The 55,069-nt window shown below is 75.3% G+C and carries 54 protein-coding genes and 1 pseudogene (1 of these 55 cut by a window edge); 24 read left to right on the top strand and 31 right to left on the bottom strand.

The window, feature by feature from the left end:
* Positions 1–842, bottom strand: partial view of a chemotaxis protein CheB gene (locus GD970_RS07505; RefSeq protein WP_152202271.1) — the 5' portion only. The gene continues 196 nt to the left of window position 1, outside the view; 842 of the gene's 1,038 nt are visible here — the first part of the coding sequence; the start codon lies at positions 840–842; its stop codon lies off the left edge, out of view.
* Positions 829–1,188 carry a hypothetical protein gene (locus tag GD970_RS07500; protein ID WP_152202270.1) on the bottom strand — a complete coding sequence of 120 codons (360 nt, stop codon included), beginning with the start codon at positions 1,186–1,188 and terminating at the stop codon, positions 829–831. The genes GD970_RS07505 and GD970_RS07500 overlap by 14 nt, the downstream gene beginning before the upstream one ends.
* Positions 1,189–1,281: 93 nt before the next feature.
* Between GD970_RS07500 and GD970_RS07495 the strand changes: the two genes are divergently transcribed.
* Together GD970_RS07495 and GD970_RS07490 are read left to right on the top strand one after the other, a co-directional pair.
* On the top strand, positions 1,282–2,586 hold the full coding sequence (locus GD970_RS07495; RefSeq protein ID WP_152202269.1) for an ANTAR domain-containing protein: 1,305 nt from the start codon (positions 1,282–1,284) through the stop codon (positions 2,584–2,586).
* A 131-nt stretch (positions 2,587–2,717) separates the two neighbouring features.
* On the top strand, positions 2,718–3,101 hold the full coding sequence (locus tag GD970_RS07490; RefSeq protein WP_152202268.1) for an STAS domain-containing protein: 384 nt from the start codon (positions 2,718–2,720) through the stop codon (positions 3,099–3,101).
* A gap of 53 nt (positions 3,102–3,154) precedes the next feature.
* On the opposite strand, the gene GD970_RS07485 is transcribed toward GD970_RS07490, so the two are convergent.
* From GD970_RS07485 to GD970_RS07450, 8 genes are all read right to left on the bottom strand, one after another.
* Entirely contained in the window at positions 3,155–3,862 is a 708-nt protein-coding gene (locus tag GD970_RS07485; RefSeq protein ID WP_152202267.1) for an ABC transporter ATP-binding protein, read from the bottom strand.
* Positions 3,863–4,025: 163 nt separating this feature from the next.
* Complete coding sequence (locus GD970_RS07480; RefSeq protein WP_152202266.1) at positions 4,026–4,871, bottom strand: fumarylacetoacetate hydrolase family protein; 846 nt, start codon at positions 4,869–4,871, stop codon at positions 4,026–4,028.
* Between the two features lie 13 nt (positions 4,872–4,884).
* Positions 4,885–5,814: an aldo/keto reductase gene (locus tag GD970_RS07475; protein WP_226925219.1), complete on the bottom strand. Its 930-nt coding sequence runs from the start codon at positions 5,812–5,814 to the stop codon at positions 4,885–4,887.
* Entirely contained in the window at positions 5,811–6,134 is a 324-nt protein-coding gene (locus tag GD970_RS07470; RefSeq protein ID WP_152202264.1) for an L-rhamnose mutarotase, read from the bottom strand. The genes GD970_RS07475 and GD970_RS07470 overlap by 4 nt, the downstream gene beginning before the upstream one ends.
* A 119-nt stretch (positions 6,135–6,253) precedes the next feature.
* Entirely contained in the window at positions 6,254–7,033 is a 780-nt protein-coding gene (locus GD970_RS07465) for an SDR family NAD(P)-dependent oxidoreductase (protein WP_152202263.1), read from the bottom strand.
* Positions 7,030–8,337, bottom strand: coding sequence for an enolase C-terminal domain-like protein (locus GD970_RS07460; RefSeq protein WP_152202262.1), 1,308 nt, complete (start codon positions 8,335–8,337; stop codon positions 7,030–7,032). The genes GD970_RS07465 and GD970_RS07460 overlap by 4 nt, the downstream gene beginning before the upstream one ends.
* A 102-nt stretch (positions 8,338–8,439) precedes the next feature.
* Positions 8,440–9,321 (bottom strand): amidohydrolase family protein, encoded by an 882-nt coding sequence (locus GD970_RS07455; protein WP_152202261.1) that lies wholly within the window; start codon positions 9,319–9,321, stop codon positions 8,440–8,442.
* 33 nt (positions 9,322–9,354) lie between these two features.
* Positions 9,355–10,107 carry an ArsR/SmtB family transcription factor gene (locus GD970_RS07450; protein WP_152202260.1) on the bottom strand — a complete coding sequence of 251 codons (753 nt, stop codon included), beginning with the start codon at positions 10,105–10,107 and terminating at the stop codon, positions 9,355–9,357.
* Positions 10,108–10,340: 233 nt separating this feature from the next.
* Between GD970_RS07450 and GD970_RS07445 the strand changes: the two genes are divergently transcribed.
* The 4 genes from GD970_RS07445 to GD970_RS07430 all read left to right on the top strand — a co-directional run bounded on the left by GD970_RS07445 (position 10,341) and on the right by GD970_RS07430 (position 12,830).
* A complete protein-coding gene (locus tag GD970_RS07445; protein ID WP_152202259.1) occupies positions 10,341–10,928 on the top strand; it encodes an NADPH-dependent FMN reductase in 588 nt (195 codons plus the stop codon).
* A gap of 88 nt (positions 10,929–11,016) precedes the next feature.
* The gene (locus tag GD970_RS07440; protein WP_152202258.1) at positions 11,017–11,298 is read left to right on the top strand and encodes a hypothetical protein; all 282 of its coding nucleotides are present in this window, start codon (positions 11,017–11,019) and stop codon (positions 11,296–11,298) included.
* Positions 11,299–11,619: 321 nt separating this feature from the next.
* The gene (locus tag GD970_RS07435; RefSeq protein WP_152202257.1) at positions 11,620–12,228 is read left to right on the top strand and encodes a hypothetical protein; all 609 of its coding nucleotides are present in this window, start codon (positions 11,620–11,622) and stop codon (positions 12,226–12,228) included.
* The gene (locus tag GD970_RS07430; protein ID WP_152202256.1) at positions 12,225–12,830 is read left to right on the top strand and encodes a GNAT family N-acetyltransferase; all 606 of its coding nucleotides are present in this window, start codon (positions 12,225–12,227) and stop codon (positions 12,828–12,830) included. Before GD970_RS07435 ends, GD970_RS07430 begins: the two co-directional genes overlap by 4 nt.
* On the opposite strand, the gene GD970_RS07425 is transcribed toward GD970_RS07430, so the two are convergent.
* Entirely contained in the window at positions 12,752–13,141 is a 390-nt protein-coding gene (locus GD970_RS07425) for a hypothetical protein (RefSeq protein WP_152202255.1), read from the bottom strand. The genes GD970_RS07430 and GD970_RS07425 overlap by 79 nt on opposite strands.
* A 146-nt stretch (positions 13,142–13,287) precedes the next feature.
* The gene (locus tag GD970_RS07420) at positions 13,288–16,536 is read right to left on the bottom strand and encodes a DEAD/DEAH box helicase (RefSeq protein ID WP_226925218.1); all 3,249 of its coding nucleotides are present in this window, start codon (positions 16,534–16,536) and stop codon (positions 13,288–13,290) included.
* A gap of 214 nt (positions 16,537–16,750) precedes the next feature.
* Here GD970_RS07420 and GD970_RS22460 point away from each other — a divergent pair, with 214 nt between their 5' ends.
* From GD970_RS22460 to GD970_RS07400, 4 genes are all read left to right on the top strand, one after another.
* The gene (locus tag GD970_RS22460; protein ID WP_152202254.1) at positions 16,751–17,629 is read left to right on the top strand and encodes a DUF4870 domain-containing protein; all 879 of its coding nucleotides are present in this window, start codon (positions 16,751–16,753) and stop codon (positions 17,627–17,629) included.
* A gap of 156 nt (positions 17,630–17,785) precedes the next feature.
* Complete coding sequence (locus GD970_RS07410) at positions 17,786–18,493, top strand: FadR/GntR family transcriptional regulator (RefSeq protein WP_152202253.1); 708 nt, start codon at positions 17,786–17,788, stop codon at positions 18,491–18,493.
* A 59-nt stretch (positions 18,494–18,552) separates the two neighbouring features.
* On the top strand, positions 18,553–19,767 hold the full coding sequence (locus tag GD970_RS07405) for an MFS transporter (protein ID WP_152202252.1): 1,215 nt from the start codon (positions 18,553–18,555) through the stop codon (positions 19,765–19,767).
* A 158-nt stretch (positions 19,768–19,925) separates the two neighbouring features.
* Positions 19,926–21,194, top strand: coding sequence for an esterase-like activity of phytase family protein (locus GD970_RS07400; RefSeq protein ID WP_152202251.1), 1,269 nt, complete (start codon positions 19,926–19,928; stop codon positions 21,192–21,194).
* Positions 21,195–21,234: 40 nt separating this feature from the next.
* On the opposite strand, the gene GD970_RS07395 is transcribed toward GD970_RS07400, so the two are convergent.
* Positions 21,235–22,143: a universal stress protein gene (locus tag GD970_RS07395; protein ID WP_170297301.1), complete on the bottom strand. Its 909-nt coding sequence runs from the start codon at positions 22,141–22,143 to the stop codon at positions 21,235–21,237.
* Between the two features lie 381 nt (positions 22,144–22,524).
* Between GD970_RS07395 and GD970_RS07390 the strand changes: the two genes are divergently transcribed.
* Positions 22,525–24,651 carry a M6 family metallopeptidase gene (locus GD970_RS07390; RefSeq protein ID WP_152202249.1) on the top strand — a complete coding sequence of 709 codons (2,127 nt, stop codon included), beginning with the start codon at positions 22,525–22,527 and terminating at the stop codon, positions 24,649–24,651.
* Positions 24,652–24,771: 120 nt separating this feature from the next.
* Here the strand turns inward: GD970_RS07390 and GD970_RS07385 are convergent, their stop codons facing one another.
* Positions 24,772–26,460, bottom strand: a complete 1,689-nt coding sequence (locus tag GD970_RS07385; protein ID WP_152202248.1) for an L-lactate permease — start codon at positions 26,458–26,460, stop codon at positions 24,772–24,774.
* Positions 26,461–26,671: 211 nt separating this feature from the next.
* Between GD970_RS07385 and GD970_RS22140 the strand changes: the two genes are divergently transcribed.
* Entirely contained in the window at positions 26,672–28,423 is a 1,752-nt protein-coding gene (locus tag GD970_RS22140; RefSeq protein ID WP_226925217.1) for an FAD-linked oxidase C-terminal domain-containing protein, read from the top strand.
* Positions 28,330–29,571, top strand: coding sequence for a (Fe-S)-binding protein (locus GD970_RS22135; RefSeq protein WP_226925216.1), 1,242 nt, complete (start codon positions 28,330–28,332; stop codon positions 29,569–29,571). Before GD970_RS22140 ends, GD970_RS22135 begins: the two co-directional genes overlap by 94 nt.
* A 50-nt stretch (positions 29,572–29,621) precedes the next feature.
* Here GD970_RS22135 and GD970_RS07375 read toward each other — a convergent pair whose 3' ends face one another.
* From GD970_RS07375 to GD970_RS07365, 3 genes are all read right to left on the bottom strand, one after another.
* On the bottom strand, positions 29,622–30,593 hold the full coding sequence (locus GD970_RS07375) for a metallophosphoesterase family protein (RefSeq protein ID WP_152202247.1): 972 nt from the start codon (positions 30,591–30,593) through the stop codon (positions 29,622–29,624).
* Between the two features lie 124 nt (positions 30,594–30,717).
* Positions 30,718–31,614, bottom strand: a complete 897-nt coding sequence (locus tag GD970_RS07370; RefSeq protein WP_152202246.1) for an NAD(P)-dependent oxidoreductase — start codon at positions 31,612–31,614, stop codon at positions 30,718–30,720.
* Between the two features lie 95 nt (positions 31,615–31,709).
* Positions 31,710–32,261, bottom strand: coding sequence for a hypothetical protein (locus GD970_RS07365; protein ID WP_152202245.1), 552 nt, complete (start codon positions 32,259–32,261; stop codon positions 31,710–31,712).
* Positions 32,262–32,393: 132 nt separating this feature from the next.
* Here GD970_RS07365 and GD970_RS07360 point away from each other — a divergent pair, with 132 nt between their 5' ends.
* Positions 32,394–33,974: an SIR2 family protein gene (locus GD970_RS07360; protein WP_152202244.1), complete on the top strand. Its 1,581-nt coding sequence runs from the start codon at positions 32,394–32,396 to the stop codon at positions 33,972–33,974.
* Positions 33,975–34,149: 175 nt separating this feature from the next.
* Positions 34,150–34,530, top strand: a complete 381-nt coding sequence (locus GD970_RS07355; RefSeq protein ID WP_152202243.1) for a VOC family protein — start codon at positions 34,150–34,152, stop codon at positions 34,528–34,530.
* A gap of 23 nt (positions 34,531–34,553) precedes the next feature.
* Here the strand turns inward: GD970_RS07355 and GD970_RS07350 are convergent, their stop codons facing one another.
* The 3 genes from GD970_RS07350 to GD970_RS07340 all read right to left on the bottom strand — a co-directional run bounded on the left by GD970_RS07350 (position 34,554) and on the right by GD970_RS07340 (position 37,734).
* Positions 34,554–35,807 carry a chloride channel protein gene (locus tag GD970_RS07350; protein ID WP_226925215.1) on the bottom strand — a complete coding sequence of 418 codons (1,254 nt, stop codon included), beginning with the start codon at positions 35,805–35,807 and terminating at the stop codon, positions 34,554–34,556.
* 61 nt (positions 35,808–35,868) lie between these two features.
* Positions 35,869–36,321, bottom strand: coding sequence for a hypothetical protein (locus GD970_RS07345; protein WP_152202242.1), 453 nt, complete (start codon positions 36,319–36,321; stop codon positions 35,869–35,871).
* A 168-nt stretch (positions 36,322–36,489) separates the two neighbouring features.
* The gene (locus GD970_RS07340; RefSeq protein ID WP_152202241.1) at positions 36,490–37,734 is read right to left on the bottom strand and encodes a glycosyltransferase; all 1,245 of its coding nucleotides are present in this window, start codon (positions 37,732–37,734) and stop codon (positions 36,490–36,492) included.
* Positions 37,735–37,812: 78 nt separating this feature from the next.
* On the opposite strand from GD970_RS07340, the gene GD970_RS21550 reads away from it, so the two are divergent.
* Positions 37,813–37,965: a hypothetical protein gene (locus tag GD970_RS21550; RefSeq protein ID WP_155524133.1), complete on the top strand. Its 153-nt coding sequence runs from the start codon at positions 37,813–37,815 to the stop codon at positions 37,963–37,965.
* A 4-nt stretch (positions 37,966–37,969) separates the two neighbouring features.
* Here the strand turns inward: GD970_RS21550 and GD970_RS07335 are convergent, their stop codons facing one another.
* The 4 genes from GD970_RS07335 to GD970_RS07320 all read right to left on the bottom strand — a co-directional run bounded on the left by GD970_RS07335 (position 37,970) and on the right by GD970_RS07320 (position 41,098).
* Positions 37,970–38,911 carry an NAD(P)-dependent oxidoreductase gene (locus GD970_RS07335; RefSeq protein ID WP_152202240.1) on the bottom strand — a complete coding sequence of 314 codons (942 nt, stop codon included), beginning with the start codon at positions 38,909–38,911 and terminating at the stop codon, positions 37,970–37,972.
* A 120-nt stretch (positions 38,912–39,031) separates the two neighbouring features.
* Entirely contained in the window at positions 39,032–39,562 is a 531-nt protein-coding gene (locus GD970_RS07330; protein ID WP_152202239.1) for a hypothetical protein, read from the bottom strand.
* A 216-nt stretch (positions 39,563–39,778) separates the two neighbouring features.
* A complete protein-coding gene (locus GD970_RS07325; RefSeq protein ID WP_152202238.1) occupies positions 39,779–40,459 on the bottom strand; it encodes a PspA/IM30 family protein in 681 nt (226 codons plus the stop codon).
* Between the two features lie 15 nt (positions 40,460–40,474).
* The gene (locus GD970_RS07320; protein WP_152202237.1) at positions 40,475–41,098 is read right to left on the bottom strand and encodes a hypothetical protein; all 624 of its coding nucleotides are present in this window, start codon (positions 41,096–41,098) and stop codon (positions 40,475–40,477) included.
* Between the two features lie 111 nt (positions 41,099–41,209).
* Here GD970_RS07320 and GD970_RS07315 point away from each other — a divergent pair, with 111 nt between their 5' ends.
* Positions 41,210–41,653: a hypothetical protein gene (locus GD970_RS07315; protein WP_152202236.1), complete on the top strand. Its 444-nt coding sequence runs from the start codon at positions 41,210–41,212 to the stop codon at positions 41,651–41,653.
* A 42-nt stretch (positions 41,654–41,695) separates the two neighbouring features.
* On the opposite strand, the gene GD970_RS07310 is transcribed toward GD970_RS07315, so the two are convergent.
* Positions 41,696–42,193 carry a MarR family winged helix-turn-helix transcriptional regulator gene (locus GD970_RS07310; protein ID WP_226925214.1) on the bottom strand — a complete coding sequence of 166 codons (498 nt, stop codon included), beginning with the start codon at positions 42,191–42,193 and terminating at the stop codon, positions 41,696–41,698.
* A gap of 89 nt (positions 42,194–42,282) precedes the next feature.
* Between GD970_RS07310 and GD970_RS07305 the strand changes: the two genes are divergently transcribed.
* Positions 42,283–43,278, top strand: coding sequence for an EamA family transporter (locus GD970_RS07305; RefSeq protein ID WP_152202235.1), 996 nt, complete (start codon positions 42,283–42,285; stop codon positions 43,276–43,278).
* Here GD970_RS07305 and gtfA read toward each other — a convergent pair.
* Together gtfA and GD970_RS07295 are read right to left on the bottom strand one after the other, a co-directional pair.
* Complete coding sequence (gtfA, locus tag GD970_RS07300; protein ID WP_152202234.1) at positions 43,184–44,698, bottom strand: sucrose phosphorylase; 1,515 nt, start codon at positions 44,696–44,698, stop codon at positions 43,184–43,186. The genes GD970_RS07305 and gtfA overlap by 95 nt on opposite strands.
* A gap of 107 nt (positions 44,699–44,805) precedes the next feature.
* Complete coding sequence (locus GD970_RS07295) at positions 44,806–45,759, bottom strand: ArsR/SmtB family transcription factor (RefSeq protein WP_152202233.1); 954 nt, start codon at positions 45,757–45,759, stop codon at positions 44,806–44,808.
* Between the two features lie 56 nt (positions 45,760–45,815).
* On the opposite strand from GD970_RS07295, the gene GD970_RS07290 reads away from it, so the two are divergent.
* Positions 45,816–47,177, top strand: a complete 1,362-nt coding sequence (locus tag GD970_RS07290) for an MFS transporter (RefSeq protein ID WP_226925213.1) — start codon at positions 45,816–45,818, stop codon at positions 47,175–47,177.
* Between the two features lie 119 nt (positions 47,178–47,296).
* A complete protein-coding gene (gene lhgO, locus GD970_RS07285) occupies positions 47,297–48,526 on the top strand; it encodes an L-2-hydroxyglutarate oxidase (protein WP_152202231.1) in 1,230 nt (409 codons plus the stop codon).
* Here lhgO and GD970_RS07280 read toward each other — a convergent pair.
* From GD970_RS07280 to GD970_RS21545, 3 genes are all read right to left on the bottom strand, one after another.
* Entirely contained in the window at positions 48,487–49,575 is a 1,089-nt protein-coding gene (locus GD970_RS07280) for a VIT1/CCC1 transporter family protein (protein WP_152202230.1), read from the bottom strand. The two genes, lhgO and GD970_RS07280, sit on opposite strands and share 40 nt — an antisense overlap.
* A gap of 148 nt (positions 49,576–49,723) precedes the next feature.
* Positions 49,724–50,836, bottom strand: a complete 1,113-nt coding sequence (gene pstS / locus GD970_RS07275) for a phosphate ABC transporter substrate-binding protein PstS (RefSeq protein WP_152202229.1) — start codon at positions 50,834–50,836, stop codon at positions 49,724–49,726.
* 323 nt (positions 50,837–51,159) lie between these two features.
* Positions 51,160–51,576, bottom strand: coding sequence for a YtxH domain-containing protein (locus tag GD970_RS21545; RefSeq protein ID WP_193314901.1), 417 nt, complete (start codon positions 51,574–51,576; stop codon positions 51,160–51,162).
* A gap of 33 nt (positions 51,577–51,609) precedes the next feature.
* On the opposite strand from GD970_RS21545, the gene ppk2 reads away from it, so the two are divergent.
* The 4 genes from ppk2 to GD970_RS07250 all read left to right on the top strand — a co-directional run bounded on the left by ppk2 (position 51,610) and on the right by GD970_RS07250 (position 54,494).
* Positions 51,610–52,566 (top strand): polyphosphate kinase 2, encoded by a 957-nt coding sequence (gene ppk2 / locus GD970_RS07265; RefSeq protein WP_152202228.1) that lies wholly within the window; start codon positions 51,610–51,612, stop codon positions 52,564–52,566.
* A 24-nt stretch (positions 52,567–52,590) separates the two neighbouring features.
* On the top strand, positions 52,591–53,451 hold the full coding sequence (locus GD970_RS07260; protein ID WP_152202227.1) for a 5'-3' exonuclease: 861 nt from the start codon (positions 52,591–52,593) through the stop codon (positions 53,449–53,451).
* A 105-nt stretch (positions 53,452–53,556) separates the two neighbouring features.
* Complete coding sequence (locus tag GD970_RS07255; protein WP_170297298.1) at positions 53,557–54,174, top strand: PadR family transcriptional regulator; 618 nt, start codon at positions 53,557–53,559, stop codon at positions 54,172–54,174.
* Positions 54,171–54,494: a DUF2218 domain-containing protein gene (locus tag GD970_RS07250; RefSeq protein WP_152202225.1), complete on the top strand. Its 324-nt coding sequence runs from the start codon at positions 54,171–54,173 to the stop codon at positions 54,492–54,494. The genes GD970_RS07255 and GD970_RS07250 overlap by 4 nt, the downstream gene beginning before the upstream one ends.
* A gap of 70 nt (positions 54,495–54,564) precedes the next feature.
* Here GD970_RS07250 and GD970_RS22130 read toward each other — a convergent pair.
* Positions 54,565–55,069 (bottom strand): annotated as a pseudogene (locus GD970_RS22130) (hypothetical protein); the annotation flags it as partial.

Raw genomic sequence — 55,069 nt, 5'->3', positions numbered from 1 at the left:
TCCTCCAGCGTGCGCAGCGCCAGCCACAGCGCACCCTCGACCGACGAGGACTGCTGCGCCACGAGGCTGGCCAGGGACCACGCGTGGCCGACGCGGCAGCGGAACCGCACGAGGCCGCCCTCGGTGATCTCGAAGAGGGTTCCGTGGCAGTCGGGGCACGAGTAGCCCGCCGGGCGGCCCGGGCGCTCGGCGGCGTTCAGGGCCTCTTCGTCCAGGTTCGCCATGGCGGCCTCGATCTCCATCAGGGCCGAGACGGCGCCCGGGTCGTCCGGGACCTCCTCGGTGACCAGGCGGGTGAGGAGTCCGGCGAGCTGGGCCGCCGGCACGACGTGGTCGACCTCCGCGGCCTGCATCGCGGAGGCCGGCATGGAAGCGTGGAGGGCGTCGGCCGGGTCCTGGCAGACGGCGAGGCCGCCGCGCAGCTTCACGGCCACGGTGCCGGCGGCGCCGTCGTCCAGCGCGCCGGAGAGCACGACGGAGACCACGCGCGGGCCGAGCACCTTGGCCGCCGAGCGGAAGAGCACGTCGACGGCAGGGCGGTGCCCGTTCTCCTTGGGGCCGCGCGAGAGGGTGACGGCGCCGTCGTAGACGATGAGGTGCTGGTCGGGCGGGGCGACGAGGATGTGCCCGGGCTCGAGCCGGTCGCCCTCACGGGCGTGACGCACCGGCAGCGGCCCGGTGCGGGCGAGGATCGTCGGCAGCGCGCTGCCGCCGATCGCCGGGATGTGGAGGACCACCAGGAGGGTCCCGGGGAAGTCGGCGGGCAGTCCGCCGACCAGCATGCGCAGCGCCTCCACACCGCCGGCGGAGGCGCCGACGACGACGACATCACGAGTGGCCATCTGCGTCTCCGTCCGTCGTGCCGTCCTCGTCGGCGAGCTCGGCCTCGAGGTCCGCCCGGGAGGCCGTGCGGTGCTCCGCGGCGCGAGCGGGGCTGCCCGCGGCCTCGAGCACGGCCGCCGCGGCGTCGTGCGCCTGCGCCGCGTGACAGTGCGCGCTGGCGGCCCGCGCGCGGGCATCGGCCGCGAGCCGGCGCGACTCCTCCGCCCGACGCGTGGCGAGAGCGAGGTCGTCCTCGGTGAGGTCCCCACCGGCGGCGAGCCGGAGCCTGAGAGCGGCCAGCTCACCGGTGCGCTCGGCAGCCAGGGACCCACGCCGCCGCGCCTCGCTCGCCCGCGCCTCGTCCACGCCTTCACGCTACGCTCGAAGGGCTGGTCGCCGCGGCTGGGTGTCTCACCAGACCGGGCGACGGGTCGACCGCCGACGAGCGGGGAGCAGCACATGCCACAACGTCCGGGCGCCGGCCCGTTCGACGACGAGAAGGCCTTCACCGACGAGCTCGCCGCCATCGAGCGGTACATCGTCCGCCTGCGGGAGCGGCCCGACATCGAGGCGCTGCTGCAAGGGCTCGAGTCCGCCCAGGAGGAGCTGCGGGCGGCCGACGAGGAGGTCCGGGCCCAGCAGGCCGAGCTCGCACGCCTGGCGGAGAGCCACCGCATGGGGCGGTGGCAGCACGAACGGCTGCTCGCCGTGCTGCCCGCGGCCATCGTCACCACCGACGCCACCGGCGTCCTCAGGTCCGTCAACGCTGCGGCGGCCGCGCTGCTGGGCCTGCGGGTCGACAGGTTGGTCCGCAAGCCGCTCTTCGCCCTGGTCGACGCCCCCGACCGGCCCGAGCTGCGCCGGCGCCTCACCGCCGCGGTCGACGACGCCGGCTCCTTCCGTCAGGTCGTCACCCTGTTCGGGCGCCACCGTCAGGCCGTCCGCGTCGAGGCGGACGTGACGGTGGTGCTGGACCCGGACGCGTCCTCGGCCGAGGCGACCTGGGTGCTCCTGCCCACGGAGGAGGAGTCCGGGCGGCTGGTGACCGCGGGGTACCGGCACGCCCTGGCGCACGCCCTGGTGCGGCTGACCGAGCTGCCCCTGCGCCGGCACGACCGCCGCTCCGACCTCGAGGAGGTGGCGGACATCTGCGCCCAGGCTCTCGGTGAGGGGGCCGCCGTCAGCGTCACGGCGGGTGAGCCGGTGCGGCCGGAGGTGGTCGCCACCACGTCGGCGTTCGCCCAAGCCGTCGACGGCGCCCAGATGGTGGCCCAGGAGGGCCCGTGCCAGGCGGCCTGGCAGGGGCACGAGACGGTCGTCGTCCAAGACCTCGAGCACGACGCCCGGTGGCCACGGTTCACCGCGCGGTCCCGGGGCACCGGCGCCCGCTCCGTCCTCGCCGTGCCGGTGGAGGTCGGCGACGAGCGCGTGGGCGTGCTCAACGTCTACGCACCGGGCGCGCACGCGTGGGACGCCGAGCGCGTCGAGGTCGCGGAGCTGCTCGCGAGCGCCGCGGCGGCCGCGGTCCACGAGATCGACCTCAAGGCGGAGCTGGAGGACCTCGCCCGGAACCTCGGCGCGGCGCTGGACTCACGGGCCACCATCGACCAGGCCAAGGGCATCCTCATGGCCACGTTCTCGTGCGACGCGGAGGAGGCATTCCGCCGGCTGGTCAAGATGAGCCGGGACAGCAACGTCAAGCTGCGCACGCTGGCGGCGCGGATCGTCACGCAGACCGCCGCAGGCACGTCGCTGCTGACCTGACGGCGGCGCCTCGCCGACCCGCGCGTCGCTGGTTGTCTCCCTGCCCGGCGGCGGCATAGTCTCACGCTGTCCGCTCGAAACCACTGGTGGGCCCGTTCCGCAGGCCTACCCGCGGAAGACGAGAGGACCCCATGAGCGAGCACGACCTCACCGGCGACCGACCCCACCTCAAGGCCGTCCCGGTCGACCCCCAGTCCGACGCCGACGGGTCGGTCCACCTGCTCGCCGCTGCGGACACCACCCGCCTCGTCCTGGCGGGTGACCTCGACATCTCGTGCTCCGCCGAGCTGCGTCAGGCGATCTCCGAGGCCGTCGACCGTGGCAAGCCGGTGCAGGTGGACGCCCGGCACGTGCGGTTCATGGACTCGTCCGCGGTCGCCATGCTCGCGTACCTCGCGCACCGGTCGAGCTCCCGGCTCACGATGATCCAGCCGCCCGACGTGGTGCGGTTCCTGCTCGAGGTGACCAACGTGGGCTCGGCCGTCGAGGTCGTCGAGGTCGATCCCGGCATGTGATCGCCGCGTCACCGGCCGCCGCGGTGGGCCGCGGCGCGGTGCGGCCGCTGCGGTCAGCTGGCGGCGCGCCGCGGGCGTTCGTGCACCGAGCCGCCCGCGAGCACCACCCGGCGCTGCGCGCGGGCGGCGACCGACTCGTCGCGCGTCGTCACGACAAGGGTGAGGCCCAGCAGCTGCCAGAGGTTCACCAGCAGCGACATGGTCTCCCGGGTCGGCTCCTCCACCAGCAGCACGCTCGCCCCGGCCGCCAGCCCCCGGGCGACGGCGACGCGTTGCCGGGTGCCGGCGTCCAGGTCGGCCACCAGCACGTCGCGCAGCGGCTCGAGGCCGACGGCCTCCAGCGACGAGGTGACCGCCTCGCGCCGGTCCTCGCTCGCCACCCCCAGGCGCGCGAGCGCCAGCTCGACGTTGTCCTGCACGCTGAGCCAGCCGACGAGCTTCGGCGGGGCGCAGACCCAGCCGATGTCCCGGGAGCGGACCTGCGCCAGGCGCTTCGGCGTCATCGCCGCGAGGTTCTCCTCGTGCAGGCGCACGGTGCCCGTGTGCGGGCGCTCGACGCCGGCCAGGACGCGCAGGAGCGCCGACTTGCCGACGCCCTCCGGCCCGCTGATCGCCACGGCCTCACCGCGGCCCACGTGCAGGTCCAGGGAGCGGAGCACGGGCGCGGATCCGTCCGATCCCGTGCGGGTCAGGGTCACCTGGGTCAGGTCGTACATGTGCAGCAGCCCCATCAGTGCGCGCGCCACCTGGCGGCAACGCATCAGCGGCGACTGCTTGACCGCACCGTCATGGCATGGACCGGGAGCCGGCCCGAGGGATGGATCCAGGTCCGCCCGGTCGCGCCCCTGAACTCCCCCAGCGTGACACCCGATGTTCACGTGCGCATCTCAGCCTCAGTACGGGGTCGGCAGGGACGAGCCGCACTCAGCGCTGGCGCAGCACCTGCCGCTGCTCCCCCAGCCCCTCGATCCGCAGCGTCATGACGTCCCCGGCCCTCAGGTAGGGGAAGCGCCCCGACAGCGCCACGCCCTCGGGGGTGCCGGTGTCGATGACGTCGCCGGGCTCGAGGGTGAGGTACTGGCTGATGTGCCAGACGAGGTAGGGCACGGGGAAGATCATGTCGGCGGTGGTGGAGTCCTGGCGCGTCTCGCCGTTGACGGCCGAGCCGATGCGCAGCGCACCCGGGTCGACCTCGTCGGCCGGCACGAGATAGGGGCCCAGCGGGTTGAAGGTGGGCGCGCACTTGCCCTTCGACCACTGCCCGCCGGAGTGCTCGAGCTGCCAGGCCCGCTCGGAGACGTCGTTGGCGATCGTGTACCCGGCGACGTGGGCGAGGGCGTCCTCCGGCGTCGCCAGCTCGGCGGCCCGCCGGCCGATGACGACGGCGAGCTCGACCTCCCAGTCCGTCCTGGTGCTGCCCGGCGGGATCTCGACGACGTCGTGGGGCCCGACGACGGTGTTGGGCGTCTTGAGGAAGAGGATCGGCGTGACCGGCGGCTCGGCGCCGGACTCGCGGGCGTGGGCGGCGTAGTTCTGCCCCACGCACACGATGGCGGAGGGCCGGGCGACCGGGGGGCCGAGGCGCTGCCCTGCGAGGTCCACCTCGGGCAGGCGCCCCGCGGCCAGCGCCTCCCGGGTCCGGGCGATCCCGTCGGCGGCGAGGAAGGCACCGTCGACGTCGCCGGTGAGCGGGGTGAGGGAGAACGCCCGCCCGTCCTGCTCGACGGCGGGGCTCTCGGCGCCCGGGGCGCCGTGGCGCAGCAGCCTCATGACCACGTCCCTCCTAGGGCAGCCGGTCCTGGTCGGGCAGGACGGCGTCGAGCTCGGCCCACAGCTCCGCGGGGATCTCGACGTCGAGCTGGGCGCGGACGTCGTGGACCTGCTCGGCCGTGCCGGCGCCGGAGACCACCGCAGCGACCGCAGGGTGGCGGGTGGGGAACTGCAGCGCGGCCGCCCGCAGCGGCACGCCGTGGGCCTCGCACACCGCCTGCATCCGCCGCGCCGCCGCGACCAGCCAGTCCGGCGCGGGCGCGTAGTCGAACGGGGCGCCCGGGCGCGGGTCGGCGAGCAGGCCGGAGTTGAGCACCCCGGCCACCACGAGCCGGACGCCCTTGTCCGCGCAGGCGGGCAGGAGCGTGCGCTCGGCCCGCCGGTCGAGCAGGGAGTACCGGCCGGCGATCATGAAGCGGTCCGCGTCGGTCTCGCGCAGGAAGGCAAGGGCCACGTCGGCGAAGTTGGTGCCCACCCCGTAGCCGGTGATGACGCCCTCCGCGCGCAGCCGCGCCAGCTCGGGGGCCGCCTCGCCCAGCGCCTGCTCCAGATGGTCCTCGGGGTCGTGGACGTACAGGACGTCGACCCGGTCCAGCCTCAGCCGCCCCAGCGACTGCTCCAGCGAGCGGCGCACCCCCTCGGCGGAGTAGTCGCGCACCCGTGACCGCTTGGGGGTGCCGTAGAACTCGTCGGTCCCGTCGACGGCGCCGGGGTCGTCGACGAGGAGGCGGCCGACCTTGGTGGAGAGGGTGAAGCTGTCGCGCGGCCTGCCGGCCAGGAAGCTGCCGAGGTACTCCTCGGACTGGCCCACGCCGTAGTGCGGGGCGGTGTCGAAGTCGCGGAAGCCCAGGTCCCAGGCCGCCTGCAGGGCCTCGTGGGCCGCGGCCTCGCTCACCGGCGCGTACAGCCCGCCCAGCGCCGCGCACCCGATGACGCACCTCACGGCAGCGCCCCCAGGTCCCACACCTGCGGCACCGTCGCAGCGGCCCCCGCCGCCGAGTAGTCGTGGGTGACCTCCTGCAGCGTGGCCATGCGCTCCTGCCACGCGACGTTGACGGGCAGGTGCTCGAGCGCGGCGAGCAGCCGGGCGTAGTCCTCGCAGTCGATGACCTGGAAGACGTCCCGGCCGCTGCGCCAGATCTGCCACCCGGTCACGCCCGCGTCCCGGATGGCGGCGATCAGCTCCGCGGGCACCTCCCGGTGCGCGGCGTCGTAGTCCGCCTCCCGGCCGGCGCGCAGCCGCACGTGCACTGCGACCCGCATCCGTAGCCCTCCTTCCCGCCGCGTCTTCCTTCCCGCCGTGCCGTCCGTCAGGTCGGAGTTCTGGCTGTCCTCACAACCAGAACCTCGACCTCGTTGAGTGTGCCGACGGCGCGCCCTCCTCAGGCCCGCTCCTCCTCGCTGTGAGCCGGGGCGCGCAGGCGCAGGCCCTGCATGCCGCCGTCGACGGCGAGCGCGGTCCCGGTGGTCGAGCCGGACGTGGGCGAGGCGAGGTAGGCGATCGCCCCGGCGACCTCGTCGGCGCTGACCAGCCGGCCGTGCGGCTGGCGGGCGTCGAGGGCGGCCCGCTCGGCGGCGGGGTCCGCCGCCCTGGCGAGGAGGCGGCCGATCCACGGGGTGTCCGCCGTGCCCGGGTTGACGCAGCTGACCCGGATGCCCTCGCGGAGGTGGTCCGCGGCCATGGCCAGGGTGAGGGAGTAGACCGCGCCCTTCGACGCCGAGTACAGCGCCCGCTCGGGCAGCCCCGCCGTCGCCGCGATCGAGCAGACGTTGACGACGGCGGCGCTGGCCGACCGGCGCAGGTGCGGCAGGGCCGCGCGGGTCACCCGGGCCATGCCGACGACGTTGACGTCGAGCACCCGCGCCCACTCGGCGTCGTCGTTGTCCTCCACGGTGCCCTGGGCGCCGATGCCGGCGCAGTTGACCAGGACGTCCAGCCCGCCCAGGCGGTCCGCGGCCTCGGCCACCCCGGCTCGCACGGTGGCGTCGTCGGTGACGTCCCCGGCGACGGCGAGCAGCGGCGCCGGCACGTCCGCGAGCGCGCGCGGCAGGTCGAGGACGGCGACGGCGGCCCCCCGGGCGGCGAGCAGCCGCGCCGTCGCCAGCCCGATGCCGGACGCCCCGCCGGTGACCAGGGCCCGCAGCCCCTCGAACTCGCTCATCTCAGCTCCCCGGGCGCGGGGGCCACCGCGACCCCGCGGAAGGTGTGGGCGGCCACCGACGCCGGTTTCATCTCCGCGCTCATCCCCGCCGCGTGCGGCGCGCGGTACCGGCCGTGCGCGACGACGGCGGGGGCGACGAAGTTCTCGTGGAGGTGGTCGACGAACTCGATCGCCCGGTCCTCCATCAGCCCGGAGATGGCCACGTAGTCGGCCATGGCCAGGTGCTGCACGAGCTCGCACAGCCCCACCCCGCCGGCGTGCGGGTACACCGGCACCCCGAAGCGGAGCGCGAGGAGGAGGATGGCCAGGTTCTCGTTGACCCCGCCGACCCGGACGGCGTCGACCTGGATGAGGTCCACCGCCCCGGCCTGCAGCAGCTGCTTGAAGACGACCCGGTTGGGGGTGTGCTCGCCGGTGGAGACCGGCACGGTGACGCGCCGGCGGATGGCGGCGTGCCCCAGGACGTCGTCGGGGCTGGTGGGTTCCTCGACCCAGGCCAGGTCGAACGGCGCGAGGGCCTCGATCCACGGCACGGCCTCGCCCACGTCCCAGCGCTGGTTGGCGTCGACGGCGATGCGCACCTCGGGCCCGACGGCGCCGCGGGCCAGCCCGAGCCGGCGCACGTCGTCGTCCACCGAGCGCCCGACCTTGAGCTTGATGAGGCGGTAGCCTTCGGCGACCGCCTCGCCGCACAGCCGGACCAGCTTCTCGTCGGAGTAGCCCAGCCAGCCAGGGGACGTCGTGTACGCCGGGTAGCCCACGCGCTCGAGCTCCGCGGCCCGCGCCGCCCGGCCCGGCTCGGCCCGCTCGAGCAGCTCCAGGGCGTCGTCGGGGGTCAGGGCGTCGGAGAGGTAGCGCCAGTCCACGCAGTCGACGAGCTGCCGGGGGCTCAGGTCGGCGATGAAGCGCCACAGGGGCTTGCCGGCGCGGCGGGCGGCGAGGTCCCAGGTCGCGTTGACGACCGCGCCGATGGCCATGTGCATGACGCCCTTCTCCGGCCCGAGCCAGCGCAGCTGGGGGTCGCCGGTGAGGCGCCGGTAGAGGCCGCCGAGGTCCGCGCACAGCTCGGCGACGTCGCGCCCGACGACGTACGGCGCCAGCGCCGCGACGGCCGCGCACTGGACGTCGGTGCCCCGGCCGGTGGTGAACACCAGGGCGTAGCCGGCCTCCGGCTCGCCGTCGGTGCGCAGCACGGTGTAGGCCGCGGAGTAGTCCGGGGCGGGGTTCATCGCGTCCGAGCCGGCCAGCTCCCGGGACGTGGGGAAGCGGACGTCGTGGACCTCGAGCGCCGTGACCGTCGTCATCGCCCGCCCCTTCCTCGAGGGCTGACCCCATGATGCGCCTCCGCGGACGACGGCGCGCCGGGGAAGGCCGCGGGTGGCGCCGCGACGCCGGGGGCGCGGCCGTTACGGCGAGCGGGCCGCGCCGTCGCCGACGCCGTAGACGCGGGCGGCCGTCCCGGCCCGGATCGCCTGCCGCTCGGCGGGCGAGAGCTCCTCGAGCAGCTCGAGGAGGGCCCCCATGACCGAGGGGTAGTCGCCGTTCTGGGTACACACCGGCCAGTCGCTGCCGAGCATGAGGCGCTCCGCGCCGACCGCCTCCAGCGCGTGCTCGAGGTACGGCCGCCACTGGCTGACGTGCCAGGGCCCGCGGGAGATGGTGCCGAGCCCGGAGACCTTGCCGTAGATGTTGGGCCAGCCGGCGGCGTCGGCGACGTTGCGGCGCCACTCGTCCGCCGCCTCGCTGCGCCACGGTGCGGTGACCGGCGGCTTGCCGAGGTGGTCGACGACGATCGTCAGGCGGGGATGGCGCCGCGCCACCTGCGGGACCTGGGTGAGCAGGTCGGGCCGCTCCGCCACGGCGTCGAAGACGAGGCCGTGCCTCTCGAGCATGGCCATGCCGACGGCGACGGGCGGCTCGAGCATCCAGCGCGGGTCGGGCTCGTCGTGGATGAGGTGGCGGGCGCCGACGAGGCGGGGGTCCGGCCGCCGCGCGAGCTCGCGCTCGGCGGCGGCCGCGTCGGCCAGCGGCAGCCATCCGACCACCGCCGTCGGCAGCGGCGAGGTCGCGGCCACGCGGAGCAGCTCGTCGGTCTCGGCGAGGCTGTCGCTGGCCTGGACGAGCACCATCCCGGTGACGCCCAGGCCGGCCATGTCTGGGAGGACCTGGTCGAGGGTGTGCGTGGCGTGCAGCGCGCCGAAGTCCGGGGTGAGCCAGGGATAGGTGACGCCGTACGGGCCGCCGGTGAGGTCCCACACGTGCACGTGCGTGTCGATCAGGGGCTCCATGCCGACCTCCCGCGGGTGCCGGTCGGGAGCCGCTCAGGCGTACATGAGCGACCCGGGGGTGGTGAGCACCTGGCCGGTCTCCAGCCAGGTCTTCAGCCCCGACAGGATCATCGGCCAGCCGCCGTAGAGCTGCTCGTTGGCGCCCTCGCGCAGCTGGTCGTGGGTGACGGTCAGCCGGCAGGAGTCCGCCACCTGCTCGATCTCCCAGGTGACGCGAGAGAAGCCCTCCTCCTTGACGTCCTCGCCCCACAGCGCGCGCAGGGTGTGGACCAGCCGGCGGGGCGGGTCGATCTCGAGGACCTCGCCGTCGCCGAGGGGCCCGTCGGCCTTGGGGCTGGCCATCGTGAGCGGGGAGCCGACCTGCCAGTCGGACTCCACCCGGGCGCCGAAGTTGTACTTGGCGCGGATCTCGGGGTCGGTGATCGCCTCCCACAGGCGCTCGGCGGTGGTGCGGATGTAGATCTCGAAGACCTTCTCCATCGGAGTCTCCAGGGTGGTCTTGAGCCCGCTGAGCGCCGCGGCCCAGGGCTCGGCGTACTTGCTCACCCACCGGTCGTGGATGAGGCGGATGGGAACCGGGTTGAGGAAGTGGAGCTTCTCCCGGCCGCGCCGCCGGACGACGACGAGGCCGGCCTCCTCCAGCTGCTTGAGGTGCTTGGCCACCCCGAAGCGACTCATGTCGAAGCGCCTCTCGAGCGCGCTCATGGACTGCCCGTCCTGACGGAAGAGCTCGTCGAGGAGCTGCCGACGCGTGGGGTCGGCGAGCGCCTTGAACACCGCGTCCACCCCTCCATTATGTGACCTTTTGGTCACATGTCAACGGCTCTCGTTCGATAGCCGGCTGGCCGCTCGGCTCCGGACGCCGTCGCGGCCAGGGGCCCTCGACCCTGGACGGCGGAGCGCCGCTGGTGGCCGCCGTGACTGACGCCACAGCACCGGCTGGAATCTGATTGAACTTTCATGCATTCTCATAGAGCGACGGGCACGAGCCCGTTCGAGATGCACAACATGGGAGAGTCATGACGAAGATCGCCATCGTCACCGGCAGCGTCCGCCCAGGTCGCCAGAGCCTCAACGTCGCCAGCTGGGTGAAGTCCATCGCCGACCAGCGCTCCGACGCCGAGTTCGAGGTCGTCGACATCGCCGACTTCGACCTGCCGATCTGGGCCGAGCCCACGCCGCCGTCGTGGGGCCCCGCCCAGTCCGCCGAGGGCCAGGCCTGGGCCGCCAAGATGGCCGAGTTCGACGGCTACGTCTTCGTCGTCTCCGAGTACAACCACTCCATCACCGGCGCCCTGAAGAACGCCCTGGACTACCTCGCCTCCGAGGTCAACAACAAGGCCGCCGGGTTCGTCTCCTACGGCTCCGCCGGCGGCGCCCGCGCCGTCGAGCACCTGCGCGGCATCCTCTCCGAGCAGCAGGTGGCGCACGTGCGCAACGCCGTCCTCATGTCCCTGTTCACGGACTTCGAGAACTTCTCGATCTTCACCCCGACCGAGCCGGCCGCCGCCTCCGTCGAGCCGATGCTCGACCAGCTGGTCGTCTGGACCAAGGCCATGGAGGCCGTCCGCGCCGGCCAGTTCTCCCCCGTCGGCGCCAACGCCTGACCCACCCGGGCCGATGGCCCGTCCCCGCCGGCGGCGCGGCACCCCGTGGTGCCGCGCCGCCTGCACAGTCCCACCCGGAGGTCACCTCGTGACTCACCTGGACCACACCCCACGCCCCGTCGGCGCCACCTGGCCCGACGAGGTCCACACCGACGTCACCGCCGCCCTGCGCCACCTGCCGGTGGGCACCGTCGCCGTCGTCGTCGGCAACTCCTTCGGCCACACCTCCCCCGCGTCCCTGCCCGGCCGGGTCGTGGTCGTCAACAAGGTCAAGCACTGGTCCCCGGCGGCGCGCGTCGTCGTGCTGCGGGCGACCACCGACGACGGCGGGTCGGCCCTGTTCCGCCCGTGCGACCTGCGAGTCGCCTGACGACGGGCGGCCCCGGGCCGACCCGGGGACGCGAGCACCCGCACGGCGCCGGCAAGGAACGGGCACGCGGTCGGGTCTCCGTCTTGCGGCGTACCGGTGCGCCCGGCCGTCCGCCTCGCGGAGGAGGGCCCGGGACGTCGCCCGGCCTACCGTGACGCGCGGAGACCCGCCGTCTCCCACCTCGCGGCACCGGCCGCGTCACGACGGCGCTCCCAGGAAGGCCCGTCGATGACTCCTCTTGCCGGCGCGGGGCGGACGCAGACCTCGGCATCTCCCAGCGGCGTCCCGGGCGCGGTCCCGCACGCCCGGTGGCGCGGGACGATGACCGCGAGCGCGGGCGTCTACCTCGCGGCCTGGTTGGTGGGCTTGGTCATCGCCCCCGCCTCACCGGCGGCCTTCGCGCCCGCGGCGGAGGTCCACGCCTTCTTCGCCGCCCACGGTGGGGCGGCGCTGCTCCAGTCGGGGCTCGTCCACGGCGTCGCGGGCCTGGCCCTGGCGGGCTGGGTCCTCGCCGTCGGCCGGCCCGGCCGGCAGTTGCGCCGCTCCGTCACCGCGGCGGGCCTGACCGCCGCGGCGCTCTCGCTCGTGCAGGCGGCGGCGATGGCGGTCCTCGTGGCGCAGGCGGACGCCGGCCGGGTGACCGCCACGGACGCCGCCTTCGACCTCATCAACCGGCTGGACAGCGCCAAGCTGCTCGCGCTCGGGCTGCTCGTGGCCGTCGTCGGTCTGGCCGGGCGGGGCACGCTGCCGGCCTGGCTGCGCCACCTGGGCGGCGGCCTGGCCGTCCTGCTGCCCGTCTCCGGAGCGGCGTTCCTCGTGCCCTCGCCTCCCCTGACCGCCCTCCTCTACGTCTCGCTGCCCGCGCTGCTCGTGTGGGTGGCGGCGGTGACCGTCGTGCTGCGCCGGGCGACCGCCCGGGGCGTGCGGTGAGCGCCTCGACGGTCCTGGCCCGGCTGGCGCCGGAGCACGCCGCTCCCCTCCTCGCCTTCGAGCTGGCGAACCGGGAGTGGTTCCGCACCCTGGTGCCCGACCGCGGCGACGCGTACTTCCGCGACTTCGCCGGCCGCCACGCCGCCCTGCTCGCCGAGCAGCGGGCCGGGACGTCACTCTTCTGGCTCGTCCTCGACGGCGCGGGAGACATCGTGGGCCGGGTCAACCTCGTCGACCTCGCCGCCGGCGGTGCGACGCTGGGGTACCGCATCGGCGCCGCGCACACCCGCCGCGGCCACGCCCGCCGCGCCGTCGCCGAGGTGGTGCGACGCGCGGCCCGCCTGGGGCTGACCCACCTGCTCGCCAGCACCACGGTGGACAACACGGGGTCGCAGAAGGTCCTCGCCGGCGCCGGGTTCCGCCCGGTTCCCGGGCTCCCTCCGAGCTTGCCGGTGGGCGACGGGGAGCGGCCCGCGCTCCACTTCCGCCGGGACCTCACGCCCGCGGACGCAGGTCCGGGGCCTCAGGTCGAGGACCCGGTCCAGGCCACCAGCCAGGTCCGCGCGGCGGCGTCGCACCAGCGGGGCAGGCTGCGGGGGTAGGGCTCCATCTCCCCGCCCCCCAGCTCCACCTCCGTGCCGAGGCGGTACGCCTGGCCGTCGGCGTGCAGGTCCTCCCCCTGCCAGGCGAGCCCGACGTCGGGGAACATCGGCACCCACCGCTGCCCGGTGTGGTCCACGACGTAGGTGCACCCGTGGTGTCGCACCAGCGTCCCGGTCAGCAGCGCCTCCATCCCGCCGCGTTCGTACGGCTGGTAGTAGGCGACGTCCGGCGGCGGCGACGCCTTGCCGGCGCACCCGGCGACCGCGGCCAGGAGCACGACCACGGCGCCCCGTCGAGCGAGCGTGCGCATGCCTCCCACGATGGCACGCCCTCGCGGGCCAGGGGGCCGACTCGGGCATCGAGGGCCCCACGAGATGACGCCTCGCGACCAAGTTGACGTCTCGCGACCGAGTTGACGTCTCGCCGCCGGGAGGAGGCTGCGGGGGCGCGGCTGGCTCAGGAGACCAGCAGCGAGCGGATGTCCTCGGCGCTCAGCGGCGCGGCCAGGGTGTCGCCGTCGTCGACGACCCGGTCGAACAGGTCCCGCTTGCGCTCCTGCAGGGCCAGGACCTTCTCCTCGATCGTCTCGTCGGCGACCATGCGGTAGACCATGACGCGCTTGTCCTGGCCGATGCGGTGGGCCCGGTCGACGGCCTGGGCCTCGGCCGCCGGGTTCCACCACGGGTCGAGGATGAAGCAGTAGTCCGCCTCGGTGAGGTTGAGCCCGAAGCCGCCGGCCTTGAGGCTGATGAGGAACACGGGTGCGTCCCCGCCCTTGAACTGCTCGATGCGGCGGGCGCGGTCGCGGGTGCGCCCGTCGAGGTAGGCGTAGTCGATGCCGGCCTCCTCCAGCCGGGCGCGGATGGTGCCGAGGAACCCGGTGAACTGGCTGAAGACCAGGGCGCGGTGGCCGCCGTCGACCACCTCCTGGAGCTGTTCGAGGAAGACGTCGGCCTTGCTCGACGGGATCCCGGCGTACTCCTCGTCCACCAGGGCCGGGTCGAGGCTGAGCTGGCGCAGCAGGGTCAGCGACCGCAGGATCGTGAAGCGGTTCTTGTCCAGGTCGTCGACCAGGCTGAGCACCTTGCGCCGCTCGCGCTGCAGGTGGCGCTGGTAGACCTTGCGGTGGCGCGGGTTGAGCTGGACGCGCAGCACCTGCTCCTGCTTGGCCGGCAGGTCCGCGGCGACCTGCTCCTTGGTGCGGCGGCGGATGAACGGGGTGACGCGCCGGCGCAGGGTGGCGAGCCGGGCCGGGTCCTCGCCGCGCTCGATGGGCTTGCGGTAGGTCTCGGTGAACGTCGCCGGGTCGGGGAACAGCCCCGGGGCGACGATGGAGAGCAGCGACCACAGGTCCATGAGGCTGTTCTCCAGCGGGGTGCCGGTGATGGCCAGCTTGAACGGCGCGGCCAGCTTGCGGGCGCACTGGTACGTCTGGGCCTGGTGGTTCTTGACGAACTGGGCCTCGTCGAGCACCAGGCCGCTCCACGGCAGCGCCGTGTAGGAGGCGAAGTCGATCCGGAACAGCGCGTAGGAGGTGACGACGATGTCGGCACCGGCGACGTCGTCGCCCAGCGGCCGCTTGGCCCGCCGCACGGTCTCGGTCACGGCGCGCACGGTCAGGCCCGGCGCGAACCGTGCCGCCTCGGCCGCCCAGTTGCCCACCACGCTGGTGGGCGCGACGACCAGGACCGGCGCCTCGAGCCGGCCCGTCTCCTTCGCGCGGCACACGGCGGCGAGGGTCTGGACGGTCTTGCCCAGGCCCATGTCGTCGGCGAGGATCCCGCCCAGCCCGGCCTCCCACAGGTAGCTCAGCCACCGGTAGCCGTCGAGCTGGTAGGGGCGCAGGTGCGCGGCGAGCCCGGCCGGGACCGGCGGGGGCGCGACGGTCTCGCCGTCGAGCAGGTGCGCGACGGCCCCGGCCCAGCGGGCGCTCTGCGTCTCGACGACGCCGAGGTCGCGCAGCTCCTCCCACAGCCCGGCCTGGTAGGCGCTCAGGCGCAGCTGGTGGGGCGGGCGGTCCTCCAGCGCCGCGGCCTCGGCGATGAGCCGGCGCAGCTGCTCGAGCTCGGGCCGGTCCAGGGAGAAGTACGTGCCGGAGTCGAGCACGAGGTGGCTCTCGCCGCGGGCGAGGGCGACGAACAGCGGCTCGAAGGGGATCTCCTCGCCGTCGATCTCGACGGTGACCCCCAGGTCGAACCAGTCGGTCTCCGTCGAGTCCTGAGTGGAGACGCGGATGACCGGGGCGGCGTCGGAGCGGCGGTACTCCCGGGCCTCCCCCTCGACGTCGACGACGACGCCCTGGTCGCGCAGCGCCGGCAGGACCTCCTCGGTGAAGACGGCGACGTCCAGGCCGCGCAGCGCGGCGGTGGCGGCCAGCGCGGGCGGGGGGCCGGGGGTCCACAGCGCGGCGGGCGCGTCGGGGGGCAGGGTCAGGGCGCGCAGCAGCGCGGCCTCGGCGGCGGCGTCGCGGGCGGCGCTGGCGGCGGCGTCGTCCAGCGGCACGTGCTGGGCGGTGCCGGCCAGGTCGTAGCGGAAGGACCAGGCCAGGTCGAGCCGGTGGCCGGGGCCGTAGACCAGCCGCAGGGCCAGGCGCGGCGGGGCGACCTCGGGCAGCTCGACGCTGCCGTCCGTGGACTCCACCGGCAGCACCCGGCGCAGGCCCGGGTAGTACTCGCGCAGGAACCGCTCGGCGTCGGCGGCGGGCACGACGACGCGGCCGGCGTCGACCAGCGCGGCGGCGCGCTTGGTCAGCGGCTCGGCCAGCGGCGCCACGAGCAGCCCGGCGGGGCCGCGGTCGGCGGGCACCTCCACGGCCACCCCGTGCCCGGGCCGGCCGAGGAGCCCGAGCAGGCGGCCGCCGTCGGCGGGCAGGCGCAGGGCCGCGGTGACCTCCAGGTTCCCCGCGGCGGTGCGGGCCAGGTCGACGACGGCGCGGGCGGGCTCGCCGGCCAGCCGGACCGGGCCGGCGCCGCGCGCGGGCACGAGCGCGACCCCGGCGTCGGCGACCCGGCGCAGCAGGGGCCACAGCGCCGGGCCGAACTCGTCGAGGAAGACCGGCACGTCGCCGTAGGTGTAGGCGGTGCCGGTGCGGTGGGCGAGGAAGAGCTCCTGGAGGGCCTCGCGGTGGGCGCGCACGAGGCGGTCGGTGTAGGCGTAGCGCAGGTCGGCCCAGGAGATGCCGGTGCGCACCCAGTTGTCGCGGCGCCCGGGCACGACGGGGCGCAGGCGCACGCGGGCGCCCTCGCCCGCCACCGCGCGGACCACCTCGAGCTGGAGGCCGAGGGGCACCCCGTGCGCGACCGGCGCGTCCTGGCGGACGACCTCGCCGAGCACCTGCTCCCACTCGGCGGCGGCGGTGGGGGCGTCCCCACCGAGGCCGATCCCCCAGCGGGCCGCGAGAAGGACGGCGGCCACGTGCTTGCAGTCGGTGCCGACCGGGCAGGTGCAGTGCCCGGTCGAGCGCGGGCGCTTCGTCGTGCCCCCGACCTGGACGAGGACGGAGTACGGGCGCAGGCTCGAGCCCTCGACGGCGGCGTAGAGGGTGCGGCTGCGCGCGTCGGTGTGGTTCCACAGCACCCGGCCCTGCTGGGCGTAGGCGAACCCGCGCGCGAAGGTGGCCCCGCCGACGGTGTCGAGGATGTCGTCCTCGTCGGGGAAGCCGGGCCACCGCGCCGGTGGCGTGGATGCCGGGAGGTCGTGGGCCACGTCGCCAGGGTAGATGTCGGGACCGACATCCCTTGCCGGGGCCGCCGGGCGCACTCTCCCGGCGCGGCGGGGCGTCCGGCCAGGCCAGGGCCGCCCGCCGCGCGGGCGCCGTGCGGTCCCACCAGCACAAATGGCTGTACGGTGACCGATCGGGCTGGGATCCTGGAGGCGCCGGCCCTGTCCGGTCCCGACGTCAGTGAAGTGGTGAACCATCATGACGACCAACCCGAACGAGCGCGAGCCGGGATCCGCCGAGGAGGGCCAGCCGGGCCCCGTCTCCCCGGAGGAGCGCACCTCGTACCCGACCCCCGAGTCCTACCAGGCCCCGGAGCCCGCGATGGGCGAGCCCACGCCGGGCGAGCCCACGCCGGGCGAGGCCACCGCGGGTGAGGAACGCGCCGTCGGCCAGGAGGGCGCCGCGCCGCAGCCCGACTACGGCGCGCAGGGCTACGGGCAGGCCGGCTACGACCAGGCCCAGGCGGGCGCGCAGGCCGCCTACGGCGCGCCGGGCCAGCCGGGCTACGGGGAGCAGGGCTACGGCCAGCAGCCCTACGGCCAGCAGGGCTACGGCGCCCAGCCGGCGGCCGAGCAGCAGTACGGCCAGCCGGGCTGGGGCCAGCAGGGGGCCGGCGAGCAGCAGTACGCCCAGCCCGGCTACGGCGCCCAGGGCTATGGCCAGCAGGCTTATGGCCAGCAGGGCTATGGCGCCCAGGGGTACGGCCAGCAGGGCTACGGCCAGCAGCAGTACGGCTACCAGACCCCGCCGATGTCGCCGCAGGACCAGCGCCTGTGGGCCACCCTCATCCACCTCAGCGGGCTGATCTTCCCCCTGCTGGGACCGCTCATCGGCTACCTCGTGCTCAAGGACCGCGGCCAGTTCGTCGAGGACCAGACCAAGGAAGCCCTGAACTTCCACATCACCCTGACGATCCTCGGCGTCATCATCTCGATCGTCGCGGTCATCACCTTCGGCATCGGCAGCATCCTGTTCCTCTACTACATCGCCGCGATCGTCTTCATGATCCTCGCGGCGGTCGCCGCCAACCGGGGCGAGCGCTACCGCTACCCGCTGACCTGGCGGCTGGTGCACTGACCCCGCCGGGTCGGTGAGGGCGGCCCTCCCGCGGTGCACCGGGAGCGGCCGCCCTCGCCGCGGGCGCGCCCACTCGGGCCCCATTAGGCGTACTTTTCGCGCGGTGGGATAGTGTCATACCCCACAGGGGCATCAAGGGGCGGCAAGGAAGACGTCATGGCAGGGAAGAACCTCCACCAGCAGGTCCTCGCGGAGCTCGGCCGCGCGATCGTCACCGGCGCCGTGCCGTCCGGCTACCGCACCACCGTGGCCCAGCTGGAGGAGCGCTACGGCATCTCCCGGTCCGTCGCCCGCGAGGTCGTGCGCGTGCTGGAGGTCCTGGGGCTCCTGCGCTCGAGCACCAAGATCGGGCTCACCGTCACGCCGTCGAACGAGTGGAACCTGCTCGCCCCCGAGGTCATCCGCTGGCGGCTGGAGAGCCCGGAGAAGGCCTTCCAGCTCAAGACGCTCACCGAGCTGCGCCGCGGCATCGAGCCCGCCGCCGCCCGCTACGCCGCCCAGCGGGTCACGTGGCAGCAGCTGCAGGAGATGCGCCGCTGCGCCGCGGAGATGCAGCGCCTGGGCGCCGCCGGCCGGGGCGACTCCCCGGAGTTCCTCGCCGCGGACATCGGCTTCCACACCACTCTGCTGGAGGCCAGCGGGAACGAGATGCTGGCGACCCTGGCGGGGACGATCACCGCGATCCTCACCGGGCGCAACGAGCTGGGGCTGACCCCGGCGCGCCCCGCCGCGGAGAACCTCGACACCCACGTGCGCCTGGCCGACGCGCTCGCCGACGGCGACGCGGCCCGCGCCGAGCAGCTCGCCGTCGCCCTCGTGGACGTCGTCGAGGAGGAGGTGGCCCAGCCGGTCCCCGCGCCCTGAGCCGGGCCCCCGGCGGCGGCGACGATTGCGTGCCGCGACGGCGCATAATCGACGGAGCCATGGCCATCACCCCGCGCACGTCCGCGCCCACCGCCCCCGCACTTCCCCGCGAGATCTGGGTCCTCGTCTCCGCGGCCGTCGTCATCGCCATGGGCTACGGCCTGGTGGCCCCGGTCCTGCCGCAGTTCGCACGCAGCTTCGACGTGGGGGTGACGGCCGCCTCCGTCGTCGTCAGCGTCTTCGCGTTCTTCCGGCTGGTGTTCGCCCCCGCCGGCGGCCGGCTGGTCGGCCGCTTCGGCGAGCGGCCGGTCTACCTCGCCGGGCTGCTCATCGTGGCCGTGTCGACCGGGGCGACGGCGTTCGCGCAGAGCTACGTCCAGCTGCTGGTCTTCCGCGGGCTGGGCGGCATCGGCTCGACGATGTTCACCGTCTCGGCGATGGGGCTCATCGTCCGGCTCGCGCCGCCGGCCGCGCGCGGGCGCGCCTCGGCGGCCTACGGCACGGCGTTCCTCCTGGGCAACATCGGCGGACCGCTCCTCGGCGGCCTGCTCGCGGGCGCCGGGCTGGCGGTGCCGTTCCTCGTCTACGCCGCGGCGCTGGTGCTCGCCGCCACCGTCGTCGCCGTGTTCCTGCGCCCGGCGGCGCTGCGCGAACGGACCGGGCAGGCGCGCAAGCCGCCGATGACGCTGCGCGAGGCGGTCGCGGTGCCCGCCTACCGCTCGGCCCTGGCCTCCGCCTTCGCCAACGGGTGGTCGAACTTCGGGGTGCGCACGGCGATCGTGCCGCTGTTCGCGACCGTCGCCCTGGGCGCCGGCTCGTGGGCGGCCGGCGCGGCGCTGGCCGCGTTCGCCGTCGGCAACGCCGCGGCCCTGACCGTCGCCGGGCGGCTGGCCGACTCCCGTGGCCGCAAGCCCCTCGTCCTGCTCGGGCTGGTCGTCAGCGGCCTGCTGACCATCGCGCTGGGCCTGGCGCCCGACACCGGCTGGCTCCTGGCGCTGTCGGTGCTCGCCGGCACCGGCGCCGGGCTGCTCAACCCCGCCCAGCAGGCCACCGTGGGCGACGTCGTCGGGCAGGACCGCTCCGGCGGCCCGGTCCTGGCGACGTTCCAGATGTGCACCGACGCCGGGCAGATCCTCGGCCCGATCGTGGCCGGCATGCTCGTCGACCACGCCGGCTACGGCGCCGCGTTCGCCCTGTCCGGGGTCCTGTCGCTGCTGGCCGCGGCGGCCTGGCTGCCGGCCCGCGAGACGCGCCCGGCGCACCACGAGCCGTAGCCGGGCACGTCCCCGGGCGCCGTCGTCCGCGCCAGCGATCCCGGCCCCGCGGCCGCCGTCGCCCGTCGTTCACCCCGGTGCCGCGCCCCGGACACCGGCGGGCCACCCGGCTCTGCTGCACTCCCCCGGACACCGTCCGTATCACCGCAGGGGGAACCATGCGCAGAAGCACCCTGGCCGGGGCCGCCGCCCTCGCCCTGACCCTGACCACCGCCACCGCGGGCGTCGCGGCCCAGGCCGCCGCGCCCGACGGCGTCCGGCTCACCGGCCGGGCGGTCCTGCCCGCCGACACCTTCGTGCCCGGCAGCGAGCCGTCCGGGTTCTTCACCGGCAACCCGGCCGCGCCGTTCCCCGGCCAGCCGGTCCAGGGGTTCTCCGCGGTGCACGCCCTGGGCGACGGCACCTACCTCGTCATGAGCGACAACGGCTTCGGCAACAAGGCCAACAGCGCGGACTTCCTGCTGGCCGTCCACCACATCCGCCCGGACCTGGCGACCGGCGAGGTCGAGGTGCTGCCCGGCGGCTTCACCCTCTCCGACCCGGACGGCCTCGTGCCGTGGACGATCTGGCGCGACGGCGGCTGCGCGGCGGCCGGCGAGCTGCCCGCCGGCTACACCTGCCCGGCGGACCGCCGGCTCACCGGCTGGGACTTCGACATCGAGTCGATGCAGATCGCCCCGGACGGCACCTTCTGGTTCGGCGAGGAGTTCGGCCCGTACCTGCTCCACACCGATGCCCAGGGCCGCCTGCTCGACGCGCCGGTGCCCACCCCGGGCGTGCAGTCGCCGTCGAGCCCCGAGCTGGGCGACGGCGTCGCCAACCTGCCCAACTCCAAGGGCTTCGAGGGGATGGCGATCTCCCCCAACGGCCAGCGCCTGTACCCGATGCTCGAGGGCGCCACCGCCGAGGACAAGGCCGCCGGGCTGGGCAGCGACCTGCGCATCTACGACGTCCGGCTCCACCCCACCCGCGGGGCCCGGTTCACCGGGGACTTCCTGCGCTACCGGATGGAGTCCCCGGACCACGCGCTCGGCGACCTCATCGCCGTCAACGCCCACGAGCTCCTCGTCATCGAGCGTGACAGCCTCGACGGCGCCGAGGCGGCGTTCAAGCGGATCTACCTCGTGGACCTGCGCGACACCGACCAGGACGGGTATGTCGAGAAGGAGCTGCTCGTCGACCTCATGGCCGTCCCGGACCCGGGCGGCGTCGGCGGGATGGGAGAGACGTTCACCTTCCCGTACTTCACCATCGAGGACGTCGAGATCCTCGACGAGCGCACCATCGCCGTCCTCAACGACAACAACTACCCGGCCACCGGCGGGCGCGGCGACGACGTCATGGACGTCAACGAGTTCCTGACCATCGAGCTCGCCGAGCCGCTGAAGGTCGACCACCGGCTGCTGCCGGCCGACCCGCGTCGCTGACGCGCGGGTCCCCGCCCGCCGTGCCGGCGGGCGGGGACGGTCAGGCCGCCGTCGGCTGCGCGGCCTCCACCCGCACCACCGCCACCACCGGGGCCTCGTACAGCACGCCGCGGGCGACGGACCCCAGCCGCAGCTCGGCCAGCCCGTGGCGGGCCCGGCTGCCGACGACGACGACGCTCGCGTTCGCCGACTCCTCCACCAGGGCCTCCACCGGGTGCCGCCGCGCCTCGTGCACCTCCACGGGCACGTCCGGGTAGCGACCCGACCACTCCGCGGCGAGCTGCTCGACGGCCCTGGCCTCCTCCGCCGCCGCTGTCTCCCGCATGTGCTCCACCTCGGCGTCGCGGAACTCCGGCAGGGGCCGCTCCCGCGGGGCGGCGTGCACGATGCGCACCCCGAGCCCGCGCCGGCGCGCCTCCTCGAAGGCGAACTGGATCACCTCGGGGGGCTGGTCCAGCGGGTCCACCCCGACCACCACCGGGGCGCCGGGCACGGGCACGGTGTCCCGCACGACGATGACCGGGCCGTGCGCGTGGGCGGTGACCTTCTGGGAGACCGAGCCCAGCAGCCGCCCCGCGATGCGTCCGAGCCCGCGCGCGCCGAGGATGATGACCCCGGCGTGCCGCGACGCGTGCACGAGGGCGGTGGCCGCGTCCTCCATCACCACCGCGCTGGTCACCGTCAGGTCGGGGTGCCCCTCGCGCGCCTGGCGGGCGGCGTCGTCGACGATGCGCTGGGCGGTGTCGTGGATGCGGTCGAGGTTCGCGGACGAGACCACGCCGTAGACCCGGGAGTACTCCGTCCAGGCGACGGCGTAGATGAGGTGCAGGCCGGTCCGCCGGCGCTCCGCCTCGTCGGCCGCCCAGCGCACCGCCCGCTGGTCCTTGTCCGTGCCGTCCACCCCGACGACGACCGCCCCCGCCGGGACCGCCTCGACGTCCTGCGACATGGCGTCCCCCTTCTTCGTGGCTCGCCCCGGCCGGTCCACGCCCCTGTGGCCCACCGGCATCGTGAGCGTCCCACCGTCCGGCCCGGCCCGCAAGAACGGCGGAGTGCCGCCGCTTCCCGTCCGGTAGCACCCCGTTCTTTCGGTCCGGCAGCGTCCTCACGCGGCCCTCGCCACCGTCGCCGCATGGTGGTGGTCCCCGACGGCGCCCCTTTCACGCGTCCGGAATCTCCCACCACCGACCCCGGTCCGGTACTACGTTGTGCCCGGCGAAGCCCAAAGCCCGGCAAAGGGGCCTCGTGCGGGCTGGTCACGGCATCGGCGCCCGGCCGGCCCGACCGGACAGGAACACGACCTCCCCTGGGGGTCGAGAGGGGGAACCACATGAGACAGCCATGGCGTCGCACGCTGGTGGCGACGACGGCGACCAGCGCGCTGGCGGTGGGCGGCCTGACCGCCCCGGCCCTGGCGGCCGACCCGGTGGACCGCGGCAGCGCGGGCGACCCGACGATCACCGTGCCGATCAACGACTCCGAGGCCGGGGGCACGTACGACCAGGTCTTCGAGCGCGCCTACGCCGGCGAGACCGCGGAGGGCACGCCGGTGTACGTCTACGTCCCGCAGGGCGCGTTGCAGGGCCCGGCCGGCGTGGACAGCCTCGACCCGGCCTTCGACCACAACCCGGACGACGAGTTCGTCCCGTGCGCCGACAAGGGGGCCGAGGACTACCGGCTCACCCAGGCGCAGATCGACTACCTCGGCGACGAGCTCAAGAACCAGATCGTCGCCGTCGACGAGGCGCACTTCGGCGAGATGGGGTCGGCCGACCCGAGCGACCCGGACAGCAAGTCCCTGGTCACCCTGGTCTACAACGTCCAGGACGAGTCCTACTACGACTGCTCGGTGACGTCCTACACCGCCGGGTACTTCGCGCCGGACTTCATGCAGTCCCTCGGCATGAACGTCATCGTGCTCGACGCGCTGGACTGGGCCAACCGCATCGGTGACCCCACCTCCGTGCCGTGGACCGACGGGGACCCGAGCAACGACCGGCCCGAGCTGTACGAGGGCGTCATCGCCCACGAGCTCGAGCACCTGCTCATGAACTACTCCGACCCGGGCGAGCTGTCCTGGGTGGACGAGGGCCTGGCCGACGTCGCGGCCTTCCTCAACGGCTACGACATGACCGGCAGCCACCTGACCTACCAGCAGGTCTTCCACCGCGAGACCTCGCTGACCCGGTGGGGCGGCGGCCTGGAGAACTACGGCGCCTCCTTCAGCTACTTCGCCTACCTGTGGGAGCAGGCCGGCGGCAACGGCGGCGGCGACCTGACGCCGGACCTCGAGTACGACGGCACCGCGGGCGACCTGCTCATCAAGCTCATCTTCGCCGAGCAGGCCGACGGCATGGCCGGCGTGCAGAACGCGATCGACGCGTTCAACGCCCAGACGGGCGCCCACCTGCGCTCGGCCGACGAGCTGTTCCAGGACTGGGCCGTGACGATGTACCTCGACGACGAGAACTCGGCGCTGTTCGACCTGGAGAACTTCGACCTCGGTGCGGCGTCGGGCGGCTGGACCGTGGACATCGCCAACGACGTCTTCTGGGACGGCCGCGGCAACTACCAGGGCGCGCTGCCTGGCGCCAAGTGGGGCAAGCTGCCCAACCGGCCCGACGGCACCGCGCTGCCCTTCGGCGTCTCCTACGAGAAGTTCCGCAACCCCGGCCCGCGGGTCTCCCTGACGTTCGACGGTGACGAGACCACCGTCGTCGCCCCGCACACCGGCGAGACGCACTGGTGGGGCGGGTACGCCAGCCAGTCCGACCATCTCCTCGGCCTGGACACCACCGTCACCGGCGGGGAGACGGTGACCTTCTGGAACTGGCACTTCATCGAGGAGGGCTGGGACTACGGCTTCGTCGAGGCCCTGGTGGACGGCGAGTGGGTGACCGTGCCGGTCACCGACGTCGCCAGCGGCAAGGTCGTCTCGAGCAACGACGACCCGCACGGGAACAACACCGAGGGCAACGGCCTCACCGGCACCTCCGGCGGGGCGTACTTCGTCGACGAGCCGCAGTACCTGCAGTACGCGGTGACCGTGCCGGCCGGCGCGACCGACCTGCGCTGGCGCTACTCCAGCGACGCGGCCTACCTCGACACCGGCTGGTTCATCGACGACGTCGCCGTCGACGGCCGGGCGGCCGCGGTCTCGCCCGACGGCGAGGGCTGGATCGAGACCACCGGCGCGCAGGAGAACAACTGGACGCTGCAGGTCATCTCCCAGTGCGACCTGACCCCGGGCAGGACCACGCCGGGCGAGATCGCCGACGGCGCGGGCAACTTCGTCTACCGGTACACCGGGGACCACATCACCACCGCCACGTTCGACACCAAGTGCGCCAACGGAGCCGGCTCCGACTTCGTCGCCTCGGTGTCCAACCTGCCCACCGGGGACCTGGCCGTGCTCGACGCCGGCTACGACTACTCGGTGGTCAAGCAGAAGAAGTAGCACCAGGGCGTGCGTGCCGGCCCCTGAGGCCGGCGGACGCACCGACCCACGACGGCGCCGCCGGGAGCTTCCCGGCGGCGCCGTCGCCCGTTCACCCGCGGGCGCTGTGCCCGGGCGGTGTCACCGCCCGCCCGCCGAGGCGATCATCCAGCCGAGCACCGGCGTGGACTGCAGGTAGACGAGGACGCAGAGGAACAGCAGCATGACGATGCTGTAGCCGATGACGCGGCGCAGGAGTTCCGGCTCTGCCGCGGGCCTGTTGATCGCGGCGGCGGCGATGGTGAGGTTCTGCGGGCTGATCATCTTCCCCACCACCCCGCCGGAGGAGTTGGCGGCCACGAGCAGGTGCGGGTCGATCCCCGCCTGGATGCCCGCCGTCTGCTGCAGCTTGGCGAACAAGGCGTTGGAGGAGGTGTCCGACCCGGTCACGGCGGTGCCCAGCCAGCCGAGGATGGGCGAGAGGAAGGCGAAGAGCCCGCCGGTGGCGGCCATCCAGGTGCCGATCGTCGTCGTCTGCCCGGACTGGTTCATCACGTAGGCCAGGGCCAGCACGGTGGCGATCGTCAGGATGGCACGCCACATGTCCCGCACCGTCCGGAAGAACGCGCCGATGCCCTGGCCGATCGTGATGGGCGCCCGGCCCCGGTCCCGGGCGAAGGAGTAGACGACGGTGACGATGAGGCCGGTGATGAGCAGCATGGTGCCGGGGCTGGAGAGCCACTGGAAGGTGTAGACGGCCGACGGCGAGGGGGCGCCGTCCGCAGCGAGCAGGTTGCCGTACAGGCCCGGCCACTGGACCTTCACGTCCGTCGAGGCGAGGGCCGCGGGGACGTCCACGCCGACTCGCCACAGCTTGCCGATGCCGAAGATGATGACCACGAGCCAGTAGGGCAGCAGGCCGAGGATCACCCGCTCGGGGGTCAGGTCACGGCCCGCGTCGACCACATGGGAACGCTGCTCGTCCGGCGTCGTCGGCCGCCACCAGCGCAGCATGACCACCGCGGCGGCGAAGGCACCGAGGGACGCGATGACGTCGGTGAGCTCGTAGGCGAAGTAGTTCGATGCCCACCACTGCAGGATCGCGAACACCAGCCCGGTGACGGCCGCGACCGGCCACGCCTCACGCACGCCGCGCCGGCCGTCCGCGATGTAGAGCAGCAGCGTCGGCACGAACAGCGCGAGGAACGGCGTCTGGTGGCCGACGACGCCGGCGATCTCGGCCGGCGGGATCTGGGTGAGGTTCCCCGCCGTCGTGATCGGGATGGCCATCGCTCCGAAGGCCACCGGTGCGGTGTTGGCGACCAGGGCGATCATGGCGGACCGGATGGGCGGCAGGCCCAGCGCGAGGAGCATCGCGCCGGTGATGGCCACCGGGGCGCCGAACCCGGCGAGCGCCTCGAGCAGGGCGCCGAAGCAGAACGCGATGAGCATGGCCTGCACCCGCATGTCCCCGCGGCCGACGGCGCTGAAGGTGGCGCGCACGTCGTCCATCCGGCCGCTGATGACGGTCAGCTCGTAGAGCCAGATGGCCGTGATGACGATCCACAGGATCGGGAACAGGCCGAAGGCCGCGCCCTGCGTCGCCGAGAGCAGGGCCAGGGGGGCGGGCATGCCGAAGGCGATGACCGCCACGAGCAGCGCCGCGGCGAGCGCGCCCAGGGCGGAGACGTACGCCTTGAGCCTGAGCACCCCCAGCATGACGAAGAAGACGATCAGTGGGATCAGGGCCACGAGTGCGGACGCGAGCAGGCTGCCGCCCACAGGGTCCGTCGTCGGTGTGAAGGTCGCGGCCAGGACGGTCGATGTCATGACGGCTCCATCGCTCAGGTGTCGGCCTGGCGACCGGTCGCCAGGGACCGCCACCAGGGTGCTCCTCCATCGCCCGCGGCGCCCGCCGAAAGGGACGATTCCCCCACCCCGGTGGCACCCGGGTGCGGGGGCGGCCGCGCTCCCGCTCGCCCGCCGTCGGCGCCGGCGCGGTGGCACAGTGGGGGCAGGTCGCTCGGAGGGTGATGACGCCATGACCACCACGCGCCCGGCGCGCACGGCAGACCCGGCGGTGCTCGGCGAGGCGGCGGGGCCGGGAGGGCTGAGCACCGCGGTCGTCGACCGTGCCCGGATGGCCCACGACGCCTCGCACTACCTGCTCACCCCCCGCGCGGTGGTCACCGCGACCTCCACCGGGCAGGTGGCCGCCGTCCTCGCCGCGGCCACCCGGGCGGGGGTGCCGCTGACGTTCCGCTCCGGCGGGACGTCGCTGTCCGGCCAGGGGGTGACCGACGGGGTGCTCGTCGACGTGCGCCGGCACCAGGCGGAGGTGGAGGTCCTCGACGGCGGCGCCCGGGTCCGCTGCCAGCCCGGCGCGGTGCTGCGACGGGTCAACGCGGCGCTGGCGCCCTACGGCCGCCGCCTCGGCCCGGACCCGGCCAGCGAGCGGGCGTGCACCATCGGCGGGGTGGTGGCGAACAACTCCTCCGGCATGACGTCCGGCACGGTGGCCACCGCCTACCGCACGCTGGCGTCGATGGTGCTCGCGCTGCCCTCGGGCACGGTGCTCGACACCGCCGCCCCCGACGCCGATGCCCGGCTGCGGGACCGGGAGCCGGACCTGCACGCCGGGCTGCTGCGGCTGCGGGACCGGGTGCGCGGGGACGCCGGCCTGCGCGCGCGCATCGAGCACCAGTTCTCGATGAAGAACACCATGGGCTACGGCCTCAACGCCCTCCTCGACCACGACCGGGCGGTGGACATCCTCGCCCACCTGGTGGTCGGGTCCGAGGGCACCCTCGCCTACGTCGCCGAGGTGACGCTGCGGACCGTGCCCGCCCTGCCGCACGTGGCCACCGCGCTGTGCGTGTTCGACTCCATCGCCCGGGCCAGCGACGCGATCGCGCCGTTGAGCGAGGCCGGGGCGGTGGCCATCGAGCTCATGGACCCCGCGGCGCTGCGCGTGGCGCAGCGCGACCCGCAGGCGGACGAGGTCATGCGCGCGATCCCGGTGGAGGAGCACACCGCGCTGCTGGTGGAGCTCCAGGACGCCACCGCGGAGGGGCTCGCCGAGGCGCGCACCCGGCTCGAGCCGGTCCTGGCGCGCCTGGAGCTGGCGCTGCCCACGGCGCTGACGTCCGACCCGGTGGCCCGGGGGCGGATGTGGGCGGTGCGCAAGGACCTGTACGCCGCCGTGGCGGGCGCCCGGCCGCCGGGGACCACCGCGCTGCTGGAGGACGTCGTCGTCCCGCCCGCGGCCCTGCCCGGCACGGTGCGCGACCTCGACGCGCTGCTGGCGCGCTACGGCTACCACGACGCCGTGACCTTCGGGCACGCCAAGGACGCCAACCTGCACTTCATGATCAACCCGCACCTGGACGTGCCCGCCGAGCTCGACGCCTACGCCGCGTTCACCGAGGACCTGGTGGACCTCGTCCTCGGCGCGGACGGCTCGCTCAAGGCCGAGCACGGCACCGGCCGCATCATGGCGCCGTACGTGCGCCGGCAGTATGGCGACGCCCTGTACGACGTCATGCGCGAGATCAAGGCGCTGTGCGACCCGGCCGGCGTGCTGGCCCCGGGGGTGGTGCTCGACGAGGACCCGCAGGCGCACTTGCGCCACCTCAAGGTGGTGCCCGCGGTCCACCCCGAGCTCGACCGGTGCGTGGAGTGCGGCTACTGCGAGCCGGTGTGCCCCTCCCGCAACGCCACCACTCCCCCCGTCAGCGCATCACGCTGCTGCGCGACATCGCCGTCGCCGGGCCCGACCGGCGGGAGGAGCTGACCGCGGCCTACGACTACCAGGCGGTGCACACCTGCGCCGCCGACTCCATGTGCGTGACGGCGTGCCCGGTGCGCATCGACACCGGCAAGGTCATGAAGACCTTCCGCGCCGCGGCCCGCCCGGCGCCCGTGCAGGCCGCCGGCGCGGCGGCGGCGCGGGCCTGGGGCCCGACGACGGCGGCGCTGCGCGGCGCCCTGACCGTGGCGGAGGCGGTGCCCGGTCCGGTCCTGCGCGGGCTCAGCGCCGGGGTGCGGAAGGTGGCCGGGGAGACGGTGCGCGACTGGGTCCCGCAGGTCGGCGACCTGCCCGGGGCGGGCACGGCCCGGGCCGCGCTGGCCGCCCACTCCCCCGCGGTCGTGCCGCCGGAGCAGGCGCCCGGAGCGGCCCAGGCCGTCTACTTCCCGGCGTGCATCGGCTCGCTCTTCGCCGCCGAGGGCGACGGCGCGGGCGTCGCCGTGGCGTTCCTGCGGCTGTGCGCGCGGGCGGGGGTGCGCGTCGTCGTGCCGGCGGGCATCGACGGGCTGTGCTGCGCGACGGTGTGGGAGTCCAAGGGGCTGGTCGACGGCGCCACGGTCATGGCCCGCAAGGTCGCCGCGGCCGTGTGGCAGGCGTCCGACGGCGGCCGGCTGCCGGTGGTGTGCGACGCCACCAGCTGCACGCACGGCCTGACCGGCATCCGCGCCCGGCTGGGCGAGGAGGACGCGCGGCGGTGGGACCGCCTGACGCTGCTCGACGCGGTGACCTTCGCCCGCGCCACGCTGCTGCCGCGGCTCGCCCTCCGGCCGCTGCCCTCCCTCGCGCTGCACCCGACCTGCTCGGCCGTGCACCTGGGCGCGGTGGGCGACCTGACCGTCCTGGCCCGGGCGGTGGCGCGGGAGGTCACCGTGCCGGACACCTGGGGCTGCTGCGGCACGGCCGGGGACCGAGGCATGCTCCACCCGGAGCTGACCGCGAGCGCCACCGCGGCCCAGGCCGCCGAGCTGGCCGCCCGCGAGCGCCGCGGCGGCACCTTCGGCGCGTACGCCTCGTGCAACCGCACGTGCGAGATGGGGATGACCGCCGCGACCGGGCGGCCCTACCGGCACATCCTCGAGATCCTCGAGGAGGCCAGCCGGGGCCGACCCCTTGCGCCCCCGCCGCGGGCCTAGATGCCACGCTGGCTGCGCCCGGATCGTCATCCTGGCTGCGGGAGCCGGGGTCAGCGGGTGAGGGTGAACCTGTCCAGCACCTGCCCGTCCGGGGTGATCGCCGTGCCGACGAGGCGGTCGGCGTAGACGGCGAGGTCGAGGTAGTGCAGCCGGGCCGCGCTGACCGCGGTGAACGGCTCGCGCCCCACCGGCCGGGTCTTCGCTCCCCCGCCGGAGACGACGTAGGTGACGCCGTCCTGCGGGGCGGTGCGCTCGTAGTCGTGGTCGTGCCCGGCCAGCACGAGCGGGACGTGGTGCCGCGCAAACAGCGGGGCCCACGCCGCGCGCACCCGCGCGTCCGAGCCGTGCACCCCGGCGGAGTAGGCCGGGTGGTGCATGGCGACGAGGGTCCACGTGCCGGCCGGGACGTCGGCGGCGAGCGTCTGCTCGAGCCACCGGGTCTGGGCGGGGTCGTCGACCCGGTTGGAGTCCAGGACGACGAGGCGCACGGGGCCGACCTGCTGGACGTACCAGGGGTGGTCGCGGCCCAGCGCCCGCAGGATCCGCCCCTGCTCGCCGCTGACCTCGTCGTGGTTGCCGAGCACCGGGACGAGCACGGCCCCGGTGCCCAGGACGGGCGCGTAGGGCCGGGTGACGACCCGGTCGACGAGGGCCGGGTCACCGACGTCGTAGACGAGGTCGCCCAGCAGGACGAGGGCGGCGTAGGGGTCGTCCCCGCCGCGGCGGGCCATCTCGGCGGCCACGGCCCGCTCCTGGTCGCTGCCGGTGCCGGTGTCCCCGGCGACGGCGAGGCGGGCGAGGGGCCGGGCCGCCGCGGCGCTCCCCGCCGGGGCCGGGGCCGCCGCCGGCGACTCGGGTGTTGCCACCGGTGCCGGCGTCGCGGCCGCCGTGCCGGCGGCGGGCGGCCCGCCGCGCCCGCCCACGCTGAGGACCGCGCCGACGAACCCGGGCGAGAGCACGGCGAGGGCCGCGGCGACGACCACGAGGGCCAGCGCCAGCCAGAGGACCAGCCGTCGGGGCACGGCTCCATCGTGCGCCCGCCGGGGCGGCGGCGGGGCCGGGGGCGGGTGGAGATCCCGTGCAGGCGGGCGCGAGCGGTCTGCGATCGCGGGGAGGCGGGCGCGAGCGGTGAGCGCCGCACCCGGCTCAGGCGGAGCGGTCCTCGAGGTCGCGCTGGACGACGGCGGTGTCGAGGTCGCCCAGGCCGCGGGCGGTGATGTCGGCGAAGACCTCCTGCAGCACGGGCAGCTGGCGGACGGCGACGCCGGTGCGCCGGGCCTCGTCGGCGGCGAAGCCGAGGTCCTTGACCATGAACTTCGCCGGCGCCGCCGGGGTGTAGTCGTGGGCGACCAGCCGGGACTTCTTCACCTCGAGCAGGCGGGAGCCGGCGTAGCCGCCGCCGAGGAGGTCGAGGAGCCGGGCCAGGTCGAGGCCGGAGCGCTCGGCGATGACGCTGGCCTCGCCCAGGGCGACGGTGGTGGCCGCGACGATGAGCTGGTTGCAGGCCTTGGCCACCTGCCCCGCGCCGATGGGGCCGAGGTGGACGGCGGTGCCCATGGCACCGAGCCAGGGCAGGGCGCGGGCGACGTCCGCCGGCGCGCCGCCCACCATGATCGACAAGGTGCCCTCGGCGGCGCCCTCCACCCCGCCCGAGACCGGGGCGTCGACGACGGCGAGCCGCCCCGCCGAGCGGCGGGCGACGTCGTCGGCGAGCGCCCGCACGCCGTCGGGCGAGCTGGTCGAGGCGACGACGAGGACCGCCGGGGCGGACAGCCCGGCGAGGAGCCCGCCGTCGCCGTCGAGGACCTCGGCGACCTGAGGCAGGTCCTGGACCATGCTGACCACGACGCCGCAGCGGCCGGCCAGCTCGGCCGGCGTGGCCGCCCAGCGGGCCCCGGCCGCCACCAGCTCCTCGGCGCTGGCCCGGCGGCGGCTGTGCACCCACAGCTCGCCGCCGCGCTCGCGCGCCGCCCGGAGCAGGTGCGCCGCCATGGGGCGGCCCATGGCGCCCAGCCCGATGAGCCCGACGTTGTCCTCGGTCATGCGCCCTCCTCGCCGCGTGGGTCCTTCCCGCGGCGAGCCTGCCACGCGAGCCGGCCGCCCGACGAGGGCGGCCGGTGGGCGAGAACGGGCGCGGCTCAGTGCCGGCGCATCGACCGCACCCACCCGGCCAGCGGGCGCTGCTGCTCGCCCTGCTGGGCGCCCAGGACCACCAGGGTCCCGGTCACCAGCGGGATCGCCCACTGGATGGCCTTGAGCTGCCGCTGGGCCATCGTCGTCCTCGTCGAGGTGTGCGCGCCGGGCTCGGTGGCCCCCTCGGCCGTCTCCCCCTTGTGCCCCTGCCGGGCGACCTTGGCGCCGAGCATCCCGCTGTAGGCGGTGAGCCCGACGGCGAGCCCGGTCAGGCCGGCCTTGACCACCGTGTTGGACTGGGCCTCGGGCTGCTTCATCAGCCGGGACTTGTTGGCGGCGATGAGGCCCAGGCTCCCGACGACGTGCGTGCCGATGGCCAGGGCGTTGACCGGGGCCCACATGCCCCAGCCGCGCGAGGACAGCGTCAGCCGCTCGCGCGGGTCGGAGGCGTGGGCGGCGGCGCCGTTGAGGCCGATGGCGCCCATGAGGGAGCCGCCGAACCAGGCTCCCAGGCCGAGGTCGTGCATGCTTCGGACCAGCGTGTTGCGCTCAGACATGAGTCCTCCTGTGCATCGGTGCTGTCGTGAAGGCGTGCGCCGCGGTGCTGGGCGACATCCGTAGTCTCACCGACCGGGCCGCCGGGGGCGCGGGGAGCCCCCGATTCCGGGTGGCCAGTAGCCTCGGCACTCATGGGCACCGGACACGTCTTCGTCATCCAGGGCCTGCTCGAGCACCTCGACTGCGACGCCGTGATCGTGCCCTCCGACGAGCGGTTCGTCATCGAGTCCGACTGGGACGCGGTGGTGGGCCGCTCCGACGGCGCGGACGCGGCGGGGCTGCGCCCGGCCGGCTGGGCGACCAAGCGGTTCGGCCGCGCCGGCGCGTGCGACGCGTGCGCGCCGCCGCTGCCCACCTGGTTCATCGACGCCACGTGGTTCGAGGGGCAGGACGCCACCACGGCGGCCCAGGACCTCGCGGGCCGGCTCGCCGCCACGCTGCGGGAGATCGCCCGGGCCGGCATCGTGCCGCGTCACGACCGCCCGCACCCGCTCGTGGCCGTGCCCGCGCTGGGCACCGGCGGCGGCGGGTTCAACGAGATCCGCGGCCTGCTCCTCGACCTGCTGCTGGAGACGTGCCAGGACGTGGTCGGCATGACGGCGGTGGACGTCGCCATCGTCGCCAAGCACCCGGCCGACTACTCCGCCTTCCAGGAGGTGCGCCGCCGGCGCCCCTCCCCCGAGCGTGACCTCGCCCCGGAGCTGCAGGAGGCGGCCGGGCGCATCGCCGGGGCGGCCCGTCGGGGCGAGCTCGCCCTCTTCCTCGGCGCGGGGGTGGGCGTGGCGGCCGGGCTGCCGTCGTGGTCGGAGCTGCTGGCGCGGCTCGAGCGCCGCGCCGCCGTCCCGCTGGACGACCTCGCCCCGCTGGACCGCGCCGAGCTGCTGCGCCGGGAGCTGGGCGAGGGGTTCGGGCAGGCGGTGGTCGAGGAGCTCTCCGGCGCCGACCGCTACGCCCTCACGCACGCCACCCTGGCGGCGCTGGGCTGCATGGAGGTGGTCACGACCAACTACGACACCCTCTACGAGGTGGCCGCCGGGGACGTCGTGCGCGCCCCGGTGCCGGTGCTGCCCGGGGCCGTCGTGCAGGCCGGGGTGCCGTGGGTGCTGAAGATGCACGGCGACCTCGCGCGGCCGGAGTCGATCGTGCTCTTCCGCAGCGACTTCGTCCGCTACGACGCCATGGCGCGGCCGGTGGCCTCGGTGGTCCAGTCCCTCATGGTCACCCGCCACCTGCTCGTGGTGGGCACGTCGATGACGGACGACAACTTCCTCCGCCTCGCCCACGAGGTGGCCGCGTTCCAGGCCCGGCACGGCCGCCGCTACGGCGGGCCGGCCGGGCGGGCGGGGCAGCCCGACGAGGGCACCTCGCTCATCGGCACCGTCGTCACGCTCACGCCCAAGCCCGCCCAGGAGCGGCTGTGGCGCGGGCGGTTCCGCTACGTCGCGACGGCCGACGGCGCCGGCACGTCGCAGGAGGCCGCGCGCCGGCTGGCGATCTTCCTCGACCTCGTCGCGATGCTCGCCGCCCACCGCGACCACTACCTGCTGGACCAGCGCTACGAGCGCATGCTCGCCTCCGCGCCCGAGCGCCGGGCCGCCGACCTAGCCCGCCGGCTGGCCCGGGAGCTGCCGGCGCTGGCCGACGGCGCCCCGGCCGGCTGGCGCCGTCTGCTGCACCAGCTCCAGGCGCTGGGGGCGTCGGCCGACGGATGAGGCGGGGCGGGCGCCGTCGTACCGCGGATACCGCCGCAGCGCGGATACCGCCGCACCGCCCCTCAAAAACTCTTCCCGCGGGGCGCCCCGGCCCGGTACGGTCGCCAGCGTCTCCCGCCGCCGGGAGCCCGGAGCGCCCCGGCGGCCCGCCCGACGTCGAGAGCAGGTTCGGTCGATGGCATGTCGGATCAGTGAGCTCGTGCTCGGTTGCCGCGATCCCGAGGCGCTGGCGCGGTTCTGGTGCGAGGTCCTGGACTTCGTCGTGCTCGACCGCGAGGAGGGCGGCTACGTCGAGATCGGGCCGCGTGAGGGGTTCGGCGGCCCGCAGCCGACGATCGTCTTCAGCCATCGGGACGAGCCGGAGCCGGGCAAGCTCCGGCTGCACATCGACGTCAACGCCACCGACCGCGACCAGGACGCCGAGCTCGAGCGCCTGCTGCAGCTCGGGGCGCGCCCGGCCGACGTGGGCCAGACCGGCGAGGAGTCCTGGCACGTCCTGGCCGACCCCGAGGGCAACGAGTTCTGCCTGCTGCGGACCCGCCTCGCCCCGCTCTGAGGGGCGCCGCGCCCCAGGTTGCCTCAGGCGACGCCGGTGAGCCAGCGCCGCGACATCAGCTGGCTCACCGCCACCGAGCCGGCGATGGCGATCATGGCGGGCAGCAGCAGCGCCGGGCCCCGGTCGGTGAACTCCACGACGAGGAGCAGGGCCGTGAACGGCGCACGCATCGAGGTGGCGAGGAACGCCCCGGCCGCGACGAAGGCGAAGGCCGCGACCGGTGTCCCGGGCCACACCAGCACCCACAGGCCACCGAGCGCGCCGCCGAGGGTGGCCCCGATGGCCAGCGACGGCGTCAGCGTGCCGCCGGCGGCCCCGGCACCGATCGTCGCCGTCGTCGCCGCGGCCTTGAGGACCGCCAGGGCGGCGAGCAGGCCGACCGAGGCGGTGGCGGCGAAGGCCACCTCACCGAGCGCCCGGCCGTTGCCGAGGATGAACGGGAACGGCACCGCCAGCAGGCCGACGCCGAGGAACACCACCGGCATGACGAGCAGGATCGTCCAGCCCCGCGGGCGGTGGCGGGCCGCCAGCTGCGCGCCCACCACGAACCAGTGCCCGGCGAGACCCAGCAGCGGCCCGACCACCACGGCCCAGGCCACCAGCGACGGGGTCACCGCCACCTCCGGCAGCGAGTACAGCGGGCCGGCCGGCAGCGCCAGGCGGGCGACGAGGGTCGCGATCGCGGCGGTCGCCAGCGCCGGGACGGCGGAGGTGAAGGTGAGCTGGGCGAGCAGCACCTCGAGGGTGAACAGGGCGCCGCTGACCGGCACGTCGTACACGGCGGCCAGGCCCGCCCCGGCACCGCACGCGACGAGGGTGCGCCGCTCGCGCGCGGTCAGGCCCACCTTCTCGCTCAGCCAGCCGGCGAAGAGCGCCCCGAGCTCGCGGGGGGCGACCTCCCGGCCGATGGAGGCGCCGAGGCCGACGACGACGATCTGGAGCGCGGCGTTGACCACCGTGGTGAACGCCGGCATACGCGCCCCCTGCACGCTGTCCTGCACGGAGACCACCGGCCTGGCCCACCGGCGCAGCGCCCACCACCCCAGCGCACCGACGACGCCGGCGATCGCCAGGGCGAGCACCCGCCGCCACGGCGCCGACCCGACGACGCCGGTGAGGAACGTTCCCGCCGAGTAGCCGTACGCCAGGTGCTCCACGGCGTGCAGTCCCAGGCTGACGACCATCCCGCTGACGCCGCCGCCGACGCCGACGAGGGCGGTGACGACGGCGAGGCGCACGAGGCGCATCCATCCCCTCGGCGCCGCCTGTTCGGTCACGCCGCGATCGTAAATCGGCCGCCGTCGCCCATGCCCGCCGGGCGCCGGCCACCGACGCGCCTCACACCTGGGGGCGGTTCGGCCTCATGCGGATCCCGGCCTCGAGGAAGGCCTGCTGGTCCGAGGCGAGCAACAGCCGGCTGCCGCCGGTCCAGGCGGCGGTGCGGTGCGCCTGGCGGCGCAGGTCGGCGCAGAGTCGGCGGTGCTCGACCACGCGGTCGGCCAGCCAGTCGGCCCACAGGTCCCGCACCCGCGGGTCGGGTTCCCGCTGGGCGAGGGCCAGGTCGTCGTCGAGCTCCGCGCCCACGCGGGCGAGGTAGGCGGCCTCGGAGGCCAGGCCGCCGGCGAGCGACCCGCGCGACTCGGCCGCGCCCACGGCACGCCCGGTGCGCTCGAGCGAGCGGCGCACCTCCGCCCGCAGGCGGGCGACCGGCTCGACGGGGGGCGCGGCCGGCCGTCCGCGCAGGCGGCGGGCAACCCGGCGAACGGTTCGGACGATCGCGTCAATGCCCATGGCTTCACCTGCCAGCCGCGCCGGGATGACGTCCACGATACGGCGCGGCCGCGCCGGTGGGGGAGATCCGCGGCCCCCTCGCCGGGCCCCCGGCCGGTGGCGGTCCGGCCCGGGTCGGGCCCCGCCTCGCCCCCGGTCTCACCCCGGGTCTCGCCGGCGCCCACCGGCTCACTGCCGTCCCGGTGCGGTGGCCTCGACGACGTCGCAGGCCCGTGCGGCCGCGCCGCGGAAGTCCACCCGGGCGGCGTAGCCGGCACAGCGGGCGGCCACCGCGGGGTCGAGCAGCCGACGCAGGGCGGCGGCCGCCCGCGGGGCCCGGAAGACCCGCGGCGACACCCGCTCGGCCACCCCCAGCCGGCACAGCCGGTTGGCGTTGTCCGGCTGGTCGTGGGCGAAGGGGACCACGAGGTGCGGGACGCCGGCCGCCAGCGCCTGGGCGGCGGTGCCGACCCCGCCGTGGTGGATCAGCGCCGCGGCGCGTGGGAGGAGCCGCCCCAGCGGGGCCCAGGCGACGTGGTGGACGTCCGAGGGCAGCCGTGCGGGCAGCTGGTCGCGGAACTGGGTGAGCACGACCGCCCGTCGGTCGATCCGGCGGACGGCGGCCACCGCCTGCCCGAGCACGCGCGCGCCGTGCGCCATCGCCGAGCCGAGGGTGATCACCACGGGCGCCTCGCCCGCGGCCAGGAAGGCGGCCAGCTCGGGATCGAGCGGCGCCTCCGCCCCGCCGCCGGGGAAGCCGGTCAGGATGAGGTTGGCGGGCCAGTCCGGCCGCGGCGGCGCGAACCAGTCGGGGAAGAGCCCCACGGCCCGGTCCGGGGAGTGGATCCACCGGCCGAGCACCCGGGTGACGGGCGGGAGGCCCAGCTCGGCGCGGAAGGCGCCGAGCCCCGGGGTCAGCAGCGGGTCGACGAAGCGCCGCTCGCCCAGCTCCAGCCGCCACGCCTGGGTGTGCACCGGCAGCCAGTCCGGCAGCCGCGCCCCGGCCATCTCGGGGTTGTCGTAGGCGCTGAGCAGCGGCGCCGGCTGGAGGTGGAGGGTCACGAGCCGGAACCCCAGGCGCTCCTGGGCGAGGCGCGGGCCGAACGCCAGCGCGGTCGCGGCCAGCACGGTGCTTGCCGGGTCCAGCCCCGCGAGGTAGTCGTACATCGGCCGCATGGCCGGCAGGATCGCCCCGTGGGCGATCGTGCGCAGGCCCCGGACCGGGTGCCAGATGTCCGGGTCGGCCAGGGCGCGGTCGTACGCCGCCGCGGTGCCGATCGGGACCAGCTCGAGCCCGGCCCCCTCCACCATCTCCCGGAAGTGCGGGTTGGTCAGGACGGTGACCCGGTGTCCGCGTCCGGCCAGCACCGTGCCGAGCGTGACGATCGGGGCGACGTCGCCCGCGCTGCCCACGGTGGCGAGGACGACGTGCACGGGCGGCCCCTTCCGACGGAGACGGTCAGTCTCTCCCGCCGGCGTGCGGGCGGCGCGGCGGGGTGCCACGGTGGCGCGATGAGCGAGAGCACGCCGACGCCCGACGAGCAGACGCCGCCCACCGACGCCGCGGAGAACCCGGAGGCCGGCGCGCGCCGGTCCGCCGACCAGGCCGCCCGCTTCGCCGACGAGGATCGCGCCGAGGAGGCGGTCGAGACCGGCAACGACTGACGGCTCAGCGCGCGACGACGTTGCGCAGCGGCGCCCCCTCGAGCAGCGCGCGCACGTTGTGCGCGATGAGCTCGTCGGCGCCGACCGGGCGCCCGCCCGCGGCGTGCGGGGTGATGAGCAGGTTGGGCACGTCCCACAGCGGGGAGTCGGCCGGCAGCGGCTCGACGGCGGTGACGTCCAGCGCCGCGCCGGCGATCTCCCCGGCCGTCAGGGCCGCGGCGAGGGCGTCCTCGTCCACGGTGGTCCCGCGCCCGACGTTGACGACGTAGGCGTGGGCGGGCAGCGCGGCGAGCCGCTCGGCGCCCAGCGCCCGGGCGGTGGCGTCGGTGGCCGGCAGGATCATGATGAGGACGTCGGTCCGCTCGAGCTCGGCGGCCAGATCCTCCTCGGCGACGACGTCGAAGCCGGCGCGCTGCCCGGCGCTGCGGGCCACGCCGCGCACCTGCGCGCCGAGCTGGCACAGCAGCGGGGCGAGGGTCTGGCCGATGTTGCCGAAGCCCCAGATCAGCACCCGCGAGCCGATGAGGGTGGTCACCCGGCCGTGCGGGCGCAGCGGCTGGAGGCCGCCGAGCTCGGGGTCCCAGCGGTGCTCGGCCTGGGCGGCGGCGGCCTCGGGCAGGCGCCGCAGCAGGGCCAGGGTGAGCGCCAAGGCGTGCTCGGTCACCGTGGCGTCGTGCAGGCCGGAGCCGGAGGTGACGACGACGTCGTCGGGGAAGCCGGCTCGCAGGACGGTGTCCGGGCCCGCGGCGAGGGTCTGCACCCAGCGCAGGTGCGGCATCTTGTCGGCCACGGCGGCCAGGTCGTCGCCGGAGCTGCCCCACACCACCAGCGCCTCGGCGTCGCGGTGCTCGGCGGGCACCGGGGCGGCGGCGGCGTAGACGACGGCGTCGACGCCGTCGGGCAGGTCGGGCGCGAGCGGGAGGGAGTCGGGCAGGAGCAGCTTCATGGGTCCTTCTCTCAACGGTGCGGCCAGGATACGGACACCGGCGCGGGCCCGTGGGGGGCCCGCGCCGGTGGGGGCCGGTGACGTGCGGCGCGGTGCGGGACCGGCGGCCGGCGATGCCGCTCAGCCGGCGTTCACGACGATGCTGAGCCGCCCGCCGCCGTACCCCTGGACCTCGGCGTCGACGTCGAGGCGAGGCCGGTGGCTGCGCATCCAGGCGGCCACCTCGTGCGGCGGTGGCGTCACCGATGCGTCGAGCACCCGGTGCAGCCGCCGGTGGGGGCCGTCGTCGCCCTCGAGCAGGACCTTCATGACGTTGAGGACCTCCGTGGCGTCCTCCAGGACGGCCGGCGCGAGGGCGTCGCTGGCGAGGTCGGCCCGCGCGGGCGGGAGCAGGGCCAGCGCCGCGGAGAGGTGCCGGGCCAGGTGGACGTCCAGGGCGATGACCGCCTCGGGGCGGCCCAGGTCGTCGGTGTAGACGCCGATGACCGCGGGCGTGGCCGGTCCGAGCTCCGGGCCGGGGGTGAGCTCGACGTCGCGCTCGAGGAGGGTGGTCAGCACCGCGCGGACGTCCCCGGCGGGCGGCAGCGGCGAGTCCCCGGTGATGTGCGGCCGGCGGGATGGCACCGGGGCGTCGTCCGGTGAGAACGCCACCCGCACCACCACCTTCCTCGGCCGCCCGGCGGGAGCCGACCCCCGGGACGCGCGCCCGTCGTCGGCGGCGGTGTGCGCCGCAGCGGGCCCCCGGCGCTGGACGGCCCCGCGCGCAGGCTAGCGGCCCGGCCCGCCGACAGCGGGGACCCGGGGGCGGGCGGCGGCTTCGCGTTACCGCCTCGCGCCCAGGCAGGCCGGGGACGCGGCCCCGGTGACCTACGGGTCGAGGGCGCGGCGCTCCTTGAGCCGCTCGAGCTCGGCCTCGGCCGCGCGCCCGTGCTCGAGCTCCTCGAACGCCGCGCGCACCGATTCCCCGTCCGGGTCGGTCCAGGCCAGCTCGTCGTAGGCGGCCGCGCGTGCCCGCAGCTCGCGGACCGCCTGCTCGGCCTCCTGCGCCGCGCGACGTGTCTCGGCCGCCTGCTGCCCCGCCGCGCCCAGCGCGGCGCGCACCTCGGTCGCGGCGCGGGCCGCGTCGTGGTCGGCGCGCAGCGCGAGGTAGCGGGACTGGGAGTCCTCCAGGCGCCGCTCGACCTGCCCCAGGCCGTGCTCGAGCCGGCGCACCTGCGCGTCGAGCCGCGCCCGCTGGGCGTGCAGCTCCTCGCGGCGCTCCCCCGTCACGATCGACCGGCGCAGCAGCTCGCGCGCCCCGGCGTCGTCGCCGCGGCCGACGGCCTCCTCGGCCCCGCGGTTGAGCCGGGCGATCTCGTCGCTCGCCCGCACGGCGAGCAGCTCGACCCGGCGGCGCTGGACCACGAGGTCGGCGACGGCGCGGCGGGCCTGGTCCAGCCGCTCCTCCTGCTCCAGCTGGGCCCGCTCGAGGACGACCAGCGGGTCGGGCGCGGGAGCGCGCGCCTCGCGGCGGGCCCGCACGATGCGGGCGAGACGGCGGCCGACCATCGTCGTCCTCCCGACTCAGGCGACCCGGCCGGGGGCGCGGTAGGCCGGCCCCCACGCGGCCAGCGCGTCGACCTCGAGGGCGAGGGAGGTGCCGGCGCGCTGCAGCTGGGTGTCGCCCACGGCCGCGCCGGTGCGGAGCAGGCACGCCCGCAGCTCGCTGGAGAGCCGGCCGTGCTCGCGCACGGCGCCGTCGACGTCGTCGGCCAGGGCGCGGCGCAGGGCGGGGTCGGGCTCGGAGGCGACCAGGCGCAGCCGGTTCTCGATCTCGGCCGCCGCGCCGGCCAGGCGCGCCGCGACGGCGGGCAGCTCACCCAGGGGCCGGCCGTGGGCGCGGGCGTCGGCGAGGGCGCGGTCGGTCGCGTCGGTGGCCCGTTGCACCGCCAGCCGCTGCCGGGCGACCCGCCGCCCGGCCGGGTCGGCCGCGACGGTCCGCACGCTCAGCGCGCCGCGGCGCAGGGCGCGGGAGCGGCGGATGCGGCGCACCACCCACCAGCCGGTCAGGCCGACGGTGGTCAGCAGGACCAGGGACCCGACGGCGGCGATGATCGCCAGGGTGGTCAGCACGTCCACAAGCTCATGGGCGGCACTCACGTCCACGGGCACTCCGGTCATGGCGGCCTCCCAGGTCGGCAGGGGCACCTACCCCCACTCTAGGTCCGACGCACGGGGATCGCGCCAAGTTCCCCGCTTCCCGGTGCCGTCCGGCCGCCTCACGTATCGTGGAACGCACCGGACCGGAAGGGGAGATCCATGGGCACCGTCCGCAAGGCCGCCGTCACCGTCCTCGCCGCGGCCGCCCTGCTCGGCGCCTGCTCCAACGGCGGCGGCACGCCCGGGACCGTGTCGGCGTCGGTCTCCTCCGCCATCGCCGGGGCGCAGGGGCTCGTGGACGACGCCCGTGGCGCCGTCGACAACCTCAAGGGCCAGCTCAACGGCATCACCTCCGAGGAGGTGCGCACCAAGGTCGAGGACGCGATGCAGTCCTCGTCGACGGCGATCGACGACGCCCGCCGGGCCCTGGAGAGCAGCGACGGCGCGGAGGCGAAGGCCAAGGCGCAGGCCGCCCTCGACGACGCCCGCACCAAGGTGGAGGAGGCGAAGGCCTCCACGCAGGGGGCGACCAAGGACGCGCTGGACACCCTGTCGGCGAAGATCGACGAGCTGACCGCCAAGCTGAGCTCGTCCAGCAGCTGACCCGGGCTCGGCCTCCACGGGCCGGCGCGGCCGGCCGCGTTCTCAGACGTCGCCGAGACCGGCCAGGAGGCGGCGCAGCAGCCCGGCGAGCTGGTCCTGCTGCGCGGCCGTGAGCGGCCCGAGGAGGCGCCGTTCGTTCTCGAGGTGCGCCCCGGCGACGGCGTCGACGAGCGCGCGCCCGGCGTCGGTCAGGGTGATGAGCACCGAGCGCCGGTTCTCCGGGTCGGTCTCGCGGGTCACGTAGCCCTTGGCGACGAGCCGGTCGATGCGGTTGGTGATCGCCCCCGACGTGACCATGCTGCTCTCCGCCAGGGCGCCCGCGCTGAGCCGGTGCGGGGTCCCGGCCCGGCGCAGGGTGGCGAGGATGTCGAACTCCCCCGGCTGGAGCCCGTGCCCGGCGAAGAAGGTCCGCAGCTCGCGGTCGAGCAGCTGCGACGCCCGGCTCAGCCGCCCGAGCACGCCCATCGGGGCCGGGTCGAGGTCCGGGCGCTCGGTGCGCCACTGCTCCAGGTAGGCGTCCACCCTGTCGGTCGCGACCACCACAACTCCTCAACGTTGAACTGTTTGACGCTGAGCATACCGTGCGCTACTTTCCTCAACGTTGAACTATTCGATGTTGAGGAGATGTCATGGGCGAGCGCACGACGGCGACCGGCGGGCCGTGGCTGACGGTGCTGACCGCGACCGCGCCGGCGGTCTGGGGCACCACGTACCTCGTGACGACCGAGCTGCTGCCGCCGGGGCACCCGCTGTGGCTCGGCGTCCTCCGCGCGCTGCCGGCCGGGCTGGTCGCCCTGGCCGTCGTGCGGCGCCTGCCCCGCGGCGTGTGGTGGTGGCGGGCGGCGGTGCTGGGCACGCTGAACTTCGGGGCGTTCTTCGCGCTGCTGTTCGTCGCCGCCTACCGCCTGCCGGGCGGGGTGGCCGCGACGCTGGGCGGCGCGCAACCGCTCCTCGTGGCCGGGCTGGCCCTCGCGCTCCTCGGGACCGCTCCCCGGCGCTGGCAGCTGGGCTGGGCGGTGGCCGGCCTGGCCGGGGTCGGGCTGCTGGTGCTGCGCGCGGACGCGGCGCTCGACGCCGTGGGCGTGCTCGCCGGCCTGACCGGCACCGCCGCCATGGCGACCGGCATCGTGCTGACCAAGCGGTGGGGCCGGCCGGTCGGCGCGGTGACGTTCACCGCGTGGCAGCTCGTCGCCGGCGGCGCCGTCCTGCTGCCGGTGGCCCTCGTCGTCGAGGGGCCCCCGCCGGCCCCGACCGGGGCCGCGCTGGCCGGCTACGCGTGGCTCGGCGTCGTCGGCACCCTGGCCGCGTACGCCGTGTGGTTCCGCGGCATCGGCCGCCTGCCCGTCACCTCGGTGTCCTTCCTCGGCCTGGTCTCCCCCACGGTGGCCGCCGTGCTGGGCTGGCTGGTGCTCGGCCAGGCGCTGACGCCGCTGCAGCTCCTCGGCTTCGCCCTCGCCACGGGCGCGGTGGTCGCGGCCCAGCTCACCCCGGCCGGCGGGCGGCGGGGAGGGGCCGCGGCCGTCGGGCGGCTCAGCCGTTCCCGGCCGGGTCCGGGGCGCGGGTCCCGGCCCGGGCGGGATCCTCGGCCGGCGGGGGCGGCGCCGCGGGTGCCGGCGTCGTGCTGATGGTGAAGCGGGCGGCGGCGACGTCGGCGTTCAGGGCGGCCACGTGCTCCCCGTGCCGCCAGGTGAGCACGACGTGGCCGCCGTCGCCCGTCACGGCGCACGTGCCGCCGAAGGCGGGGTGGGTGCGGCGCAGCGCGATGAGCTCCAGCAGCCGTCGCACCACCGGCCGGCGCAGGTCGGCGACGATCTCCTCGGCGCCGTAGTGGTGGCGGTTGATCTCCCGGCCCACGCCGGTGCGGGCGAGGCGGTCCATGTCGTTGTGCCCGGCGAGCAGGCCGACGTAGTAGATCTGCGGGATGCCGGGGGTGAAGAGCTGGACGGCCCGGGCGAGCAGGTAGGCGTCGTCGTCGGCGCCGAGAGCGTCGTAGTAGGTGCAGTTGACCTGGTAGACGTCGACGTTGGACGCCGCCCAGCCGGTGGCCTGGCGGGACTGCCCGCCCGAGCGGGCGTGGATGCCCTCGACGAGCGCGTCGAGCTGGTCGGGCGTGAGCAGGCCGGGCCGGTCGGGGGCGATCTGGTCGGGGCCGACGTCGACGACGCCGATGCCGTCGTGGGTGTCGAGCACGGTGACGGCGTTGGCCGGGCGGATCTGGAGCCACCGGCGCAGCGGCGCGGCGTCGCCGGTGAACAGCGCGTGCAGGAGCAGCGGGGGCAGGGCGAAGTCGTAGACGCGGTCCACCCGGCGGGCGATCTCGATCTGCCGCTCGAAGTGGCTGTGCACCTCGACGAGCACCTCCATGCCCAGCGCGCGCGCCTGGGCGGTGAGGTCGTCGATGAAGGCCAGGGTGTGCGGCGTCATGAACGAGGAGGTGCCGGCGGTCTTGACGGCGTAGCCGACGGCGTCCAGGCGCACGTCGCGCACCCCGCCGCCGGCCAGGGCCGCGAGCACCCGGGCGAGGTGGGCCTGGCCGGCGGGGTGGGCGAGGTTGAGGTCGATCTGCCGGTCGGTGAACGTCGTCCACACCAGGCGGCGGCGCCCGCCGAGGGTCACGGCGGTGAAGGGCAGGCCGGGCCGGGGCCGGTAGATGCCGGTCAGCTCCTCCTCGTCGGCGCCGTCGGGATAGACGTCGGACATCGTCAGGAACATGCCCGCCGCCGGGGAGGCGTCCCCGCGGGCGACGACGTCGCGGAACTCGGCGGAGTCGGCCGAGACGTGGTTGACGATGAGGTCCGCCATGACCGTGTAGCCGCCGGCCAGGCGCCGCACGTCGTCCCAGTCGCCGAGGCGCGGGTCCACGCTCGCGTGGTCGACGGGGTCGAAGCCGGCGTCGGCGCCGTCGAAGGGCGTGTAGAACGGCAGCACGTGCACGCCGGTGAACACCCCGCGCAGCGGGCCGTCGAGCACCGCGCGCAGCCCGGCCAGCGAGCCGCCGAAGCGGTCGGCGTAGGCGATGAGCTGCACCTCGTGGCTGCGGTCCATGGCGACCTCCTCGTCGTCGTGGGCAGCGTAGCGTCGGGCTCCCCCCGCCGGCCGGGCGAGCACCGCGGGCAGGCCCGGGCCGAGCCCACGACGTCGGGGCGGCGAAGCTACCGGCGCACCCCGAGCAGGGCGTCGCCGAGCTCGCTGCGCAGGTACAGCACGCTGCGCCCGTACCGGGTGGAGGTGACCAGGCCGCCGTCGCGCAGCACCCGCAGGTGCTGGTTGACGGCGGAGGTGGTCACCCCGAACCGGATGCCGAGCTCGGTGGAGGAGGCCGGCTCGGCGAGGGCGACGAGGAGGCGGGCGCGCACCCGGCCCAGCAGCGCCGCCACGGAGGCCTCGTCGGGGACCCGTTCGCGCTCCCAGAGCACGCCCTGCCCGCGGGCGGGGTACATGAGCACCGGCGCCTCGTCCGCGCCGACGGGCGCGGAGACCCGGCGGGTGAACATCGTCGGCACCAGCGTGAGGCCGCGCCCGCCGCCGGTGCGCTCGACGGGGCTGCGCAGGCTCACCGAGATCACCCGGCCGTCGAAGGTGACCCCGGGGGCGAGCCCGTCGAGCATGGCGGCCAGGCCGCTGTTGGCGATGACCCGGCCGCGGTGGACGATGTCCGCCTCGAGCACCGCCCGCATCCGGGCCCAGTACGGGGCGATGCACAGCTCCCAGTACTCCCGCAGCGCGCCGACCAGGCGGCCCACCGCCCGCGCGTGCGGGCCGGCGAGCGCGGGCGGCACCGCGCCGTGCACGGCGACGAGCTGGTCGCGGAGCTCCCGCGGCCCGATCCGGGCGAGCGTGTCGAGCTCGTCCTCGAACCGGGTCAGCGGGGACAGCGGCCGCGGGTTGAGGAAGTCCGGGGTCCACAGCCGCTCGTCGACCAGGGCCATGAGCAGCTCGCGGTCCACCCGCTCGCGCGCGGCCTCGGTGCGGGCGAGCCAGGGCAGCTGCAACGGGTAGCGGGAGGGGTCCCGCATCGCCCGCAGGGACAGCCCGGTCTCGCCCAGCGGGGAGATGCCGAAGCGGATCCCGCCGAGGTCCGCCTCGGTCAGCTCGTACCGCAACATGTAGCGGGACGCTACATCGATTCCAACGCCGTCCGGTTCCCTCCATGCTTCCCGACGTGAGCAGCACGCCGACCTCCTCCGCCGTCACGCAGCCCAGCACGGACGCCGACCTCGCCGGGACCGGCGCCGGGGAGGCCGCCGTGGGACAGGCCGCGGCGGCCGGTGCCGGGCAGGACACCGCCGACGGGCCCGGGCTGCGCGCCGCGCTGACGCGAGGGCTGGGCGACCCGGTGCTCCGCGTCCTCATGGCCGCCACCGCCGTGAGCACGCTCGGCCGCGGCGTCTTCTTCACCCTCACCGTCCTGTACTTCACCTCGATCGTCGGGCTCTCGGCGGCCCAGGTCGCGCTGATCCTGGCGGCCTCCAGCGGCGTGGGCGTGGTGACCTCGCTCCTCGGCGGTCACCTGGCCGACCGCGTCAGCGCCCGCGCCCTGTGCCTGGTGCTCACGCTCACCCAGGGCGCCGCCGTCGTCGCCTACACGGCGGCCACCACCTTCGCCGTCGCCCTCACGCTCGCCTGCCTGGCCGCCGGCGCGAGCTCGGCGGAGCACTCCGCCCGGTCGGCGATCATCGCCCGCGCCTTCGACGGCGGGGCGCGGGTGGGGGCCCGGGCCGTGCTGCGCACCGTCACCAACATCGGCATCGCGGTCGGCTCCGCCCTGGCCGGGGCCGCGCTGGTCCTCGACACCGCGCCCGCCTACCGGGTGACGATGGCGCTCGCCGGGGCGACGTACCTCTTCGGCGCGTTCCTCTTCCGCCGGCTGCCGGCCCGGGTGGACGCGCCGCGCCGCGAGGCGACGGCGGAGGCGGCCGTCCCGGCGGGCCGCTCGCCCTTCCGCGACCCGCGCTACCTGCTGCTGACGGCCCTGTCGGGGCTGTTCGGCATGCAGTTCGCGCTGGCCGAGGTGGGCCTGCCGCTGTGGGTCAGCGAGCACACGTCGGCCCCGACCGTCGTCGTCTCCGCCGCGCTCGTGCTCAACACGGTCATCGTCATCGCGTTCCAGATCCCGCTCTCGCGGGGCACCGAGGACCCCGCGTACGCCGGCCGCATGATGGTCCTGGCCGGGCTGCTCATGCTCGCCGCGTGCCTGGGCTACGCCGCGTCGGGCGCGGTGGGGGCGGTGCTCGCCGTCGCCGTCGTCCTGCTCGCGATGGCGGCGCACTCCTTCGCCGAGGTGCTGTCCTCGGCGGCCACCTGGGGGCTGAGCTTCGAGCTGGCCGACCCGGCGCGGGCCGGCGCCTACCAGGGGCTGTTCGCGATGGGGTACAACGTCGGTGCCATGCTCGCGCCGGTGGTGGTCGCCGCGACGGCGCTGCGGCACGGCGTGCCGGGCTGGGCCGGCCTCGGGGTGATGTTCCTGGCCGTGGCGCTGGGGGTGGCGTGGATCGGGCGGCGCGCCGCCCGCGTGGCGCGGTAGGCCGGGCGTACCTCGTCACCGACCTCGGTCGGCGCGAACCGCCCACCGCCGCCCGGCCGCTGCGCCACACTGGCCTCGACCCGGCGCGGCCGCCGGGCGTCGAGCTCAACGAGGACACGATGACCTACGACTACCTGGTGATCGGCGGCGGCATCGTCGGCCTCTCCACCGCGCTGCACCTGCTGGCCGAGCGGCCCGGCAGCCGGGTGGCGGTGCTGGAGAAGGAGCGCACCCTGGCGGCGCACCAGACCGGCCACAACTCCGGCGTGATCCACGCCGGCATCTACTACGCGCCCGGCTCGCTCAAGGCCACGCTCTGCCGCGCCGGGGAGGCGGCGACCAAGGCGTTCTGCGACGCGCACGGCATCCCGTACCGCACGATCGGCAAGCTCGTCGTGGCCACCACCGCCGCGGAGGTCGCCCGGCTGCACCGACTCGGGGAGCGCGCCGGGGTCAACGGCATCGCCGTCGAGCCGGTCGACCGCGGCCGGCTGCGCGAGCTCGAGCCGCACGTGACCGGGCTGGAGGCGCTGCTCGTGCGCTCGACCGGCATCGTGGACTACCGGGCGGTGGCCCGGGCCATGGCCGAGGAGGTGCGCGCCGGCGGCGGCGAGGTGCTGACCGGGGTCGAGGTGACGGCCATCCGGGAGGGCGCGGACGCCGTCGACGTCGCGACCCCGGGGCGGGGCTTCCGCGCCCGCCGCCTCGTCGCGTGCGCGGGGCTGCAGGCCGACCGCGTGCTGCGCCTGGGCGGGGTCGAGCCCGACTTCCGCATCGTGCCCTTCCGGGGCGAGTACTACGAGCTGCCGCCGACCCGGGCGGGGCTGGTCGAGCACCTCATCTACCCGGTGCCCGACCCGGAGCTGCCGTTCCTGGGCGTCCACCTCTCCCCCACGATCGACGGGCGGATCACCGTGGGCCCCAACGCCGTGCTCGGCCTGGCCCGCGAGGGCTACCCCAAGAGGGCCGTCTCCCTCCGCGACGTCGCCGACTTCGCCCGCTTCCCGGGCATGTGGCGCTTTGCCCGCGCCAACCTGCGCACCGGCGTGGCCGAGGCGGTCAACTCGGTGGTCAAGGCCGGCTACCTGGCGCAGGCGCGCAAGTACTGCCCGAGCCTGACGGCGCGCGACCTGCGCCCGCACGTGGCTGGCATCCGCGCCCAGGCGATCATGCGCGACGGCACACCGGCGGAGGACTTCCTGCTGCGCGCGACCCCGCGCCAGCTGCACGTGGCCAACGCCCCCTCGCCGGCGGCGACGTCGGCGCTCCCGATCGGGCGGATGATCGCCGCCCGGGTGCTCGGGGAGCGTCAGACCACCGAGGAGCCGAACGCCAGGCCGAGCAGGTAGGTGACCGCGGCCGCGCCGAAGCCGATGCCGAGCTGGCGCAGCGCCCGGCGCAGCGGCGGCGCCCCGGACAGCACGCCGACGACGGCGCCGGTGCCCAGCAGCGCCAGGCCCACCAGGCCGGCGGCCAGCAGCACGGCCGGCGTGCCGGCGAGGCCGAAGATGTACGGCAGGATCGGGATGAGCGCGCCCGAGGCGAAGAAGCCGAAGCTCGAGACGGCGGCGTTCCAGCCGCTGCCGACCTCCTCGTACTCCCGGCGCTCGTGCTCGGGCAGCCCCTGCCCGGCCGTGACCCGGGCGATGATCCCGGCGGCGTGCTCCTGCGCCTCGGCGACGGACATGCCGCGGGCGCGGTAGACCAGCGCGAGCTCGTTGGCCTCGAGGTCGAGGTCGGGGATGACCCGGTGCGCGTCGGGGTCGGGCGTGGAGGACTCGAGCAGCTCGCGCTGGGAGCGCACGGAGACGTACTCCCCCGCCCCCATCGACAGGGCGCCGGCGAGCAGGCCGGAGATGCCCGTGAACAGCACGGTGCCGGCGGAGACCCCGGTCGCGCCGATGCCCAGGACCAGCGCGAGATTGGACACCAGGCCGTCGTTGGCGCCGAAGACCGCCGCGCGGAAGCTGCCCGACATGCGGGCCCGGCCGCGGCTGGCCAGCGCGCGCACCACCTCCCCGTGCACGCGCTCGTCGGCGGCCATCGCGGTGGTGGCGTCCTCGTTCGTGGCGTAGCCCGAGCGCTGCTCGGCGTTCTGCGCGAGCGCCAGGACGAACACCCCGCCGAAGGTGCGGGCGAGCCAGCCCAGGATCCGCGTGCGCAGCGCGCCCTTGGCCGGCCGCCCGGCGTGCTCGCCGAGCAGGTCGCGCCAGTGCTGCTCGTGGCGCCGCTCGGCGTCGGCGAGCCCGAGGAGGATCTCCTTCTCCTCCCCCTCGCGCCGGGCGGCCAGGTGCCGGTAGACGGCTCCCTCGGCCCGCTCGTCCGCGAGGTGGCGGCGCCATCGGCGGACCTGTGCGGGGGTCGGCTGCGGGCGCGCGGGCGGCGGGGAACCGGACATATGGCTCATGGTGGCAGCGCCGCGGCGACGCCTCCAGGGCCGTCGAGGTGGAATGCCCCACTGTTCGTCGGGCCGAAAAATCGGCGTCAGGACGCGGGAAAACCGCGTTCGCGGCCACCCTGGGGCAGGGAGTTCCGGCCGGCCGTCGTCAGGCCTTCCCGCTGATCTGGTTGATGGCGGCGTCGACCTTCTGCCGCAGGGCGTCGGTGATCGGGGCGGAGCCGGCGACGCTCGGGTCGGCCGCACGGTCCTGCCCCTCGGGCGAGGCGATGTACGTCAGCAGCGCCTTGACGTTGTCCGCGTCCTGCTTCTTGTCGTAGAGCGAGCAGGCGATCTCGTAGGAGACGAGCACCACCGGGTAGGCGCCGGCCTGGGTGGTGTCGCGGGCGATGTCGATGGTCAGGCGCAGGTCGGTCGCGTCCGGCGCGGGTGGTGAGGCGTCGACGACGGCGGCCGCGGCCTGCGGTGAGTAGGGCACGAACTCGTTGCCCACCTTCACGGCCGCGGTCCCCATGCCCTTCGGCACCTGGGAGGCGTCGAGGTAGGCGATGGTGCCCTCCGAGCCCTGGAGCGTCTGGACGACGCCGGACGTCTGGGCGCCGGACTGGGTGCCCTGGAGGGGCCACTTCTCGCTCGGCTCGTGGGGCCAGGCGCCGCCGGCCGCCTCGGCGAGGTACTCCGTGAAGTTCTCCGTCGTGCCCGAGTTGTCCGAGCGGTTCACCGGCACGATCGCCGTCGAGGGGAGCTGGACGCCAGGGTTGTCGGCGGCGATGGCCGGGTCGTTCCACGTCTTGATGTCGCCGTTGAAGATCTTGGCGAGCGTCTCGGGCGTGAGGTTGAGGTGCTGCGGTGATCCGGGCAGGTTGTAGGCGACCGCGATGGGCGAGATGTAGACCGGCAGCTCGAGGGCCTCGCTGCCGGAGCAGCGCTCCTTCGCCTTGGCCACCTCCTCGGCGGACATCGCCTTGTCCGACCCGGCGAAGAGCACCGAGCCGTTGAGGAACTGCTCGCGCCCGGTCCCGGACCCGACCGGGTCGTAGGAGACGTTCACGCCGGGGTGCTGCTCCTGGAACCCGGCCAGCCAGCCGTTCATCGCCTTCTCCTGCGACGACGCACCGGCCCCGGGCAGGGTCCCGCTGGAACCGCCGGTCGAGCCGCCTCCACCGCCGCCGCCACCGCCGCATGCGGCGAGCGTGAGGGCAAGGGCTGCGGCACCACCGGCGGCGGTCAGGCGCCGCAGGGTCGAGCGGGATCGAGACATGGGCCCCTCCGGGCGCGTGCTGGATCAACTGCCGAACGCGTCAGGAGGCTAGGTCGCGGAGGTGTCCGTCATGTCGGGAGTCGGTGAACACTGCGTGAACAGGTAGACGTCGACGCGAGCCCGCCCTGGGTGAGGAAATGAGGAAGACGGCGCCTTGCGCACGACAGCGCGCGTCACAGCGCGGCACGACGGCCGTCTCGCCCGCTACGTGACGCCTCGCGGAACGCGACGCCGCGCACGACGCGACGCCGCGCACGACGTGACGCCTCGCGCACGAGTTGACGTCTCGCGCGCTACTTGACGTCTCGCGCTCTACGCGGGGGTCAGGAGACGGGCGGGATCGGCTCCGCGGGCGGGGTCTGCGCGCCGGTCGTGGCGCCGTTGCCGGACGCCCCGGCGGTCCGGGTGCCGGCGGTCCCCGAACCGGCGGGACGCGCGGGGGTGGCGGGGCCACCGAGGATCCGGTCCTTGACCTGGGCGACGATCTTGTCGGTCATCGCCGCGCTCTGCGTCCGGGCGATGTCCCCGACCTTCGTCTCCACCTTCTGGACCCGCTCCTGCACGCGGGGGCTGGACCAGACGACGGAGCTCGCCTTCTTGATGCGCTCGTACTGGGCGCGGCCCGCCCGGGTCCCGAGGACGTAGCCCAGGCCGGCGCCGACGACGAACGAGAACTTGCCCATGAGAACCTCCGGTGCGTACGTGCTGGTCTGCTTCCCGAGCGTAGGGCCCTTCCGCATGTGCCGCGCGTCCTCGCGCACTAACCTGCCCCCATGGCAGCCGCGAAGAAGCGTGCCGACAACGACAGCACGGGCCGCGTCCCGAAGGTCCCGCCGCCGGGCCTGGAGCTGCCCGACGGCGCCGACCACCCCGACGGGGTGGTCGAGGGGGAGGTGTCCCCGGAGGTCTCCGGCTTCCGGGTCACCAAGATCCCCACGAGGGTCTACAACGCCGAGCTCTACCGGCTGCAGGGCGAGCTGGGGAAGCTCCAGTCGTGGGTCAAGGCCACCGGCGCCCGCGTCGTCGTCATCTTCGAGGGCAGGGACGCGGCGGGCAAGGGCGGCACGATCAAGCGGATCACCGAGTACCTCTCCCCGCGCGTGGTGCGCATCGCCGCGCTGCCGGCGCCCACCGAGCGCGAGAAGGGCCAGTGGTACTTCCAGCGCTACGTCGAGCACCTGCCGGCGGCGGGCGAGATGGTCCTCTTCGACCGTTCCTGGTACAACCGCGCCGGCGTCGAGAAGGTCATGGGGTTCTGCACCCCCGAGGAGCACAAGCGCTTCCTGCGTCAGTGCCCGATCTTCGAGCAGATGCTCGTCGAGGACGGCATCTTCCTGCGCAAGTACTGGTTCTCCGTCTCGGACGACGTCCAGTTCGCCCGGTTCAGGAAGCGCCTGCACGACCCGCTGCGCCAGTGGAAGCTCTCCCCCATCGACCTGGAGTCGATCACCCGGTGGGAGGACTTCTCCCGCGCCAAGGACGAGATGATGGTCCACACCGACACCCAGGTCGCGCCCTGGCACCACGTCGCCTCGGACTCCAAGAAGCAGGCGCGGCTGAACATGATCCACCACCTGCTCAGCTCCCTGCCCTACCGCGACGTCGAACCCGAGAAGGTCAAGCTGCCCGAGCGCCCGGCGGGCACCGGCTACCAGCGCCCGCCGATCGAGGTCTCCAAGTACGTGCCGGACTGGGCGTCGTCGCTCGTGGAGGACCCGTCCCACAAGTAGGCCCCGCTGTGCCAGGCTCACCCCATGCGGATCCACCTGGTCGACGGCACCTACGAGCTGTTCCGGCAGCACTTCTCCCCGGCGAACAAGGACGCCGACCGCGGCGCCACCCGCGGCGTCGTCGCCTCCTGCCTGGGCCTGCTCGAGCAGGGTGCGACCCACGTGGCGGTGGCCACCGACCACGTCATCGAGTCCTTCCGCAACGCCATGTGGCCGACGTACAAGGACGGCGCCGGCGTCGACCCCCATCTGACCGCCCAGTTCCCGCTGGTGGAGGCGGCGCTGACGGCGTTCGGCTTCCCGGTGTGGCCGATGGTCGAGCAGGAGGCCGACGACGCCCTCGCGGCGGCCGCGCGCGTCGCCGCCGCCGACCCGCGTGTCGAACGGGTCGCCATCTGCACCCCCGACAAGGACCTCGCCCAGTGCGTGGGCGGGAAGGTCTGGCAGTGGGACCGCCGGCAGGACAAGTGGTTCGACACCGACGGCGTGCGCGCCCGCCTGGGCGTGGCGCCGGCGTCCGTGCCCGACCTGCTCGCCCTGGTCGGCGACAGCGCCGACGGGTTCCCGGGCCTGCCCGGCTGGGGCGCGAAGTCCGCCGCCGCGGTGCTCGACCGCTTCGGGCACCTGGAGGACATCCCCACCGACCCGCTCGCCTGGGACACCGGGGTGCGCTCGGCGGCCAAGCTCAACGCGGTGCTGCGCGAGCAGTGGGACCTCGCGCTGCTCTTCCGGGACATCGCCACGGCCCGGACGGACGCCCCCGTGGGCACCGTGGACGAGTGGCGGTGGGCCGGGCCGACGGCCGAGGCGGCGGCCATGGCGGCCGAGCTCGACGCGCCGCGCCTGCGCGAGCGGGCCGAGCGGCTCGCGGCACGCGTCGGCTGAGGGACCGCCCGGCCCCTCGGCGCCCAGCCCGCTGAGCCGATCTGAGAGGCGCGGCCGGGGTCCGCACCCTCGACGTAAACACCATCACGATATATCGTGATGTGCATGAGAAACGATGAGTACATGAGGTCCGAGCCCGGGCGCGGCCCCCGGGGAGGCCGCGGCCCGCGCGGCGGTCACTGGGGACACGGTCCCGGCCCGGGCGAGCCCGGCGCCTTCCCCAGGCGGCGCGGCGGCCGCAGGTCCCGCGGCGACGTCCGCATCGCCGTCCTGCTGCTGCTGGCCGAGGAGCCGATGCACGGGTACCAGCTGATGGAGACGATCGTCGAGCGCAGCGGCGGCCGGTGGCACCCCAGCCCCGGCGCGATCTACCCCACCCTGAGCCAGCTCGAGGACGAGGGCCTGGTCACGATGACGGCCGCGGGCGGCGGGCGGCGCCAGGCGGCGCTGACCGAGGAGGGCCGCGCGCTGGTGGAGCGTGAGGCCGGGTCCTGGGCCGACCCGTTCGCCGGCCGCTCCGACGGGGCGGACGACGTCGACCTGCGCGGCGAGATCGGTCAGCTGCACGAGGCGGTCCGGGTCGTCGCCCGCACGGGCACCGACGACCAGCGGAAGGCCGCCGCGGCGCTGCTCGCCGAGGCGCGCCGAAAGGTCTACCTCGTCCTGGCGGGCGAGTCGGTGCCAGACGGAGCGCCGGACGCCGCCGGGGGTGAGGCCCGATGACCGGCCACACCGACGAGCAGGGCGCCCTGGTGAGCGCCAGCGCGAACGTGCGCACCGACGCGGCCGCCCGGTACGCCAAGCAACTCGCCTCGCACCTGGGGCGCAAGGCGACGGTCGAAGACCTCCCGGACGGCCACCGCATCCGTCTGACCGTCGGCTACGGCGATGTCCTCGTGCGTGAGGACCATCTGCTCCTGATCGCCGTCGCGCCCGACCTTGACGGGCTCGCCACGGTCCAGCGCGTCGTCGGCGGGCACCTCGAGCGGTTCGGTCAGCGCGCCGAGCTCGTCGTGGAGTGGTCGGCGCCGGAGAGCCGCTGAGGAACGCCGGCGTGAGGAGCTCCGGGCGGGATTGCCCCGGATCTGGGACGTCCGGGCGACGCGGGTGGGGTCAGTTCTCGTTCTCGTCGTCGCCCTTCTCCTTCTTCCCCTTGCCCTTGTTGTCCTTGCCCTTGTTGTCCTTCTTGTCCTTGCCCTTGTTGTCCTTCTTGTCCTTGCCCTTCTTGGGCTCATCCTTGTCCTTCTTGGGCTCAGCCTGCCGGCCGGACTTCTCGCCGTCGATCTGACGAGCGGTGTCGGGCTGCACCTGCGGCGGGGGCGGCGGGACGACCTCGACCTCCGGAGCCCGCTCCCCGGTGAACGACGCGGGCCCGGTGGCGTCTGCGGGCACCGTGACGGTCCGCGCCCCGTCCAGGGCGATGGGCGCCTTCGGCACGACGCCGTCCGTGGGCGCACCGGCCGTCGTGGTCGCGACGACGACGGCCCCCGCGACGGCGGCCGCGAGGGCGCCCGCGCCGACCCACCGGCGGCGGCCGCGCTTGTGGGCCGACCGGGCGCTCGGGCGCGTCGGCCCCGTGCTCGGGCGGGCCGGCCGGACGCTGAGGCGGGTCGGCCCC

This window comes from Georgenia thermotolerans (assembly GCF_009193185.1).
GTDB lineage: Bacteria > Actinomycetota > Actinomycetes > Actinomycetales > Actinomycetaceae > Georgenia > Georgenia thermotolerans.
This window is presented reverse-complemented; position numbering and strand designations above follow the sequence as displayed.

Excerpts from the sequence above, each read along its gene's own strand:
- GD970_RS07345 (WP_152202242.1), bottom strand. The coding sequence starts at position 36,321 with ATGGGCATTGACGCGATCGTCCGAACCGTTCGCCGGGTTGCCCGCCGC.
- GD970_RS07495 (WP_152202269.1), top strand. The coding sequence starts at position 1,282 with ATGCCACAACGTCCGGGCGCCGGCCCGTTCGACGACGAGAAGGCCTTC.
- GD970_RS22140 (WP_226925217.1), top strand. The coding sequence starts at position 26,672 with ATGACCACCACGCGCCCGGCGCGCACGGCAGACCCGGCGGTGCTCGGC.
- lhgO (WP_152202231.1), top strand. The coding sequence starts at position 47,297 with ATGACCTACGACTACCTGGTGATCGGCGGCGGCATCGTCGGCCTCTCC.
- GD970_RS07435 (WP_152202257.1), top strand. The coding sequence starts at position 11,620 with ATGACCGCGAGCGCGGGCGTCTACCTCGCGGCCTGGTTGGTGGGCTTG.
- GD970_RS07460 (WP_152202262.1), bottom strand. The coding sequence starts at position 8,337 with ATGACGACGGTCACGGCGCTCGAGGTCCACGACGTCCGCTTCCCCACG.
- GD970_RS07480 (WP_152202266.1), bottom strand. The coding sequence starts at position 4,871 with ATGAGGCTGCTGCGCCACGGCGCCCCGGGCGCCGAGAGCCCCGCCGTC.
- GD970_RS07400 (WP_152202251.1), top strand. The coding sequence starts at position 19,926 with ATGCGCAGAAGCACCCTGGCCGGGGCCGCCGCCCTCGCCCTGACCCTG.
- GD970_RS07260 (WP_152202227.1), top strand. The coding sequence starts at position 52,591 with ATGCGGATCCACCTGGTCGACGGCACCTACGAGCTGTTCCGGCAGCAC.
- GD970_RS07335 (WP_152202240.1), bottom strand. The coding sequence starts at position 38,911 with ATGAAGCTGCTCCTGCCCGACTCCCTCCCGCTCGCGCCCGACCTGCCC.
- GD970_RS07325 (WP_152202238.1), bottom strand. The coding sequence starts at position 40,459 with ATGGTCGGCCGCCGTCTCGCCCGCATCGTGCGGGCCCGCCGCGAGGCG.
- GD970_RS07385 (WP_152202248.1), bottom strand. The coding sequence starts at position 26,460 with ATGACATCGACCGTCCTGGCCGCGACCTTCACACCGACGACGGACCCT.
- GD970_RS07410 (WP_152202253.1), top strand. The coding sequence starts at position 17,786 with ATGGCAGGGAAGAACCTCCACCAGCAGGTCCTCGCGGAGCTCGGCCGC.
- GD970_RS21550 (WP_155524133.1), top strand. The coding sequence starts at position 37,813 with ATGAGCGAGAGCACGCCGACGCCCGACGAGCAGACGCCGCCCACCGAC.
- GD970_RS07370 (WP_152202246.1), bottom strand. The coding sequence starts at position 31,614 with ATGACCGAGGACAACGTCGGGCTCATCGGGCTGGGCGCCATGGGCCGC.
- GD970_RS07315 (WP_152202236.1), top strand. The coding sequence starts at position 41,210 with ATGGGCACCGTCCGCAAGGCCGCCGTCACCGTCCTCGCCGCGGCCGCC.
- pstS (WP_152202229.1), bottom strand. The coding sequence starts at position 50,836 with ATGTCTCGATCCCGCTCGACCCTGCGGCGCCTGACCGCCGCCGGTGGT.
- GD970_RS07425 (WP_152202255.1), bottom strand. The coding sequence starts at position 13,141 with ATGCGCACGCTCGCTCGACGGGGCGCCGTGGTCGTGCTCCTGGCCGCG.
- GD970_RS07280 (WP_152202230.1), bottom strand. The coding sequence starts at position 49,575 with ATGTCCGGTTCCCCGCCGCCCGCGCGCCCGCAGCCGACCCCCGCACAG.
- GD970_RS22460 (WP_152202254.1), top strand. The coding sequence starts at position 16,751 with ATGACGACCAACCCGAACGAGCGCGAGCCGGGATCCGCCGAGGAGGGC.
- GD970_RS07255 (WP_170297298.1), top strand. The coding sequence starts at position 53,557 with ATGAGAAACGATGAGTACATGAGGTCCGAGCCCGGGCGCGGCCCCCGG.
- GD970_RS07395 (WP_170297301.1), bottom strand. The coding sequence starts at position 22,143 with ATGTCGCAGGACGTCGAGGCGGTCCCGGCGGGGGCGGTCGTCGTCGGG.
- ppk2 (WP_152202228.1), top strand. The coding sequence starts at position 51,610 with ATGGCAGCCGCGAAGAAGCGTGCCGACAACGACAGCACGGGCCGCGTC.
- GD970_RS07295 (WP_152202233.1), bottom strand. The coding sequence starts at position 45,759 with ATGTTGCGGTACGAGCTGACCGAGGCGGACCTCGGCGGGATCCGCTTC.
- GD970_RS07405 (WP_152202252.1), top strand. The coding sequence starts at position 18,553 with ATGGCCATCACCCCGCGCACGTCCGCGCCCACCGCCCCCGCACTTCCC.
- GD970_RS07490 (WP_152202268.1), top strand. The coding sequence starts at position 2,718 with ATGAGCGAGCACGACCTCACCGGCGACCGACCCCACCTCAAGGCCGTC.
- GD970_RS07470 (WP_152202264.1), bottom strand. The coding sequence starts at position 6,134 with ATGCGGGTCGCAGTGCACGTGCGGCTGCGCGCCGGCCGGGAGGCGGAC.
- GD970_RS07390 (WP_152202249.1), top strand. The coding sequence starts at position 22,525 with ATGAGACAGCCATGGCGTCGCACGCTGGTGGCGACGACGGCGACCAGC.
- GD970_RS07445 (WP_152202259.1), top strand. The coding sequence starts at position 10,341 with ATGACGAAGATCGCCATCGTCACCGGCAGCGTCCGCCCAGGTCGCCAG.
- GD970_RS21545 (WP_193314901.1), bottom strand. The coding sequence starts at position 51,576 with ATGCGGAAGGGCCCTACGCTCGGGAAGCAGACCAGCACGTACGCACCG.
- gtfA (WP_152202234.1), bottom strand. The coding sequence starts at position 44,698 with ATGGACCGCAGCCACGAGGTGCAGCTCATCGCCTACGCCGACCGCTTC.
- GD970_RS07250 (WP_152202225.1), top strand. The coding sequence starts at position 54,171 with ATGACCGGCCACACCGACGAGCAGGGCGCCCTGGTGAGCGCCAGCGCG.
- GD970_RS07485 (WP_152202267.1), bottom strand. The coding sequence starts at position 3,862 with ATGCGTTGCCGCCAGGTGGCGCGCGCACTGATGGGGCTGCTGCACATG.
- GD970_RS07360 (WP_152202244.1), top strand. The coding sequence starts at position 32,394 with ATGGGCACCGGACACGTCTTCGTCATCCAGGGCCTGCTCGAGCACCTC.
- GD970_RS07465 (WP_152202263.1), bottom strand. The coding sequence starts at position 7,033 with ATGAGCGAGTTCGAGGGGCTGCGGGCCCTGGTCACCGGCGGGGCGTCC.
- GD970_RS07305 (WP_152202235.1), top strand. The coding sequence starts at position 42,283 with ATGGGCGAGCGCACGACGGCGACCGGCGGGCCGTGGCTGACGGTGCTG.
- GD970_RS07455 (WP_152202261.1), bottom strand. The coding sequence starts at position 9,321 with ATGGAGCCCCTGATCGACACGCACGTGCACGTGTGGGACCTCACCGGC.
- GD970_RS07365 (WP_152202245.1), bottom strand. The coding sequence starts at position 32,261 with ATGTCTGAGCGCAACACGCTGGTCCGAAGCATGCACGACCTCGGCCTG.
- GD970_RS07355 (WP_152202243.1), top strand. The coding sequence starts at position 34,150 with ATGGCATGTCGGATCAGTGAGCTCGTGCTCGGTTGCCGCGATCCCGAG.